This window comes from Nocardia sp. NBC_00565 (assembly GCF_036345915.1).
In the GTDB taxonomy this organism is placed as follows: domain Bacteria; phylum Actinomycetota; class Actinomycetes; order Mycobacteriales; family Mycobacteriaceae; genus Nocardia.
Window position 1 is genome coordinate 9653251 of the sequence record NZ_CP107785.1, and the last position, 57223, is coordinate 9710473.

A 57223-nucleotide genomic window follows, 5' to 3' on the forward strand; every position below is an offset into this window, starting at 1 on the left:
GCGGTGCAGCCGATCCGGGCCTGGCCTAGGTCGTAGCGTCGAGTGGTGGGCGGTGTAGGACGAGCTTGGTGGTACGGCTGGTGTAGGCGTGGGGTGCGTCGTCCCAGTCGGCGAGCAAGGTGGTGACGTGTTCGGCGGGGAAGTCGGTGCGGGCGATGAAGTCGAGCAGGTCGGGTAGGACGGGGCGGACGTGGGAGACGCTGATGTGGAGGGTGGCGTCGTTGGCGTACATATGCATCAGCGGCACCTTGGTGCCGGGCGGCAGGTAGTACCCGACCGGAGTGCAATATCCGCCGGGTGCCAGGGCACGCAGTGCGAGATCGACGCCGGCGGCGGTCGAGGTAGCTTCGACGGCGATGTCGTAGCGGCGGCCGGGAATGTCGGAAGCACGTAGTCGACCTTTGCCGGCCGTGGGATGCACTGTGGCCCCGAGCTTTTCGGCGATCTCGAGCCGTTCGGGTCGATGGTCGACGTAATCGACGGTTGCGCCGTTGGCGACGGCGAGCCCAGCGGCGTAGAGGCCGATGCTCTGGGCGGCACCGGCGAGCACCAGCACCGATCCACCGGGCCGCTGGGCCAGCGGCGGCACGACGCAGCGCCACGCGTCGGCGAGGTTGTCGCTGGCGGCCGCCACCCGCAGCGGGTCCAATCCAGGAGGCAATTTGACGAGCATGTGGTCGGCGTAGGGGATACGCAGCGCGTCGGCGACCATGCCGCCCCATTGGCCGCTGGCCGGACCGAATCCGAACGCGGCCAGGGTGCTGGTCCGCGTGGTCGAGCACTTCGCGGTCAGCCCGCGGGTGCATTCGAGACAGGATCCGCAGGAGATCGCCCATGGCACCACCACCCGATCACCGCGGCGGAGCGAGGTCACCTCGGGGCCGGTCTCGATGACCTCGGCGATGGCTTCGTGGCCGATGCCGAACGGCCCCCGGAACGGGACCGGTCCGCAGATGCTGGCCACGATCGGGTCGATCAACCCGGTGCGCATCCCGAGTTGCATGGCGCGCGATACGTGGCGATGGATGGGCAGGGTGTCGCCGTCGCAGCGGGCCGCGACGAACGGGCGCACGATCGCATCGCGCGGATCCCGAAGGACCGGATCGGGTCGCTCACGCCATTCCAGCCGACCGGTACGGATGAACTGCAGTTCACGCATCCGCCCGCTGACCCTTCGCCAGCGCGGCCAGTTCGGCGAACCGCACCACATTTCCGGCCGCGCCCCACGTGCCCTCGGGCTGTTCGTGAATCAGCACCCACACCCGCAGTCCATCCGCATCGGAAAGCCCCGCGGCCGTGAGGACATCGGTGGTCACCGCGGTGATCAAGCCCGCTTTCCGGCGCTCGGACAGCGCCCCTTCGGGCACCGTGACATCGACTCGGAATCGCGGCAGATCGTCCTCCGCGCTGCCGAACGCGCCATCAGGCACCTCATCCACCCGGCTCCAGGCCAGGCTGCGGAAGAACGCGGTGTCGGGTGCGCCTTCCCACTGCAGCAGCGTTGTCTCGAGCGTCTTGCGCAGCTCGGTTCGACGCTCGGCGGTGAGGACGCCGCCGGGCAGGGTCAGCTGGATCATCGGCATAGCTAGAACTCCATTCGATGTCGGAAAACCAGGACTTATAACGACCGTTATAGGAGTTGGACGGTACGCTATGACAGTCGTTATGAGCAAGAGGGAGGCGGACGTGGCGGAGTCGCGCGAGCGAATGGTGGCCGGTGCGGCGGATATGATCCGCCGCCGAGGCTTGAACGCGACCAGTGTGCGAGAGCTGGCCAAACACGCCCAGGCCCCGCTCGGGTCGACCTATCACTACTTCCCCGGCGGCAAGTCGCAACTGGCCACCGAGGCCGTCCGATTCGCCGACGCACTGGCCGCTCGCAAACTCGCCAGGGAACTGCCCGCGGGCCCGGCGGCCGGGCTGCGGGCGTTCGTGGACATGTGGCGAAATGTGGTGATCGACAGCGACTTCCGGGCGGGATGCCCGGTGCTGGCGGTTGCGGTAGAGGAACCCGCCGACAGCGACGACGCGCCTCAGCGGGCCGCCGCGCAGGCCTTCCGGAACTGGATCGAGCTGTTGGCCGAGTCGTTGCGCGAGCACGGCGCCACCGACGCGGATGCCGAACAGACCGCCACCTTGATCGTGGCCGCCATCGAAGGCACCGTGGCCATGTGTCGAGCCGAACGCAGCACCCGCCCGCTCGATCAGGTCGCCACCCGCCTCGAGCGCGTCATCGAAGCGCTCGTCGGCGACCCGAGCTAGTCCTGCGCGGGGCGACGCCTGCCGGTGTCAGTGGCGCGACCCGCACGCGATCAGAATGTATCGGCGCTCTCGACTGCCTCGTAGAACTCCGAGGTCGGTGGCCCCTGGACCCCAGCGTTCTCGGTTACCTGGGCGATCTTCGCATTGTCCTGGAAAACCAGGCGGTGGTCGGTGTCAATCAGCATGCGGTGGTGTGGGGGTGTCGGACACCGTGACGAGTTCACGGCACGAGGAGATCCTGGCGGTCGCGCTGGAGATGCCCAGCGGCCTGACCCCGTACGCCGCGGCGACCGCGCTGCTGGCCCTGCTGGACGGGACGCAGCAGCAATGGCTGCTCGACCGGGAGCAGACCGACCACCCCGAGATCATGCGAGCTGTGCTGACAGTGCTGTTCGGAACCGACACCGAGTAGGCCCGATCCATTCGGTCAGGCCGGTTCGTGCACCTCGGAACCGATTCCTGCGTTGTACATTTCGGCGATTTCGGTGGCGTATTTGTCGGTGATGATCCGGCGCTTCAGTTTCATCGTCAGAGTCATCTCGTCGCCGCCGGGCTCCCAGCATGTCGGCAGGATGCGGAATCGTTTGACCTGCTCGGCCCGCGACAGTTTGGTATTGCCAGCGGCGACGCCCTTCGCGATCTGCCGAATGATTTCGGTGTCGGCCGCCAGTGCCGAGCCGTCGGGCAGGCCGCGCGCCGCGGCATCGGAACTTTCGGCGTCGAGCACGATCAGCGCGGTGTTGTAAGGCTGCCCGTCGCCGATCACCGCGATCGCGCCGATCAACGGGGTCGCCGCTTTGATGGCGTTCTCGATATTGCTCGGTGACATGTTCTTGCCGGCGGCGTTGATGATCATTTCTTTCTTGCGGTCGATGATCCGCAGGAACCCGTCGTCATCGATGGTGCCGATATCGCCGGTGCGCAACCATCCCTCGGGGTCGATCGCCTCGGCGGTCTTGTCCGGCTCACCGCGATAGCCCTTCATGACCAGTGGGCCGTGGATGAGCAGTTCGCCGTCGGCGGCGATTTTCGCCTGCATACCGGGCAGCATCCGGCCGACGGTGCCCAGCTTGGCCTCCTCCGGACGGCTGACGCTGCAGATGCAGGTGAGTTCGGACATGCCCCAGATCTCGGCGATCGGAATGCCAAGTCCGGCAAAGAATCCCAGGGTCTCGGGTGGAATCGGCGCGGCGCCGGATATCGCCCACCGGATCCGATCGAAGCCGAGCCTGGCGCGCAGCTTCGACAGGACCAGTTCGTCGGCCTTTACCCAGTCGGCCGCCACCGTCTCCGGCACCGGTTCGCCCGCGAGTTGATGTGCACTGCGCTCGGCGGCTACCGCCAGCGCCCACTGCATGGCCTGGCGGCGGGATTCATCCGGCTCGTTCGCGACGACGAATTCGATTGCCGCCCTCAGCTTTTCCCAGACACGTGGTACCGCACCCCAGATCGTCGGCCGCAGCTCGGCCAGCGCGGGTGCGATCTGCTTGGCATCGGCGACACAGGTCACCTGGGTGCCGAAGACTTCTTGCAGGTACAGCGCGGTGAGCCGGTCGGCGATGTGCGCGGCCGGCAGATAGGAGGTGATGGTGTCGCCGAACCGGATCCCCAGGACCGCCTCGACCGAATAGGCCTCGAACAGCAGGTTGGCATGCGTCGTTTCGACGCCCTTGGGGTTTCCCGTGGTGCCGGAGGTATAGATCAGCGTCGCGATGTCATCGGGCCGCACATCTCGCCATGCCGTCTCGAAGTCGAAGTCCGCCCTGCCCGCGGTCAGCAGCTCGGGCACGGACAGTGTCCCCGTGGGTGCGTCGTCCACGCATACGATGTGGTCCAGCTCGACTCCGCTCGCCCTGAGTCGATCGACGTACTGCGGTTCGCACAGCACCACCCGCGCGCCCGCGTTGTTCAGCACGTGCGCGAGCTGTTCGGCGGAGAGCGTGTTGTACACCGAGAACGAGGTGGCGCCGAGGTGTTGTGCGCCGATTTCCAACGGGTAGAAGTCGATTCGGTTCGACATCATCAACGCGACCGTATCGCCGCGACGCACCCCGAGCGCTGCCAGACCCGCCGCGACCAGCCGAACCCGGTCCGCGTACTCGCGCCACGTCATAGTGTGCTCGTCGCCGGGCGTGCGCAGCGCGATGGCGTCGGGTGCGATGGTCGCGATGTGCTGGAAAGCGGCACACAGGGTGTCGAAGCGATGGTTGGTCGTCATGAGGTTCTTTCGGTCCGAGTGGTCGCGTCGAGGATGTCGGTGACGAAGCGGGCGGCCGCGCGATAGGCGGTCCGTGCTTCCGGGACGAGTGCGGGCATGGCGTGGAAGACGTGCATCTGGTCGGGCCACACGGCCAGTTCGCATACCGCCATTCGAGCTGACCGGCGTGCGCTCCGCCAATCGGCGCACGGTCAGCGCCGACGCCTGACGCAGCGTCCGGGCGCGAAATGACCCGCGCAGGGGATCCGGCGCATCCGATCTCGACCGGAGGAGAACCGTTCGGACGGTTCCGAGTCCGGCAATGGCCACCGCGGCCGCGATCGCGGTACGACTGATGTTCAGCGGGGCGGCAACTCGATCGCCGTCGTGGTCGTACAGCGGCTCCGGGCGGCTGGTCACTGCCGACTCTCCAGTCTGCGGATCAGCTGGGCGACCCGTGGGTCGCGGGTGAGTCGGTGATCCAGCGCGATATTCACGATGCCGCGCAGCAGCGCGTATGGCTCCCAGCCGGTCGGTGCGATGGTTCGGGCGGCCCGGCGGTCGATGCCGCCGGCGATCACGCGCGCGGCTTCGGCCGCGGTGATGCGGACGTTGAGCGGCCAGGGCAGCAGGCTGTCGAGTGCACGACCCAGATCGTCGCGATCGAGTGTCGCGTGGGTCATTTCCGTGTCGACGATGCCGAAGTAGGAGACGCCCGCGGTGGCGCCGTGCGGCGCGAGCTCCACGCGCAGTGCCCGGCCGAGTTGTTCGACGCCTGCCTTGCTGACCATGTAGGGCGCGCCGCCCATACCGGGCGCGAAGGCGGCGCACGAGGAGATGACCGCGATATGTCCACGCGCCGCGACGATGTGGTCGAGCGCGGGGTGGACGGTGTTGAACACACCGGTCAGGTTGATATCGATGACGCGATCGAAATCGCGTCCGGCCATGGTGCGCAGCGTTGCCGGTGCCGGTACGACCCCCGCGTTGGCGACCACGACGTCGAGCCCGCCGAAGTGTTCGACGGTGCGCGTGATCGCCTTCGCCATGCCTTCCCGGTCCGCTACATCCGCACCGATCGCCACTGACCGGTGCCCGAGCGTCGCAGCCGCGGCCTCGGCGCCGGTCTCGTCGATATCGACCACCGCGATCGAGGCGCCGCGCCGATGCAGAATCGTGGCGAGTTCGCGGCCGATACCTTGGGCCGCACCGGTGATGAGCACGGCCTTACCGTCCACGTCGTAGTGCGGGGCGAGCAGGCGTAGCGGGTTGAGCTGTCCGATATCCATCAGGCGCGCACCTCATAGGAGTCGGCGTCGAATCGGCTGGTGCGACGGCGGTATTCGAAGCTCCAGTTGGGGTACAGGCCAGCGTTGCGGCCGTCCGGAGTTTGGTAGTAGCCGGTGCAGCCACCGGTGACCCAGACCGTTTCCGCACTGCGCCGCGCCATCTCGTCCAGGAAGGCGTCCTGTACTTGCGGCTTCACCTCCACGCGGCGCGCACCGCTCGCGCGCATCGTGGTCAGGGCGTCCACGATGTAGGCGATCTGCGATTCGATCATGAAGATGGCGGATTGGTTGCCCGCGGCGCCGAACGGTCCGAGGGTGCAGAAGAAGTTCGGGAATCCGGCGAGGGTGGCGCCGAGATAGCTTTGCGGCTGCTTGCGATAGAGCTCGGCCATCGATAGCCCGTCGCGGCCGATGAATCGTTCGAATGCGCTGGGGATAGCGGTGAATCCGGTGCCGTAGACGATCGTGTCGACAGCGCGTTCGGTGCCGTCGCGCAGCACGATCGAGTGCGGCCGTACTTCGGCGATGCCGTCGGTGACGACCTCGACATTGGGCTGGTCCAGTGCGGGGAGATAGGAGTCGGAGAAGATCGCGCGCTTGCAGCCGATCATGTAGTCCGGGGTGAGCGTGCGGCGTAGTCGCGGATCCCGGACTTGCCGCCGTAACTGCAACCGGCCCAGCAGTTCATAGGGGTGCCGGAAGCGCTTGTCGACGAATCCGACCAGACCGAAGCCCTCGATGGCGGTGAACCAGCTACCGCGAATCAGCTTGCCCGCCAGCGGGATCTGCCGTAGCAGCAAGCGCTCCAAACCGACGGTACGTCGGTCCATGCGGGGCACGATCCACGGCGCGGACCGCTGGAAGAGGGTGAGTGCGGCGACCTTCGACTGGATTTCGGGCACGAATTGCACCGCCGATGCTCCGGTGCCGATCACCGCGACCCGCTTGCCGGTGAGGTCGTAGTCGTGGTCCCAGTGCAGTGAATGGAAAGCCTTGCCCGCGAAGGTGTCCAGGCCGGGCAGCGACGGATACTTGGCCTCGGCGAACAGGCCGGTTGCGGAGATCAGGAAGTCGGCGGTGAATGCGCCTCGAGTGGTATCGATACGCCAGCGCGAGGCTTTCTCATCCCAGCGTGCGTCGAGCAGTTCGGTATCGAATCGAATATGGTGCAGCACATCGTGTTTCGTCGCAACCGAGCGGAGGTAGTCGAGGATCTCCGGCTGCCTGCCGTACTTGCGCGACCAGTTCGGATTCGGCGCGAAGGAATAGCTGTACAGCTGCGAGGGCACATCACAGGCGCAGCCGGGGTAGGTATTGGCCTGCCAGGTGCCACCGAGGTCGTCGGCCCGCTCCAGGATGACCAGATCGTCGAATCCGGCCTGTCGCAACTTGATCGCGAGTCCGATGCCGCCGAAGCCGGCGCCGACGATCGCGATCTGTCGGTGTTCGGTCGAGGTAGCCATTGCTAGCGGGTCCTTCCGTGCGGCACCGGCATCAGTTCCTCGCTCGGGTGCGGACCCGGCGGGCGATGCCCGTGGCAATGGTCGAGGTGAGGAGTCGGTTCGCGGGACCGGCCAGCGCCAGCAGCGGTCGCAGCGCGGAGCTGCCCTCGAGAGCGAATGTCCAAGTCAGGCGGGTGCCTTCGGCGTGCGGTGTGAGCACGATGTCTTCGGCGAAGCGCCGCAGTCCCGGAATGGACGCGGAATCGACGGTGAAGGTCATCCGCTTGCCCTCGTCCCATCGGTAGAACCGCTCGTCCAGCCGTACCGCGCCGCCGAGGGTGACGGTGCGGGTGGTGCCGACGCCGAACGGGCGCGGTGCGGTCCATGCCGCGGCGGTGATCACGGCCGACCACGACACCAGCGCGTCATCCGCGGTCAATGCGGTCCATACGGCCGCGGGATCGGCCGCGATATCGACGGTGTGTATGTAACGTCGAGCGGCGGTCGTGAGGAAGTCGTCGTCGGATTCGGCGAGTGCATAGCGTTGTGCCATGGACGTTTTCGTCCCTTCGAATGGGGCTACAGGTCGAGGACCAGTGCGTCGCCCGCCGCGCGGGAGACACAGGTGAGCATGTGGTCGGTGCGTTCGGTGTCGAGCAGACTCAGGTCGCGGTGATCGATATCGCCGGCCAGGACCCGCGTTTTGCAGGTGCCGCAGAAGCCCTGCTGGCAGGAATAGACGGCATCGGGCACCGTGCGCCGGATCGCGGCGAGTGCGGTCTCCTGTGCGCCGACCCGGATCGTGCGCCCGGTGCGGGCCAGGGTGATCTCGAATTCCCGGCCGTCGGTCACCGGCGGCGCGGAGAAGCGCTCGGTGTGCAGCGAGCCGGTCGGGTTGATGGTGAACATGGTCCGCTGCGCGGCGGCCAGTACGGGCGGGGGACCGCAAACGTACACGGCCGCACCGGGTTCGGCGCGTTCGATCAACTCCGCGATATCGGGCACCCCGAATTCGTCGTCCGGGCGGATCTCCGCACCGGGCAGTTCATCGAGGAACGGCATCGATGCCCGCGACCGCCCGAGATAGACCAGGTGCCCGCGTGCGCCGGCGGCCTCGACCATCGGCAGAATCGGGGTGATGCCGATACCGCCCGCGATGAACAGGTACGACGGCGCCTCGACGAAGGTGAACGCATTACGCGGTCCACGCACCCGCAGCACGTCACCGCCGCGCACATCCCGGTGCATCTCGATCGATCCGCCGCCGCCGCCGTCGGCGATGCGCCGCACCGCGATTCGGTAGCGGGAGCGATCGTTCGGGTCGCCGCACAGTGAGTACTGCCGATGCTTACCCGAGGGCAGGAAGACATCCAGGTGTGCGCCCGGCCGCCAGGTGGGTAGCGGTGCACCGGCCGCGTGCAGCGTGAAGGAGCGCACGTCCTCGGCCTCCACCGTCACCCGGTCCACGACCAGATCCAGGGCGAATCCGTCGCGGCGCACCGGATTCGATGAGGACAACAACGGTGCGGTGGGCCCGGAGACGAAGACCTGCTTGTAGGCGTCTATGACGGCCCCCAGCATCCGCAGGCTCGGCGGTGGGGTGAATTCCTTTGCCATCGTTCTCGTTTCCTCAGTGCCGCGCGGCGGGGGAGTGCGCGAGGTAGCGCAGCGCCTTGTCCATCGGACCCAGCTGGGAGGGGTGAAAGCCCGGGCGCAGGTACCGTGGCATCTCGGTGAAAAATGTTGTCCAGCTGGGGATTACGCCACGCTTGGTGGCGCTGGTGAACTGCAGGCCCCAGAATCGGCCCTTATCCGCCGACGGATCCTTCCGGTACAGATAGGCGGTCGAGACGATGAACAGCGGCAGCAACGTGGCGGTCGCGAGGACCGCGGTGCGCGCCCGGCGGGCGTAGCCGCCGTCCACATGCATATACGCGTCGAATACGACGCTGCGGTGCTCGACCTCCTCCGCGCCGTGCCACCGGACCAGGTCCAGCATCGCCGGATGCATGCCGCGTTCTTCGAGGATGTCCGCGTTCAGCAGCCACTCGCCGATCACCGCGGTGAAATGCTCCATTCCGGCGAACAGCCCGAGTCGTTCCTTCAGCCACTCCTGTCGGGCGCGGCCGGTGAGTCCGTGGCCGCCCAGGAGACGGTCCACCAGCCACCCGATCTTGGATACGTAGGAGTCGACGTCCAGCCCGATCGACTGCAGATGTGCGCGGGCCCGTTCGTGACTGGCCGCATGCATGGATTCCTGGCCGATGAAGCCCTGCACCTCCTCCCGCAGCCGCTCGTCATCGATGAACGGCAGTGCCTCCGCGAGGCATTGGGCCATGGCTCGCTCGCCCTCGGGGAGCACCAGATGCATCACGTTGACGATGTGGGTCGCCAGGACCTCGCCGGGGATGTAGTGCATCGGAACCGAGCCGAAGTCGAAATGAACGTCTCGGGCATTGATCGCGTGCACTTCGTCCCGGTACGGGCGCCGCGTCGCGCCAGCCTTCTCAGCCATGCGTCGAATGTACAGATCCACAAAATGTATTGCAATGTTGCAGCAACAGTTTGTTCCAGAATGTTGCAGATTATCCGGATATTGCTACCGTGGAGACTGTGTCAGCCACGACCACGCCATCGGTGCGCCCGAAGGATGCCGACGACAGCATCGAATCGCAGATCCTGGACGCGGCCCTGGTCCAGTTCGAGAAGGTCGGTGTCAAGAAGACGACGATCGAGGACGTTGCCCGGCAGGCGGGGGTGGACCGTGTCACCGTCTACCGGCGCGTTGGCTCGCGCGACGACTTGGTGCAGGCCGTCGTGAGCCGCGAGGTCCGCGTGGTACTGGCCGAGGTGGCGCAGATCGCCGAGCGGCACGAGGATATCGGCGATCTGGTCGCCGATATCCTCGTCACCGTTCTCACCAAGTGGCGCAATCACCCACTCGCGCAGCGCATGCTGGCGATCGAACCCGAACGGGTCATCACCAAGCTCACCACCGAAGGCGCAACGGTATTCACGCTGTCGGTCGCGACGACCGCCGCCGCGCTGGAACGCGCGACCGCCCGCGGACTGATGCCCGAAACCCCGGACCTACTCACCCGCGCCGAAGTCGTCTGTCGCGTCGTGCACTCCCTCATCCTCGCTCCGCACGGCGGCGTCCCCCTCGAATCCACCCCCGAACTCACCGCCTTCGCCCGGACCTATCTGCTCCCGATCATCGTCGGCTGAACCTCTTTCAGGGGGTGCCGAACCAATGGGTGAGCGCTTCTCGCAGCGCGAGCGCGGCGGTGTCGGTGGGTTCGTCGATGGTCGCGGCCCAGGCGATGTGGGCGTCCGGGCGGATCAGTAGGGCATCGGCTGGTCGTTGATCGGTTTTCGCGGTGCGGATGTCGATGCGGTGCTGCCAGTCTCGGGCGATCTCGCGGAGTTCTGGGCGGTCGGCGAGGTCGAGGAGGATGGGCCGTGCGGTGTGCATGAGTTCGGCGACGCTGGTTGTGCCCTGGTCGGTGTACAGGGTGAGGTCGGGTGCGAAAGTGCCGGTCAATGCGTGTTGGTTGGGGTTGGGTAGCGGGTAGCGGATGTCGGTGCCGCCGACAAGAGCTCCCATGCGGCGCAAAGCCGGCTCGTCGACGAGCAGTTCCTGGAAGACTTCCCGCAGTGCTTCGGCGGCCGAGTCGTGTCCGCGCCGCAGTGCCACCTGGGCTCGGGTCTGTAGCAGTGCACGTGCGCCGGCGAAGTGGCGTTCGTCGTGATAGGTGTCCAGCAGGCCGGTCGGCGCCCAGCCGTGGATATCGGCGCCCAGCTTCCAGGCAAGGTTGACCGTGTCGAGCATGCCGAGGTTGATGGCCGCGCCGGTGGCGGGCAACAGGTGGGCCGCATCGCCGGCCAGCAGGATCCGCCCGTCGCGGTATCGCTCGGCCTGCCGGTCCTTGAAGGTGAAGCGCGACAGCCGAATCGGATCCGTCATCGGCAGATCCGCGCCGAGCACGCGGCGAACGCTGTCGGCGAGCTCGGTCAGGGTCAGCGGCTCGTCGTCGTCGTATTCGGTGGACTCGTTTTCGGTGGTCATCAGGCTCAGACCCCGGTCGGCGACCGCGAACGCGAACACACCGCGGTCTGTTCGGGTGAAACCCGCATGGATCCTGCCCAGCCCGGGGACGTCGATGTCGCCGTTGTCGAGCACGGTCACCGAATCGGGCACAGTGACCTGGGCGAGCCGGTTGACCTCCGGATATGTGGTGCCGGGGAACGGGATACCGGCCAGGTCGCGAATCCGGCTGCGCCCGCCGTCGCAGCCCACCAGGTATCGGGCGGTGACCCGGTAGGGTCCGTCCGGCCCGCGCACGTCCGCGGTCACCGTGGCATCGTCCTGGCTCACCCCGACCACCTCGTGTCCGCGGCGGATGTCGGCGCCGAGTTCGGAGGCACGTTCGTCGAGCAGTCGCTCGATTTCCCGTTGTGGGAGCGGCATCGCCCGCATCGGGGGATCTGCCAGCTGTGTGAAGTCCAGTTCCAGAGTGCCGAACGGGAATCGGGGAGCTATGTCGGGGTCGCTGCTGGCCGCTTCGAATCGGTCCAGCATGCCTCGGTAGCGCAGCAGGTGCAGGATCCGCCCGCCGATACCGCTGGCCTTCGGGGTATCTCGGGGCTGCGGGTGCCGTTCCAGTACCAGCGAGCGCACGCCGGCCAGGCGCAGCTCACCGGCCAGCATCAGGCCGGCCGGCCCGGCGCCCACAATGATCACCTCGGTGTCCAATACTTGCCGCTCTCCTCGGAGTCCTTCGTCGCTTCCCCGGTCGTCGACAACACGCATTTCGGTACTCCCATTTCCACAGGTTCTGGACAGGCCAGCCATTCTGCGGCACCACCCGGGTCTTGCCGCAAGCCCCCGGGTGCGCTATATGTTAGGAGGGAGATGGTAACGGGGGCCGTTTCACTATGGGGTCGGCGAGAAGGCCGCCGTCAGGCCTGCAGGGTGCGTGCCATCGCGGTGAGTGCGTCGTCGCGTGGCATCGCCAGCAGTGCGTCGAAGACCATTCGGTAGTGCTCACTGGGTATATAGGTGGGCCCGTTGCGGAGGTTCTCCAGAGCCATACTCGCGACATCGTCCGGCGACATCAGGTCCTGCAGGGTGGCAGGGTCGATGCCCTGCAGCCGTGGGGCTTCGGTGTCGGTCGCGCCCGGAGGCGAATCTGCCAGGTGGCGTTCCCCGTTCGAGTCCGATGACGCGATCTTGTCGCCGAGGTGCAAGTCGTCTATTCGACCATGATGTCCTCCTCCGAAATCGACACCGTGCCACGTCCGAGTGGCCACACCTTGGTCAGCGTCTCGAATATCGTGCCGAGCCCGGGGATCTTCGCGAAGATCTGTTGCGGTCCGCGAACCATGTGCCCACTCTGTACGTCGTAGGCCGCCTGATGCCACGGACAGACGAGTCGGCCGTTCTCGATCGACCCACCCGCGAGATCGGCCCGCAGATGCCGGCATCGACGCGTGACCGCGAAGTATTCGCCGTCGATGTTTCCGACGGCGTACGGGCCCGCACCGGTCACGGTCCCAGGGGGAAGGTCGGCGATCGGGCACACCTTGATCTGATTTGTCATGGTTTCTCCCGTTCGAGCCAAAAGAAGTGGATCTGGGGGACAGCATCGAGCCGGTGATCGCTGGCAACGTCAGCGGCTACGGGTGCGCCACCGCGTACATCGCGGCGACACCGGTCGGCGCCCAGGCCGACGAGCGGGCTCATCACCATCGAGTTCAACAGTAGATTCCGGCCGCGGTGTCGGTGCCGAAACGGGGCCAGCGAGGCAGTGGCAATTGAGCTGGTTGTGGGCTGACCGGTGACATGGCCGTCGTCGAGTCGGGTACGTTGACCCAAGTCGAGTACGTGCACGGCGATGCCCCCGAACAGGGCGGATCATGGCGCGACGAACTCGGCGGGCGATCGACGGCACGGCACCTTCTCCGAAGGAGCAGCGCTTTGGATCTCAATACGATCACCGATATCGTTCGGCGACCGTCCGACCGACCGGGCGCGGCCTGGCGCAACGGTGACGCCTGGCTGGCCGGGGGAACGTGGTTGTTCTCGACCGAGCAGCCGGATCTGCGCCGTCTGATCGATCTCACCGCACTCGGCTGGGACAGCCTGGTGCCGAGCGCCGACGGTCTCGAGATCGGCGCGACGTGCACCATCGGTGAACTGAATGCCTTTGCGCCGCCGAGTGACTGGCCCGCCGGCGCCCTGTTCAGCACGTGCTGCGAGGCGTTCCTGTCATCGTTCAAGGTGTGGAACGCGGCGACGGTGGGCGGCAATATCTGCCTGTCGCTGCCCGCGGGCCCGATGATCACGCTGACGGTCGCGCTCGAAGCCACATATACCGTGTGGGCCGCCGATGGTTCCGAGCGCACGATCGATGCCGTCGATTTCGTCATCGGCGACCACCGCAACGTCCTCGCGCCCGGCGAGATCCTGCGGCGCGTCGACATCCCGGTCTCCGCGCTGCGCAAGCGTTACGCGTACCGGCGCTTCACCCTGACGCGGCTGGGCCGCTCGACACTGTTCATGATCGCCACCCAGTCGCCGGGGACCGCGGACCTGATGCTCACCATCACGGCGGGCACCACCCGTCCGGTGCGCTTGGCGTTCGACCGGATGCCCGGCGCCGAGGCGCTGCGGCAGCGCATCGATGCCCTACCCGATGATCTGTGGTTCAGCGATCCGAACGGCAAACCCGACCACCGGCACCACCTGGCCGGGCACTTCGCCGAGGAGATCCGCGTCGAGCTCACTGAAGGCGGTCCCGGGTGACGTACACCGTGAACGGCGCCACCTTCGAGGACGAGCCGAATCCCGGTCAATGCCTACGCACATTCCTGCGCTCGCTCGGCCAGCACGGTGTCAAGAAGGGATGCGACGCAGGCGATTGCGGCGCCTGCACGGTGTGGCTGGACGGCGATCCCGTGCACAGCTGCATCACGCCCGCGTTCCGCGCCGAGGGATGTGCGGTCACGACGATCGAGGGTCTGGGTTCGCCAACGGACCTGCACCCGATGCAGCGGCAGTTCCGCGACGCTCCCGGCTTCCAGTGCGGCTTCTGCACCGCGGGCATGATCATGACCACGGTGGCGCTCACGGACGCCCAGAAGCGAGATCTGTCGCGTGCGCTGAAGGGCAACCTCTGCCGCTGCACCGGCTACCGGGCGATCGAAGATGCGGTGCACGGTGTCGCCGAGATCGAGGTCGCGCTGCCGGGTCGGGCCGTCGGCACCAGCGTCGGCGCTCCGGCGGGCACCGAGGTGGTGACGGGTCGCGCCGAATTCACCATGGACACCGCGATCGAGGGCATGTTGCATCTGAAGGTGCTGCGCTCGCCGCACGCCCATGCCCGCATCATCTCGATCGACACCACCGCGGCGCTCGCGGTTCCCGGTGTGCATCGCGCGTACACCTGGGAGGATGTGCCGCGCAAGCGGTTCACGACCGCGATACACACCGATCACCTCGTCGATCCCAGCGATACCTACATCCTCGACAACGTGGTGCGCTTCGTCGGTCAGCGAGTGGTCGCGGTGGTGGCCGACACCGTCGGGGCCGCGGAAGCGGGTTGCCGCGAGGTGATCGTCGAGTACGAGGTGCTGCCCGCGGTCTTCGACCCGGAAGCGGCGATGGCCGACGGCGCTCCCCAACTGCACGGCTCGCACGACCCCTTTGTGCGGGATCCCGAGCACAACATCCTGCTCGAGATCCACGGGCATGTCGGTGATGTCGAGGCGGGATTCGCCGAGGCCGACGTGATCCACGAGGGCACCTATTTCTCGCCGCGCGTGCAGCATGCGCATCTCGAGACGCACGGATCGATCGCGTGGCTCGACGACGGTCGCCTGCACGTTCGCACCAGCTCCCAATCCCCGTCGATCGCCAAGGACAAGCTCAGCTACCTCTTCGACCTGCGTCCGGATCAGCTGCGCGTGTTCTGTCAGCGGGTCGGCGGCGCGTTCGGCGGCAAGCAGGAGGTCATCACCGAGGATTTGGTCGCCCTTGCCACATTGGACACCGGCTGGCCGGTGTGTTTCGAGTTCACCCGCGAAGAGGAGTTCACGACCGCCTCGCCGCGCCATCCGATGTCGCTGACGGTCAAACTCGGCGCACGCGCCGATGGCACGCTCACCGCGATCCAGGTCCGCAATGTGTCGAATACCGGCGCATACGGAAACCACGGCGGCGAGACACTGTTCGCCGGTGGGACCGCCGTCGCGACCTACCGCTGCCCCAACAAGAAGTTCGACGCCTATTCGGTCTATACGAACACGGTGCCCAGCGGCGCGCTGCGCGGTTACGGCATGACCCAGCCCGCGTTCGCGATGGAGTCCGCCATGCACGAGCTGGCGGTCGCGCTCGATATGGATCCGCTCGAGCTGCGGCGGCGCAATATCGTGCGTCCCGGAGATGCCCTCGTAGCATTCGACGACGGCCCGGACGACGTCATGTTCAGCGAGGAGGGCCTCGGCCGCTGCATCGATCTCGTCGATGAAGCACTGCGGCGCAACACCGCCGAGCCGCCACCGGGAGGCGGGTGGCTCATCGGCACCGGCACCGCCAGCTCGCTGCACGAGACCGCGCCCCCGACCGACCATCTCTCCGCGGCCTGGCTGACCCTCGATGACGACGGCAGCTACGAATTAGCCGTCGGCACCGTCGAATTCGGCGAGGGCACCTCGACCGCGCACGTGCAGATCGCGGCCAACCAACTCGGCACCACGCCGTCACGGGTGCGCCTGGTGCAATCCGATACCGACCGGACGGGCTTCGATACCGGCGCGTTCGCCAGCGCCGGACTCTTCGTCTCCGGGAACGCGGTGCTGCGGGCAGCCGACGCCCTGCGCGATCGCATCCTGTTTCTGGCGGCCGAATATGCGGGCGTCGATATCGCTTCGTGCGCGATGGACGACACCGAGGTCGTCTGCGGTGACCGCCGCATATCGCTGTCGGAGCTGATCGAGGTGGCGCGCCGACGCGGCATCCGATTGACCGAGGCCCGCAAGGCATTCGGGTCGCCGCGCAGCGTCGTCTTCAACACCCACGGCTTCCGGATCGCAGTGCACCGGATGACGGGGGAGATCCGCATCCTCTACAGCGTGCACGCCACCGATGCCGGACTCCTCATCAACCCGGCGCAGGTGCGCGGCCAGATCGAGGGTGGCGTCGCGCAGGGCATCGGCTTCGCACTGACCGAGAACTTCCACGTCGACGAGAACGGCGTCATGGTCAACCCGAACCTGCGCAACTACCGCATCCCGACCTACGCCGATATTCCCCGCACCGAAGTACTGACGGTCGACTCCGCCGATTCCGTCGGGGCGATGCGCTCGAAAGGTATGGCGGAGTGCTGTATCAACCCGGTGGCACCGGCGCTGGCCAACGCGCTCGAGAATGCGACGGGGATCCGATACCGCGCGCTGCCGCTCACTCCAGAGCGCATCTATCGGCGGCTCATCGCGAACGCACCGGTTCCGACGCGATCCGAGCCGTGAGGAGACTGCGATGGACGCCGGGAAGCGTACCGACACTGCGGCGACGGTCATCATCGGCCAGCAGGTGCGCCCAGGGTTCGAGAAAGCCTTCAAGACCTGGCAGGAGGACCTGAACGCCGCGGCCTCGGGCCATGCCGGATTCATCGGCGCCGAGATCGTCGCCCCCACCGCTGTGCAGCGGGAGTGGATCGTGGTCTACCGCTTCGACTCCGTCGGTCATCTGCAGGACTGGATCAACAGCGCCATCCGTCAGGAGTTCCTGGACCGCGGGCAGCAATACTTCGACGGTCCCGCCACCCAGCAGGTCATCAGCGGCGGCACGCGGCCCGTGGATCCTCTCGTGACGGTCGTGGTCACCCATCGCGTGACTCCCGAGAGCGTCGCGGATTTCCTTGCGTGGCAGGCTCATTTGAGCCAGGAGGAGGCAAAATTCGAAGGCTTCCGCGGTTCCGAGCTGTTCCGCCCCATCGAGGGTGTTCAGGACGAGTGGACCGCGCTCTACCGCTTCGATACCGCGGCGAATCTGGCCACGTGGCTCACCTCGACGCGGCGCGAGGAGCTCCTCGCCGAGGGCGAGAAGTTCAGCGACTTCGAATTGCGTACCATCGAGAACTCTTTCGGCAGCTGGTTCGCCTTCGACGAGCACGGCACCGAGACCGCCGCTCCGTCGGATACCAAGACCGCCGTAGCGGTATGGGTCGGCCTCTACCCGACCGTCGTGCTGCTCACCCTCGCATTGTCACCGTTGCAGATGCCGCTCTGGCTGGGGTTGCTCATCGGCAACCTGCTGTCCAGCTTCGTGATGACTTTCCTCACGATGCCGTACTACGTGAACCGGCTGCTGCGGCGGTGGCTGTGGCCGCCCTCGGATGCGCTGGCCGCCAAGACGAACCTCCAGGGCATCGCCGTGGTCGCCGCACTCAACCTGGTCTGGGTCGTCATCTTCTACGTGGTGACGACCCAGCTCTGGACGCTGCCCTGACCGATCCGACTCCGGCTATCGGCCACCGAGCGGTGCGGGTCCAGTCGCTGCGGGAATCGTGCTCAACAGCGTCGATGTCAGGGTTGTGGCCTGAGGGTCGGCACTCAGGAAACTGACCGGGATCTGGGAACTCATCGGATCGGATACCGACCGGTCGCCCCCGGTCGATCCGGCACTCACCGCAGGCTGGACTCGCGATGTCCTCCGGGCGGGGACGAATCGATGGCGGGACGGATCGCCGTCAGCCCTGCGCTGATCGTTGCAGCCCGAAAGGGCCGCGCCTGGGCATGACCCTGATCGCTCCATTCGGAAGGTGTCATGCCCCGCCGCAACTCGAATCGGACCGCTGTCAGGCGAATAGCGCTACACTGCAACAAGATTCGATGTGCGACGGCGCGCCGAGGGTGACGTCTTCGATGTGGTCGGCCAATGTGTTGTGCAGGATCGACTCGACGGGACACCATGAACGAGATTGTCGTCATGACCGATTTCAGTTCGACCGAAGGCAGTACCGTTCACCTGCGGCAGGCCGTGGAGCTGCTGACCGGACGAACCCCGGCGGTGGTGGATGCCCGGCACTTCTACGATGACGCCCCGGTTGCGGCACAGCTGCATGGAACGACATTGACGTTGCAGGCGCCCGGCACAGGAAGAGACCTTCGCCCCTCGGTGATCGTCATCTACGAGATCCCGCCCGCGGATCGATGCCGGTTCACGCGCTTCCAAGCGCTCCTCGGCCGCAGCACGACCGTCAGCTTCGGCGACCAGCGGTCGTGGCGAAGCGCCACCGACAAACACGAGATGGTCGGCAAGTTCACCGAAGCCGCTATCCCCCAAATGGATTCGGTCCTGCTGGACAACCCGGGTCATACCGGAGCAATGGACGCTTTTCGACGGCTCGGAGGTGACGTGTGGGCCAGGCCCGCCGTCGGCTTCGGCGGTCGAGACGTCTTCCACCTCACCTCCCCGCAGCACCTGGCGGCCGCCACGCGGCATTTCTCGAGCATCGGTGGTCGCTGGCTGCTCACCCAGGACGCACGCAATATCGACGCGCAGGGCAGACGTCACCAGTACCGGGTCGTCGTCCTGGGCGAACGGATACTGCGTGTCTGCGAACACGTTCAACACAACCCCGACGCACCCTGCAACGAGGCGCAGGGCGCCGTCTCCACCGTGCTGCCCGTCGACGCCCTACCCCGGCACCTGCTCGACCTCGCGGTGAAAGCCACTCGCGCACTGGGCCTTCCATTCGGCGGAGTCGACCTGGCCGCCGAGAACGGCGGCGTGGTCTTCGAGGTCAACGTGCACCCGGTCCTGGACGTGCCGCACGGATACCACACCGTCACAGTCCCATTCGTCCACGCACACCTGAACCGCCACCCCCACTACCCAACCGTCGGCACCGGTTCGCTGACCACGGGGAATGAAGAAGTCTGATTCATCCCGTTTAGGGAGGGGGTCTGGGTGGTATCTATCGGTGGCGGGTGTGGGGAGCCTGCATACCTTGGGCTACTCGCAGGGCCGACTGTCCGGGAAGGCGACAACTGAATCGGCACGATCCCTGCCCGTGACTCAGGGGACCGGCCCGGCGGATGATTCCGCGTACGACCGACAGAGGGGAAAGGACGTGCGCGGTACCCGCCTGTCCGCGTAAAACACGAACAGGCGAGCCATGAGGCGCCCCCGGCAGGAATCGAACCTGCGACCTAGGGATTAGAAGGCCCTTGCTCTATCCAACTGAGCTACGGAGGCAGTGGGTTCCACCATGGCCGACATTGGCCGTGCTGTCCAGCGCGGCAAGTATACCGAGCGTCCAGATGGCTAGGTTCTTAGCATTAGCAACATTTCAGCCACCTACCGGCAATGGGCCAAGCGAGTCGCGGCATGATCGACATCGCACCTCCGATCAGTAAGCCACCCTATCGGCCCAAACCCCTCCGGGCCACGCATTAACGGCCGACTACGCTCGGACTCATGTCGTCACTGCAGGACCCGCCCATTGCCCCTGATCTCGAAGCGGGGAACTCGGGTCCCGGAGCGACCTTCGTCACACTGACCGCGCTGGCCGGAGCGATCGCGGCGGTGGTCGCGGCGATGATCGTCGGCCTCTCGGCGGCGCAGGCGCTGACCCTGCTCGGCATACCCGATCCTGGACCGCTGACCACCTACGGCCTGCCCGCCATCCGGGCACTCGCGGATCTTGCCGCGGCACTGACCGTCGGCTCGTTGCTGTTCGCCGCATTCCTGGTGCCGCCGCAGGCGAACGGTCTGCTCGATGTCGGGGGGTACCGCGCGGTCCGGCGCGCCTCGAACTTCGCCCTGGGCTGGGCCTGCTGCGCGGCGCTGCTCATCCCGTTGACGGTGTCGGACACCACCGGGCAGCCGGTGAGCCAGGTTTGGCGGCCGGAACAACTCTGGCGTGCGATCGGCCAGGTGGAGCTGGCTCAGGCGTGGCGCACCACGGTGATCTTCGCGCTGATCGTCGCGGTGGGCTGCCGACTTGCGCTGCGCTGGGGGTGGACCCCGGTGCTGTTCGGCGGTGCGATCGTGACCATGATGCCGCTGGCGCTCACCGGCCACTCGTCGGCCGGCGGCGCGCATGATCTGGCGACCAACAGCCTGATCCTGCACCTGGTTTCGGCCGCGGTGTGGGTCGGTGGATTGTTCGCGGTGTTGGCGTACGCGATGCGCGGGGGCGCGCATACCGATGTCGCGGCCCGGCGGTTCTCACTCACCGCCAGTATCGCCTTCGTGGTGATCGGCGTCAGCGGTGTGATCAATTCTTGGGTGCGGGTGCCGTGGAGTGATCTGTTCACCACCACCTACGGCCGACTGGTGATCGCCAAGGCGTGTGCGCTTGCGGTGCTCGGCGTGTTCGGATATTTGCAACGCCGCGCCAGCCTGCCGGGCCTTGCCGCGAACCCGCGGGACCGCGCCGCGCTCATCCGATTCGGTGGTGCGGAGGTGCTGGTCTTCGCGGCCACCATGGGCCTGGCCGTCGGGTTGGGGCGAACGCCGCCGCCACCGCCGACGAGCGTGCCGACACCCGCCGAGGTCGAGCTCGGCTACAACCTCGACGGCCCGCCGACGACGTCGGGATTACTGTTCGACTGGCGCTTCGATTTGATCTTCGGCACGCTTGCCATCGTGCTTGCGGTGCTGTATCTGATCGGGGTTCGGCGGTTGCGCGCGCGTGGCGACGCGTGGCCGGTCGGGCGGACCATCGCCTGGTTGTCGGCCTGTGCGATCCTGCTGTTCGCCACCTCGTCCGGGGTCGGGCGGTATTCGCCGGCGGTCTTCAGTGTGCACATGGGGCAGCACATGGCGCTGTCGATGCTGGCGCCCATCCTGTTCGCGCTCGGCGGGGCGGTCACGCTGGCGCTGCGGGCCTTGCCAGCGGCCGGACGCACCGGTATTCCGGGGCCGCGCGAATGGATCCTGGCCGCGGTGCACAATCCGGTCTCGCGGTTTCTGACGCATCCGATCGTCGCGTCGGTGATCTTCGTCGGCGGGTTCTACGCGCTGTACATGGGCGGTATCTACGACGCGTCCGTCGATTCCCATGCGGCACATCTGATGATGAACCTGCACTTCCTACTCAGCGGCTATCTGTTCTATTGGGTGGTGATCGGCATCGATCCCAAGCCGCGTCAGGTGCAGCCGCTGACCAAGCTGGGCATGGTGTTCGGTTCGCTGCCCTTCCATGCCTTCTTCGGTATCGCGCTGATGAGCATGACCACGGTGATGGGCGGGTGGTTCTTCCGCAGCCTCGCCCTCGGCTGGAACAACGACCTGCTGGGTGATCAGCGTACGGGCGGTAGCCTTGCGTGGGCGAGCGGCGAGCTGCCGTTGGTGGTGGTGATGCTGGCATTGCTCATCCAATGGTCGCGCAGCGACGCGAAACTCGCCAAGCGGACCGACCGGGCCGCCGACCGTGACCACGACGCCGACCTGGCTGCCCACAACGCCATGTTCGCGGAACTGGCCAAGCGTGACCGAGGAATACGTCATTGAGCTCCATCGAGGTGCAGTCGTGAGTGAGCGGGGTACCGCGGTGGTGGAGAACAGGCACGCCCGTCGAGTGTATCGATCCGATGTGCGCGCGGCCCGCAGACGGATGGCCGGACACGTGCGCCAGACGCCGGTCTTCCACACCTCGATCGCGGGACCGAACGGGCCGGTACCGGTCACACTGAAGCTCGAATACCTCCAGCACGGTGGGACATTCAAGGTGCGCGGTAGCTTCAACGCGCTGCTGGAGTCGGCCGGGCAGACCGATCAGGTGGTCATCGCCTCTGCCGGGAATGCCGGAATCGCGGCCGCGCTGGCCTCGGCCCGGCTCGGCAAGGCGTGCACCGTGGTGGTTCCGGAGTCGGCCCCGCATACCAAGGTGGCCGCGATGTGGTCCTACGGGGCCGAAGTGCTGTGGCATGGAACGACCTACGCCGAGGCCTACCGGTACACGAGCGACCTCGCCGCCGAACGGGGCGCGCTGCAGTTGCATGCCTACGACCTGCCCGCGGTGGTCGCCGGTGCGGGCGTGCTCGGGTTGGAGCTGGAGGAGCAGGTGCGCGGGCGGCCGCCGGTGTTGACCGCCGTCGGCGGTGGCGGGCTGGTCGCCGGGGTCGCGGCGGCGCTGGGGCGGCGCCAGCAGGTGGTCGGGGTCGAGCCGGAGGGCATTCCGACGCTCAATGCCGCGTTGCAGGCGGGCCGGCCGGTGGATGTGAATGTCTCCAGCATCGCGGCGGATTCGTTGGGCGCCAACCGGATCGGCGATATCGCGCTGGATATCGCGCGGCGTTATGGTGTGCGGTCGCTGTTGGTGACCGATGACGCCATCGCGGCGGCTCGCGAATACCTGTGGCGAGAGTTCCGGATTGTGGTGGAGCTCGCGGGGGCGACCGCGTTGGCCGCCGTGCAGAGCGGTGCGTATGTGCCCGCCGTGGGGGAGCGTCCGGTGATCGTGCTGTGCGGTGCGAATACCGATTTGGCGGTTCTCTGACCGCTCGGTCGCTACCTGGCAGCGTGCACTGCGGTGAAGTGGCGGTTGTCCACATGGCGCGAAGTTGTCCACATTCGGGAATCGGGTCGGCCGGATGGGGTCCGGAACCCGCACGCTGGAAGGGTCCTCATGGCGAGGGAGGGATACCCGAAGCGCACCGCGACGGGGTCGAAACGTGAAGGGGCGGAATCATGTACGAGGCGATGGCGACCGTAATCGGCAATGTGGTGACCCATCCGGTCAGACGGGATCTGACCAATGGGGAGCAGGTGGTGACCTTTCGGATGGCGAGCAACTCCCGTCGGTTCGACGTCGCGACGGGTGAGTGGGTCGACGGCGGCACCCTGTACCTCACCGTCAGCTGCTGGCGCAGATTGGTGCTCGGCGTCGAGGCCTCCGTGCGTCGCGGCGATCCGATCATCGCCCACGGCCAGCTGCGCTCCCACGAGTACCGATCCAAGGACGGCGTCGAGCGTCGCGATCTCGAGATGCGGGCCACCGCGATCGGACCGGACCTGTCCCGCTGCACCGCGGAAGTCGTCCGGCGCACCGCTTCGGGCGGCGGATCCGGACCCAGTACCCTGGCACGGAATAGTTGTGACCGATCCAGCACTGATGATCGTGCACGCGTCGATGGCGAGGGGCCGGGAGAGGGCGCGACATCCCTGTCTTCCGCACCGCCCCGGGGCACTGATCCCGACCCCGTCAACGCTTGACCGCACGGCCGGATCCACCCGGCGACAGTGATGGCTCTGCTGCATTCCCCCGATACCCACACCGATAGGCTTCCCCCATGGCTGAGTTCATCTACCAAATGAAGAAGGTTCGTAAGGCGCATGGCGACAAGGTTGTGCTCGACGATGTCACCTTGAACTTCCTTCCCGGCGCGAAGATCGGCGTCGTCGGCCCGAACGGCGCGGGTAAATCGAGCGTGCTGAAGATCATGGCCGGACTGGACCAGCCGAATAATGGAGACGCCTTCATCGCGCCGGGCGCAACGGTCGGCATCCTGCAGCAGGAGCCGGCGCTGAACGAGGAGAAGACGGTTCGCGGCAACGTCGAGGAGGGCCTCGGCGAGGTCAAGGTGAAGCTGGATCGCTTCAACGAGATCGCCGAGCTCATGGCCACCGACTACTCCGACGAGCTCATGGACGAGATGGGCAAGCTGCAGGAGTACCTGGATCACTCCGACGCCTGGGATGTCGACTCCCAGCTCGAGCAGGCCATGGACGCGCTGCGCTGCCCGCCGCCGGACGAGCCGGTCACCAACCTCTCCGGTGGTGAGCGCCGCCGCGTCGCGCTGTGCAAGCTGCTGCTGAGCAAGCCCGATCTGCTACTGCTCGATGAGCCGACCAACCACCTCGACGCCGAGAGCGTGCTGTGGCTCGAACAGCATCTGGCCGCTTACGCCGGCGCCGTCCTCGCCGTCACCCACGACCGGTACTTCCTCGACAATGTGGCCGAGTGGATCCTCGAACTGGACCGCGGCCGCGCCTACCCCTACGAGGGCAACTACTCCACGTACCTGGAGAAGAAGGCCCAGCGTCTCGAGGTCCAGGGCAAGAAGGACCAGAAGCTGCAGAAGCGCCTCAAGGAGGAGCTGGCCTGGGTACGTTCCGGCGCCAAGGCCCGCCAGGCCAAGAGCAAGGCTCGCCTCGGCAGGTACGAGGAGATGGCGGCCGAGGCTGATAAGCACAGGAAGTTGGACTTCGAGGAGATCCAGATCCCGGCGGGTCCGCGCCTGGGCAGTGTGGTCGTCGAGGTCGAGCATCTGGACAAGGGCTTCGGCGATCGTCAGCTCATCAAGGATCTGTCGTTCACCTTGCCGCGCAACGGCATTGTCGGTGTCATCGGCCCGAACGGTGTCGGTAAGACCACGCTGTTCAAGACCATCGTCGGGCTCGAGTCGCCCGACAGCGGTGAGGTGAAGGTCGGCGAGACGGTCAAGCTGAGCTACGTCGACCAGAATCGCGCGGGCATCGACCCGAAGAAGAATGTCTGGCAGGTTGTCTCCGAGGGGCTGGACTTCATCCAGGTCGGCAACCAGGAGATGCCCTCGCGCGCCTACGTCAGCGCGTTCGGCTTCAAGGGTCCGGATCAGCAGAAGCCCGCCGGGGTGCTCTCCGGTGGTGAGCGTAACCGCTTGAACCTTGCGCTCACCCTCAAGCAGGGCGGCAACCTGATCCTGCTCGACGAGCCGACCAACGACCTCGACGTGGAGACGCTGAGTTCGCTGGAGAACGCGCTCGAGCAGTTCCCCGGTTGCGCCGTGGTCATCTCCCATGACCGCTGGTTCCTCGACCGCACCTGCACCCACATCCTGTCGTGGGAGGGTGACAACGACAATGACGCCAAGTGGTTCTGGTTCGAGGGCAACTTCGAGGCGTACGAGGCCAATAAGATCGAGCGCCTCGGCATCGAGGCGGCCCGTCCGCATCGGGTGACGCACCGCAAGCTCACCCGCGGCTGAGTTGGGTTTCGGTGGGGTGGCGCTGTTGCGCACCCCGCCGAGCCCGGTCAACTTCGTCGTTCGCCGACGACCGGCGCCGCGAGCGCTGTCGCGTGCCCGAATCGCCTGCGGCACACCAGTACAGCGCGGACCGCGCGATGATCGAAATACCGTCCTTCGATCTCCGGCGTATCGAGCGCAACCGGAGCTTCCTGTTTGCTGATGGGTGGCATCGTTCGCGCATCCTCTCGATGAGCCCCGGCACACCAGAGGCGTGAGATCCGGCGTCACGATGTGAAGTGACCGTGTGACGTGCCATGGAACCGCCGTTTCGCCGAAGGATATGCGGCGATCGCCCGCCCAGCGGGGTCCCCATCGAAGGAAATACGGAGGGCCAGCATCACAGAGTAGATCTGACTATGGTGAGATCCGTGCATGCGAAGGCGCAGTCCGAGCACCGGGTAGGTCTCATCGCCGACGCGGCTACATAAACTTCGTCGGTCCGATCGGTTGCCGTACCGGGATCGTCGACTGCGGCAATCGAGTGGCGAACCTTGCGCTAGCGATGAACACCCTGCATTTAGAAGGGAATTCACCCCCGCGTCAGCACGGCACAGCTACTCTCGGACCGGCGTCACTTTGGTGCGGAAAACCGAATCCGAGGAGTTGGCGAAAAAAATGACGGTCTCGTCCGAATTGTCCGATGGAGGACGGCAGCCGGCGCAGCCGGCGGGGCGGGTGAACACAGCGGCGTGGGCCGCGAGTTTGCCGCAGTCGCTGCGTGGCGAGCTCGCAACCCTAGAGGAGGCGTATTTCCGCCACGTCGACGCGGGCGATGTGGACTGCGCGATCACCGGGATCACTCAGATCTTCCGGCGGCATATGGAGCTGGCGATGACGCGCCCGGCCCGCCGGGCCCTGGTGCGCGTGTACCACCCCGACGACGGGTCTGGCCTCGGTGCCGCGGTGCAGGTGGTCACCGACGATATGCCCCTGCTGGTGGAGTCGATCTCCTCATCGCTGAGTCGGATGGGCGTCAGCGTGAGCGAGGTGATCCACCCGATCTTCGAGGTGACGCGCGATGCGGACGGCCGGCTGACCACCGCCGCGCCGCACGAGGTCGACGGCAACGGCAGCGCCGGGCTACGCGAGTCCTGGATGCACCTGCAACTGCACCCGTCGACCAGCCGGGCCCTGCTGGACCGGATCGAGCAGTCGATGCCGGATGTGGTCGCCGACGTGCGCCAGGTGATCGGTGATACCGAGGCCATCAAGCAGGTGCAGAGCAGGCTGGCCGACGATCTCGAGTTGGCCGCCAAAACGGGGCACGCGCCCTTCTCCGATACCGATCTGGTCGATACCGCGAATCTGTTGCGCTGGTTGGCCAGTGGCAATTTCACCGTCCTCGGCTACGCCCGTTACCGGCTCAGCGCTGAGCAGGGGCGGACGATCTCGAATCCGCTGCCGGGTACTTGCCTCGGCGTACTGCGTCCGGATGTCGGCACCGACTTCCGGGTGCCGGTCAACGACGGCGATCGCCCGCTGCTCATGCTCACCCAGGGTCTGGTGCCCGCCACCGTCCATCGCTCGGTGTACCCGTACTTCGTCGGCGTCGCGGACTTCGACGAATCCGGTGCGGTCATCGGCGAACATCTGTTCATCGGCGTCTTCACCGTCACGGCCGTGCACGAGAACGTCCTCGATATCCCGGTGATCGAGCGCCGGGTGCGCTCGGTGATCGAGGAGAGCGGATTCGATCTGGAGTCGTTTTCCGGACAGACCATGCTCGAGGTCATCCAGTCGTTCCCGCGCACCGAACTGTTCTCCTCCGATGTCGAGACCATGCGCCGCACCGCCACCGCGGTGCTGAATGTCGGTCTGCGCAGGCAGGTACGGCTGTTCCTGCGCTCGGACGGCTACGGCCGGTTCGTCGCCTGCCTGGTCTATCTGCCCCGGGACCGCTACACGACTCGGGTGCGGTTGGAGATGCAGGAAATCCTGGTCCGCGAACTGGGTGGCGTCTCGATCGACTATTCGGCGCGGGTCAGCGAAAGTGAGCTGGCCAGTGTGTATTTCACGGTGCGCATGCCGGAGGCGGAGCTCGGGGTGTCGCGCGAGTCGTTCGCCGTCGCCGACACCTCCGAGACCAATCGGCTGCGTATCCAGAATCTGCTCGCCGAGGCGACGCACACCTGGGACGACCGCCTCAACGACGCGGTGAACACTTCGACCGTGCTTGATCCCGGCGTGGTGCAGCGCTATGCCGAGGCGTTTCCGGAGGCGTACAAGCAGGATTTCGCCTCCGGGCGCGCACTGGCCGACGTCGTCCGGCTGGAGGGACTCTCCGAGGGCTCCATCGACCAACATCTGTATCGCAAAGCGGATTCGGTGCCGGGTTCGTGGCGCTTCACGCTCTACATCGGCGGCACCGGCATCTCGCTGAGCCAGGTGTTGCCGGTATTGCAGAGCCTCGGTGTCGAAGTGGTCGACGAGCGGCCGTATCAGATCCTGTTGGATCCGGTGCCCGGTGACGACGGCGGGGAACGCTGGATCTACGACTTCGGCCTGCTGGCCCGACCCGAGTTGCTGCGCAGTTCGCTCGACCGCGATATGGACGCCGAACTGCTCGAATCCTCGGCAAGGACCGTTGCGCTGGAGTCCGAGGAGCGCGGACTGCACGAGCGGTTCACCGAGGCCTTCGAAGCGGTCTGGTACGGGCGTGCCGAAGCCGATGGACTCAACGAACTCGTGCTGCGCGCACGGCTGCCGTGGCGTGCGGTGTCGATCCTGCGGATGTACGCGAAGTACCTGCAGCAGGCGGACTTTCCCTACAGCCAGGCGAATATCGCCAGGGTGCTGCTGGCATATCCGGATATCGCGCGGTTGTTCGTCGACTTGTTCGCGGCGCGGTTCGATCCGGATACCGAATCGGCCGAACACGCGGCCGAGTTGGAAAGCCGGGTGCGTGGCCGCATCGACGAGGTGGTCAGCCTGGACGCCGACCGCATCCTGCGCGCGATCCTCGCGCTGATCAAGGCGACACTGCGGACGAACTACTACGTGACCGATGCCGCGGGCAATTCGCGCGGGTACGTCTCGGTGAAGGTCGAGCCGCGCGAGATCGTCGAATTGCCCAAGCCGAGGCCGCAATTCGAGATCTTCGTGTACTCGCCGCGCGTCGAGGGCGTACATCTGCGTTTCGGTCCGGTGGCGCGCGGCGGTCTGCGTTGGTCGGACCGTTTGGAGGATTTCCGCACCGAGATTCTGGGTCTGGTGAAGGCGCAGGCGGTGAAGAACGCGGTCATCGTCCCGGTCGGCGCCAAGGGCGGGTTCGTGGTCAAGCAGCCGCCCGCGGCCACCGGTGATCCGACCGCGGACCGGCAGGCGCTGGGCGCGGAGGGCGTCGAGTGCTACCGCACCTTCATCTCCGGTCTGCTCGATGTCACCGACAATGTCGACCGCGCCACCGGCGCTGTGCTGCCGCCCGAGCGGGTGATCCGCCGCGACGGCGACGACACCTACCTTGTGGTGGCCGCCGACAAGGGCACCGCGACCTTCTCCGATACCGCCAACGATGTGGCCCAGCGCTATGGGTTCTGGCTCGGTGACGCGTTCGCCTCCGGCGGCTCGGCGGGCTACGACCACAAGGCGATGGGCATCACCGCCAAGGGCGCGTGGGAGAGCGTCAAGCGGCACTTCCAGGAGATGGATATCGACACCCAGACCGAGGATTTCACGGTGGTCGGGGTCGGCGATATGAGTGGCGATGTGTTCGGCAACGGCATGCTGCTCTCCGAGCACATCCGGTTGGTCGCGGCCTTCGACCACCGGCACATCTTCCTGGACCCGGATCCCGATGCGGCCACCTCGTTCCGCGAGCGGCAACGGATGTTCGCGCTGCCGCGCTCGTCGTGGGCCGACTACGACACCTCGGTGATCAGCACCGGAGGTGGCGTCTGGGATCGCACGGTGAAGTCGGTGCCGATCAGCCCGCAGGCGCGAAAGGCGTTGGGGCTGGCCGATGATGTGGTGGCGCTGTCACCGCCGGAGCTGGTGCGGGCGATCCTGCTGTCCCCGGCGCAGCTGCTGTGGAACGGCGGTATCGGCACCTATATCAAGGCGAGCACCGAAACCAACGCCGAGGTCGGCGACAAATCCAACGACGCGGTCCGGGTCAATGGAAATCAGTTGCGGGTCAAGGTGATCGGCGAGGGCGGCAACCTGGGTGCGACCGCGCTCGGGCGGATCGAGTTCTGCCACAGCGGCGGCAAGATGAACACCGACGCGCTGGACAATTCGGCCGGTGTCGACTGCTCCGACCATGAGGTCAATATCAAGGTGCTGCTCGACGGTGTGGTCAGCGCGGGCGGACTGCTCGAGGCCGAACGCAATCCGCTGCTCGCCTCGATGACCGATGAGGTCGCCCAGCTGGTGTTGCAGGACAACGTCTCCCAGAACTTCCTGATGGGCATCTCCCGTGCCGAGGCGCCGCGGATGCTCCATGTGCACCAGCGGCTCATCGAGGATCTGGAACAGCGCCGCGGCGTGGACCGTGAATTGGAGGCGCTGCCGCCGGAGGTGGAGATCAAGCGCAGACTCGAGGAGGGCACGGGTCTCGCCTCGCCCGAGTTGTCCAATCTCATGGCGCACGTGAAGCTTTCGCTCAAGGCCGATCTGCTCGAGACCGATCTGCCGGATATCGGCTACTTCGCCACCCGGCTGCCGGACTACTTCCCGACACCGCTGCGCACGCGCTTCGGCACTGCCATCAAGCGGCACCGGCTGCGGCGTGAGATCACCACCACGATGCTGGTGAACGAGATGGTCGACTACGGCGGCATCACCTACGCGCATCGGCTGACCGAGGAGATCGGCGCCAGCGCGACCGATGCGGTGCGCGCGTTCGCGGCGGCCAGCGAGATCTTCGACCTGCACGATATGTGGGCGCGGATTCGGGCCACCGACGCCGCGGTATCGGTGCGCGACGAACTCGAGCTGGAGACCAAGCGGACGCTGGACCGCGCCTCGCGCTGGCTGTTGAGCAACCGCCCGCAGCCGATCGCGGTCGGCGCGGAGATCAACCGATACAGCCGAGGTGTGCGGGAACTGGCGCCGAAGGTGCCCGGCTGGCTGCGCGGCCATCACGTCTCGACGCTGACCGATCAGTCCGCCGAGCTGATCGCCCGCGGCGCGCCCACCGACCTCGCCACCGAGGTCTTCGGGCTGCTGAATCTGTTCCCGCTGCTCGATGTGTTGGATATCGCAGATATCACCGATCGAGACGGTGACGAGGTCGGCTCGCTGTACTACGCGCTCAACGATCACCTCAAGATCGATTGGCTGTTGCAGGCGGTCAGCCACCTGGAACGTGGCGATCGCTGGCACTCGCTGGCCCGGCTCGCACTGCGTGACGATATGTACGGTTCGCTGCGTTCGCTGACCCTCGACGTGCTCTCCGCCGGTGACCCGGAGGAGACAGCGGACGAGAAGATTGCATACTGGGAGTCGAAAAACCAGTCCCGGCTCGGGCGTGCCCGCGCCGCGCTGTCGGAATTGTTCGAGTCCGGAACCCACGATCTCGCCACGCTGTCGGTTGCGGCGCGGCAAGTGCGAAGCATGGTGAGCGGGGTGGGCGCCCAATCGGAGGTACGTTGACGAATTCGTTGAACGGTAACGGGAAGGCGAAGGGCGGCAGCGTGCTGCTGCCCAAGCGCTTCCACGCCAAGGTAGACGTCAGGTGGTCGGACATGGACGTGTTCCAGCACGTCAACCATGCCCGCATGGTGACGCTGCTGGAGGAGGCGCGGATCCCGTGGCTGTTCGAGGACGGCCGTCCGACCGCCCCACTGCGCGAGGGCTGTGTGCTGGCGGACCTTCGGGTCCGCTACCGCGGCCAACTGCGACATGAGGACACCCCGCTCGATATCGCGATGTGGATCGAGCAGTTGCGGGCGGTCGACTTCACCATCGGCTACGAGGTCCGTCCCAACGGGGCGGCCCCCGACTCGCCGCCAGCGGTGATCGCCTCCACCCAGATCGCGGCCTTCGACATCCAGACCCAGCGTCTGCGCCGTCTCACCGAGACCGAACGTGATTACCTCGCCGAGTGGAAAGAGTGACCGGTCGCCGGCTGAGTAATGGTGTCTGGTTTCGGTCGTGGAGCAGTGGTCATCGGATGGGTGTGTGGTCGTGGCTGATTCCAGCTGTGGATTGGTGATGGCCGGCCGCTGCGGTGCGATGGCCGACTTCGGCCGTGTCGTGATGGCGGCTGGGTCCGGCTGCGACGTGTGACGGGGGAGCAGTGATGTCTGGGCAGCGGGTGTTGGAGGTTGTCGATCCGGCTGAGCGGGAGAATCTGGCGACGTTTCTGAGCCGGGCCGTCCGGCTGGATCCCGCGGCGGTGGTGCGTCTGCGCCGTCGCGGGGAACGGTATGTATCCGCTTGGGTGGCAACGGGTTTCGAGACGCTTGCGGTGCGCACCGTGGTCGCGGAGTTGGGCGTCGACGATGTCACAATCGGCGCGGATCTGGTGCTGGCCGAATTGCCGTCCGGCATTCCGATCGATCTCGGCTACTCGATGGATTCGGCCTGGCGTGGTGCGCTCCCGCCGGACGTCGGCTTCGAACATATCGACGACGTGCCCGCGCGCACCCTCGTCGAACTCGCCGAGCAGGGCGCGGCACTGGCCAAGGAACACGGCAGCAGCCACGGTCCGCCCGCCTCCCTGCTGGACCAGACGGTGCTAACTGTATCGGCAGGCGAGGCTCAGGTGCAGGTCCCGATGCGGGTCGTATTCGCCCTCACGGCAATGGATTTCATCCCGCATTCCGGTGACAAGGCGGAATCCCGGCGCATCCGGCCGGAAGAGATCGTCCGTGTCCGGGCCACTAGAACCTGGCTGCGCCTGGACGCACGCTACGGCTCGGTCGCCCGCCGCATGGGCGGCGGCATCCCCCTGACCCCCAGCTGACCCGAACCCGTCGGCAGGCGATGCCGCTCCACTGACCCGCCCCGAGTTCAGCTTCTGTTGTGCGGGGCGTCCGAAAAGATGGGTCGTGTGGCCGCTGCACACCCCGGGTGCCGGGTGTGCAAGTGCGACAAAGGGCGGCGGGGTCAGGTGACACCGACCAAGCGCAGCAGGGCGGTCGTGCCGGCCGCGGCGAGGATGACCACCAGCATCGGCTGGTTGCGCCAGGCCAGCAGGCCACCGACCAAAACCCCTGCGGGGAGGGCGAATCCGAGGTGGCCGGAGCCGGTGGGCAGGGCGGTGATGGCGACCATGGCCGCGAGTAGGACGACCGCGCCGATCTCCAGGAGTTTCGTTGCCCGCTCCGGGAAGCGAATGCGGTTGCGCAGGGCCGGGCCCGACGAACGGAACGCATAGGTTCCTGCCGACAGCGCGAACATCGACCCGAGCAGAATCGGCGTGCTCATGCCTCCCCCTCGCCAGCGATCGGCTCCGCACACACGCCATCCCGCTTCGAGATCGCGAAGAAGAGCCCCGAAAGCGCAACCAGCACCGGCATTCCCGCAGGAAGGAACGGAGCACTCGCGACGGCCGCGATGGCCCCGATCAGTGCCGCGCGCAATGTGCCGCGCGCCCGCAGCGCGGGCATGATCAGCGACAGCAGCACCGCGGGGAAAACCGCGTCCAACCCGATCGCCCCGGTATCGGGCACCACCGTGCCGATCAGCGCGCCGATCGCCGCACCACCCGGCCAGGCGATCAACACACCCAACCCGCTCACCCAATACGCCGCCCGCCGACGTGCGATATCGGGCTGGGCGAGGGCCAGTGCGACGGATTCGTCGTTCATCACATGCACGCCGATCCGCCGCCGCCATCCGGTTCCCACCACATCGGGCACCGACAGCCCATACGGCAGATGTCGAGCATTGACCAGCAGTCCGGCCAGCACCGCCGCGATCGGGCTGCCACCGGCGGCCATGATCCCGATGAACAGGAACTCCGCGCCGCCCGCGAGCACCACCACCCCCAGCACGATCGGCACCCACAATGGAAATCCGGACGTGACGGCGGTCGCGCCGTAGGAAACACCGATCAGCCCGACCGCGAGCAGTACCGCCGCGATTCCGGAGAGCGTGTCCCGATCGAGTGTTCGCCATATCGAACGCATGTAGCTTATAGTGAACATGGCGGAGCGATTCGTCAATATGGTTCTCTGTTGGGCGGTCAGCTACTCGACAGGAGCGGGAATGGAGCAGGATCCGACCACGCCACAGGCGGTGATCGCCGCTGCCCTGCGTCGGGAGCGCACCCGTGCCGGGCTATCGCTCACCGAGGTCGCCAACCGAGCGGGCATCGCGAAATCCACACTGTCCCAACTGGAATCGGGCACCGGCAATCCGAGCCTGGAGACCTTGTGGGCACTCTGCGTCGCCCTGGACATGCCCTTCTCGCGGCTGCTCGACCCGCCACGCCCGACCGTTCACGTGATTCGCGCGGGGGAGGGTCCGGTGGTGGCCGCCGCGGAATCGGAGTATCGCGCCACGCTGCTGGCGGCCGGTCCGGCCAACTCCCGCCGCGACCTGTTCCGGATCACGGCCGAACCCGGCCATGCCCGCAAATCCGACCCGCATATTCCGGGCGTGGTCGAACATGTACTCCTGGCCACCGGACGTGCGCTCGTCGGCCCGATCGACGCGCCAGTCGAACTCGGTCCAGGCGACTACATCTCCTATCCGGGTGACGCTCCACACGTCTTCGAAGCCCTAGTGCCCGACACTTGGGCGACATTGGTGATCGAATACACCTGACGGACGTGGCTGGTCGCGTTCGCATGTGCCGGTAATCACATCTTCGAAGCCCTTGCGTAACCCGACAGCTGGGCGACGTCGAATGTGCTCAGGCGGCACCCTCGCCGAGATACTGCAACCACACCGGATCGAGGTCAGCGGTCGTCGACAGCAGCCGCCAGTGCGGCCCCTTCGGCGAGACCAGCGGGGAACGCAACGTCCAGCCCAGCTCGCTGAGCAGTTTGTCGGCCTTGCAGTGGTTGCACGGCGCACAGCTGGCGACGCAGTTCTCCCAGGAATGCTCGCCGCCGCGACTGCGCGGTATGACGTGGTCGATGGTCTCCGCCTTGCCGCCGCAGTAGCCGCAGCGATAGCGATCGCGATGCATGAGGGCGGCTCGGGTCATCGGGACGCGGGCCCGATACGGCACGTGCACGTAGCTGCGCAGCCGGATGACCGACGGAATCGTGACGGCGGATTCGGCGGAATGCACTATCGAACCATCGGGGTCGTGGTGGACGGTGTCGGCTTTATCGCAGATGAGCAGGACGACGGCGCGGCGCGCGGAGAGGGCGGTGAGCGGCTCGTAGGTGGCATTGAGAAGCAACACCCGGCGCTTCAACCAGTTGGCGGTCTCGTTCTGGACCGGCGTGAGGTGCGGATTGTGGTGAGCGGGCTCACCGGTGCGATATGCACCCGGATAGTGATCGGACAAGATGTGCAGCGGAGTAGCCCCCGACCCACGATTGTGGACGTCGGCGGGCTGGAGTTGTCGGTGCGTCCTGACCTCGTGTGATCGGCCGTGCCGCTGCTTCATGGGGACCCCGGTTTCATAGTTTCAAGATCATGTGGTATTTCGGCAGAGACTGCCACCCAGTTGACCATGGAACGTCGGCTATTGCACGGTGATTTCGCACAATGTCGGATGAACTGTGGTTGAAGGGCCGCCCGTTCGTGACGCGGGCACAATGGACTGCGGGCGTAGCGATCGCTTGCGGGTCGCTCGAAATGATCAGCAGTGATCGCTTGCGGGTTGCTCGAAATGATCAGCAGCGATCGCTTGCGGGTCGCTCGAAATGATCAGCAGTGATCGCTTGCGGGTCGCTCGAAACGATCGGCCCAGGTGGACCAACCGAGAGGACCTGATGACTTCCGGCGAGCAGACAGCGACGTCGTTCTACGATGCGATCGGCGGAGCGGAGACGTTCCAGCGGATCATCGCGACGTTCTACCGCGAGGTAGCGGCGGACGAGGTGCTGCGCCCGCTGTACCCGGAACAGGACCTCGGTCCGGCCGAGCGGCGGCTGCGGATGTTCCTGGAGCAGTACTGGGGTGGGCCACGCACCTACTCCGAGGAGCGCGGGCACCCGCGGCTGCGGATGCGGCATATGCCGTTCACGATCGGCCCGGTGGAGCGCGACGCGTGGTTGCGCTGCATGCGCATCGGCGTGGCGGAAATCGAGCCGGAGATTCTGGACGACGAGCATCGCAAGGCGCTGCTCGACTACCTGGAGATGGCGGCGAATTCGCTGGTAAACGCGTCCTGGTGAGCGGTTTCGATCGAGTTCTGGGATGGCCCCAGGGTTTTCGGCACGGCTATCGAACGCTGATTATTTGCCCGATGTCACAGAACCTCGCTTAGCCTGAGCGAATTTACCGAAAATCTTTGGCACTATTGCGGGTGTGACTGATACACCAGCCGTAGCGGCGCCGGTGGATCGCACCGCCCAGCCTTGGTGGCGGTCGGCCGTGTTCTACCAGGTCTATCCCAGGTCCTTCGCGGACTCCGACAGTGACGGGATCGGCGATCTCGGCGGAGTTCGCGACAAGCTCGGCTACCTCGAACTACTCGGGGTCGACGCGCTCTGGATCTGTCCGGTGATGCGCTCACCGATGGCCGACGGCGGCTACGACGTGGCCGATCCGCGCGATATCGACCCGCTCTTCGGCGGTATGGCGGCCATGGACGAGCTGATCGCCGAGGCGCACGACCGGCATATCAAGGTCACCATGGATCTGGTGCCGAACCACACCAGCGATCAGCATCCGTGGTTCGCGGCGGCGCTGTCCGCCGCGCCGGGCAGCCGGGAGCGGGAGCGCTACATCTTCCGCGATGGCCGCGGACCCGACGGCGCCACACCGCCGAACAACTGGCCGAGCATCTTCGGCGGACCCGCCTGGACCCGCGTCAGCGAGGTCGACGGCACGCCCGGCCAGTGGTATCTGCATATCTTCGCGCCCGAGCAACCGGATCTGAACTGGGAAAATCCCGAGGTAACCGCCGATTTCGAGCAGACGCTGCGGTTCTGGCTGGATCGCGGTGTCGACGGATTCCGCATCGATGTCGCGCACGGCATGGCCAAACCGGACGGGTTACCCGATATGGAGCGCGTCGAGACCAGGATGCTCGTGCACGACGACAGCGATCCGCGTTTCAACAACCCCCATGTGCACGAGATCCACCGGCGCATCCGCAAGGTGCTCGACGAATATCCGGACGCGGTCGCCATCGGTGAGGTCTGGGTCGATGACAACACCCGCTTCGGCGAATATGTCCGGCCCGACGAACTGCACTTGGCCTTCAACTTTCGCCTCGCCGAGACGGAATTCGACGCGGACGCGGTGCGTGCCGCCATCGACAATTCGCTCGCGGCCGTCGCGCCGGTCGGGGCCGTGCCCACTTGGACCCTGTCGAACCATGACATCGAACGCGAAGTCACCCGCTACGGCGGCGGTTTCGCGGGTATCGCGCGGGCCCGCGCGATGATGCTGGTGGAGTTGGCGCTGCCCGGCGCGGTCTTCATCTACAACGGCGCCGAACTCGGGTTGCCGAATGTGGACGATCTACCGGAAGCGGTGCTGCAGGACCCGGTGTGGGAACGTTCGGGGCATACCGTGCGCGGACGTGACGGTTGCCGGGTGCCGATGCCGTGGGAGGGCAGCGCGCCGCCGTTCGCCTTCACCACGGCCGAGCGGTCCTGGCTGCCGATGCCGTTGGAGTGGACCCCGCTGACGGTCGAGGCACAGCTCGAGGCGTTGGGCTCCACCCTGTCGCTGTATCGGATGGCGATCGAATTGCGTGGTATCCGACCGGAATTCGCCGGTACGTGGATCGAGTGGTACGGCAGTCCGGCCGGTTGCCTGGCCTTCCGGCGGTCCGGTGGGCTGGTCTGTGTGCTGAACGCCTCGCCGGTGCCGATCACGTTGCCGCCCGGTGAGGTACTGCTCGCCAGCGCGTCGCTGGAGAACGGACAGCTGCCCGCGAATGCCGCCGCCTGGCTCGTGTAACCGGAGAACTGGCTCGATCAACCGGAGAACACGAGCTCGACCAGAACGCGAACTACTACACGCGATCGTCTACCGTTAGTCCGTGAGCATTCTCGAGACAGTGCTGATCTTCCTCGGCATCCCGCTGGTGATCTACGGCGCGATCGCCGGATTGTCGTATCTCGGCAAGCCACTGCCCGGCGAGAAGCCGGTCCATTACGACCTCGGTCAGAAGTGGACCCAGCCTCCCGTGCTGTGGAGTGCTACCGACGAGGTGACCGGTTCGGGTCATCATGCTGAATCGTCGCATGGTGACCATGCGGCAATCGAGTCCACTGCGGTGGAGCTGATCGGAGGCCGGGCAAGTGGCAAGTTCTAATTGGCCCGCGGTAGTCGAAGCCGAGCTGCCGCATGGTTCGGTGGTCACCACCAGCGGCCGCGTCTCCGGTGTGCACGAGGCCGGTGCCGTGTTCAAGGAAGCCCCGTTCAGCGATGAAGAGCGGCTGACCATGGACAACGTGCTCACCGAGGCGACCCGCGCAACCAAGGTGCGCTTCAACATCTACATCGGCGATCTCGGCGGGGATCCGGCCGCCGGTGCGGACGCGGTCTTCCCCGCGACCCCCGAGGCCGCGCGTTCGGTGCTCATCGCCGTCTCGCCCAACGACAAGGCCGTCGAGGTCCGCTCGGGCAGCGAAGTCGCCGACCGCGCCAACGATCGCGTCTGCCAGCTCGGCGTCACCGCCGCCCTGAGCTCGTTCCGTCAGGGCCAGCTCATCGACGGCCTGGTCTCCGCGATCCGCGTCATGGCCGCTGCCATCGGTCGCTGATCCACCGGTTTCACCGCGCGGCGCGTTCACCTGTGAAGGTGGACGCGCCGTTTGGGTTCGGCCGCACAGAACATCGTGAAGTCCGGTGGCCAAAGCGTCCAGTGGCTCGGGTGGGACGCGAACGGGGCGTGCTCATCACGATGATGAGCACGCCCCGTTTCGATGGCCCTCGGTGCCGCAAGCCCTTTCAGCCCTTCGCGTCGAAGGCGCGGGCGCGCAGTGAGCGTTCGATGCCTGCCTTGCCCTCGGTCACCAGGCGGTGCAGGGCGGGCGGGTGGTCACCGGCGAGGAATTTGTCCGCCGTGACGACGGCTTCCGCGCTGATCGCCCAGCTGGGGTAGAGGCCGACGACAACGGTTTGCGCGACCTCGCTGGAGCGGCGTTCCCAGACACCGGGGACCTCCGCGAAGTAGCGGTCGACGTAGGGTGCCAGCAGGTCGCCCTGGCCTGCCGGGGCGAAGCCGCCGACGATCGAGCGGGCGGTGATGTTGGGTACCGAATCGTCGGTCATCACCGTGGCCCAGGCCTGCTCCTTCACCTCGGCGATCGGACGTGCCGTCGCCGCCGCGGCGGCCTGACGCTTGCCCGCCGCGGTCGGGTCGTTCGCCAATTCCTGGTCGATGACCGGAGTGTCGACGCCGTCGGCATCGATCTCACCCGCCGCCGCCAGCGCGGTGACCAGCCGCCAGCGCAGATCGGCGTCCACCACCAAACCGGGCAGGCCGACGGCAGCCGGATCACCGTCGAGCAGCTCGCGCAGCACCTCGGTGTGCCAGGCCTGCAGCCGCGCGCCAGTGAGCGCGTTGACGAAGGCGAGCTGATGATCCGAGGCCGCCTCGGCCTCGCGGGCGAGCTCGAGCAGCCGGTTGGCGTATTCGATCCAGCCGATGGCATTCGCCCACTCGGGATCGGCGTAGCTGCCGATCGCGGTATTGGCCTGCATCAGAAGTCGTTGCACCACACCGATTTCGGTCTCGGTGCCGATGCCGCGCTGTACCAGGGCGACGAAGTCGCGGGCCCGCATCTCCGCCTGCCTGGTCATCTCCCACGCGGCCGACCAGGCCAGGGTGCGGGGGAGCGGTTCGGCGATATCGGCGATGCGATTCACCAGCACATCGAGCGAATCGGCGTCCAGGCGCACCGAGCAATAGGTGAGGTCGTCGTCGTTCACCAGTACGAACTTGCCGCGCGGGACCCCGACCAACTCGGGCACCTCGGTGCGCTCGGCCGCATCCAGGTCGAGCTCGATGCGCTTGGTGCGGACCAGCTTTCCGTCCTTGTCGTCGTAGACGCCGACGGCCAGACGGTGTACGCGCCGCTCACCGGCACCGGGCTCCGCACCTTCCTGCACCACCGCGAACGAGGTGAACTTGCCGTCGGCATCCACCTCGAAATCCGGTCGCAGAATGTTCAGCCCCGTTGTCTTGAGCCACTGTGCGCCCCAGCCGGACAGATCGCGGCCCGAGGACTGCTCCAGCGCGGACAGCAGATCGTCGAAAGTGGCGTTGCCGTAGGCGTGTTCGGTGAAATAGGCGCGCAGACCCGCGAGGAACGGCTCCAACCCGACGTAGGCGACGAGCTGCTTGAGCACGCTCGCACCCTTGGCGTAGGTGATGCCGTCGAAGTTGACCTCGACCGCATGCAGATCCGGAATATCCGCCGCGATCGGATGTGTGGAGGGCAGCTGATCCTGCCGGTACGCCCAGGACTTCTCGACATTCGCGAAAGTGGTCCAGGCGCTGGTGTATTCGGTCGCCTCGGACTGGCACAGCACCGAGGCGAAGGTCGCGAACGACTCGTTCAACCACAGGTCGTCCCACCACTTCATGGTGACCAGATCGCCGAACCACATATGCGCCATCTCGTGCAGCACCGTCTCGGCGCGGCGCTCGTAGGCCGCGCGGGTCACCTTGGACCGGAAGACGTAGTCCTCCAGGAAGGTGACCGCACCCGCGTTCTCCATCGCGCCCGCGTTGAACTCCGGGACGAACAGCTGGTCGTACTTGCCGAAGGCATACGGCACGCCGAAGTTCTTGTGGTAGAAGCCGAATCCCTGCTTGGTCTCGGTGAGCAGACGCTCGGCGTCCATATGCTCGGCGAGTGAGGCGCGGCAGTAGATGCCGAGCGGGATGGTGCCGTGGTCGTCGGTGTAGGCGTCGGTCCACTCCGCGTACGGGCCCGCGATGAGCGCGACCAGATAGGTGCTCATCTTCGGGGTAGTGCGAAACAGGTGCTTGCCCGGGTCGGCGATCAGGGTGTCGACGACCGCGGCGTTGGAGATGACCTTCCAATCCGGCGCGGCGGTGACGTTGATATCGAAGGTGGCCTTGAGGTCCGGCTGATCGAAGCAGGCGAACATGCGCTTGGCGTCGGCGGTTTCGAACTGCGAGTACAGGTACACCGCGTCGTCGGTGGGGTCGACGAAGCGGTGCAGGCCCTCGCCGGTGTTGGAGTATTCGCAATCGGCTTCGACGACGAGCTCGTTGGTTTCCGCGAGTCCAGTAAGGGTTATGCCCTTGGATTCGTCGTAGTCGGCGATATCGATGGGAGCGCCGTTCAGCACGGCGGAGCGAACCGCGCGGGCGACGATATCGATGTAGGTGCTCGCGCCCGGAGTCGCGGTAAAAGTGACCGTGCTGCGGGAGAAGAAGGTCTGCTCGCCCGGTTTCCCCGCCCCGTCGGTCAGGTCGAGGTCGATGCGATAGTTCTCGACCTGCACTGTCGAGGCGCGTTCGATCGCCTGGTCGCGAGTCAGGTTCGGTGCGGACATGAGACTCCTTTGTGGTTCGAAGAACATGTGCGGGCGGGCCGCCCGGCGGGCACAGCACTCACCACAATGCCACCTCGGTAAGGTTGCCCGCGCGAAACTTTTTCCCACAATGAATTTACTCAGCAACCCTATCGACCAGGATCGGAGCTACGACGTGAAGCACATCCACGCCGGAAAGGTGCGCGACCTCTACGAGGACGGCAACACGCTGCTGCTCGTGGCGTCGGACCGGGTGTCGGTCTACGACGTGGTGCTGCCGACGCCGATCCCGGACAAAGGCGCGCTGCTGACCCAGCTGTCGAACTGGTGGTTCGAGTACTTCACCGAGGTGCCCAACCACGTGGTGTCGGCGACCGATGTGCCCGCCGAGTTCGCCGGTCGCGGCATCCGGGTCAAGCCACTGAAGATGCTGCAGGTCGAGTGCATCGCGCGCGGGTATCTGACGGGTTCGGGGCTCAAAGAATATGAGCGCACCGGGACGGTCTCCGGTGTCGCGCTGCCGCCCGGCCTGCGCGATGGCGATAAGTTGCCCGCGCCGATCTTCACCCCGACCAGTAAGGCATCCGAGGGCCACGACGAGCCGATCACGTTCGCGGATGTGGTGAATCAGGAGGGCCGCGAGGTCGCCGAGCAACTGCGCGATCTGACGTTGCGGATCTACACCCGTGGCGCCGCGCACGCCGCCGAGCGCGGTGTCATCGTCGCCGACACCAAGGTCGAATTCGGTTGGGATGGTGACGTTCTCACCCTCGGCGATGAGGTGCTGACCTCGGATTCCTCGCGCTTCTGGCCGGCCGCCGAATGGGAGCCGGGGCGGCCGCAGCGTTCGTTCGACAAGCAGTTCGTTCGCGACTGGTCCACTTCCACCGGATGGAACAAGGAGTACCCGGGTCCGGAGATCCCCGCCGACATTGTCGAGGCGACGCGGCAGAAGTACATGGAGGCGTTCGAGCTGATCACCGGCCAGACCTGGGCGCCGCGGTAGGGGTGTATGCACTCAGCGCCCGTTCCTGTTCGGGTCCTGCGAGAGATCACCAGGAATGGGCGCTCACGTCAATCGTGCGTGGTAGTAGCGCTTCGGCACGTCAACTCTGCGCGACGTACTGGGCCAGGCGATCCAAGTAGGGCCGCTGGCCAGCGCCCAGCTTGTCGTGCGCGCTGGCGAGATCGAACCATTCGACGCGGTCGATCTCCGGGAATTCGGCCATCCGGCCGGATTTCGGCGGCCACTCCATCTCGAACGTCCCCGCCACCACATCGGCCGGGTCCAGGTCGGCTTCGATTGCCCAGACGGTGAGTTCCTTCGCGCGCTGGCCACTGCCGTAGCGGACCTCGCCGAGGGGCAGCCATGCACCGGGCGGCACGGGAAGGCCCAGCTCCTCGGTGAATTCGCGGTCCGCCGCGGCTCGGGTGTCCTCCTGCTCCGGGTCGTACTCGCCCTTGGGAATCGACCAGGCGCCGCTGTCCTTGCGCGCCCAGAACGGTCCACCCATATGCCCGATCAGGACCTCGATGTCACCCGAGTTCCGACGGAACAACAGAATCCCAGCGCTGAATTTCCCTGCCACGCCATGCAGTCTGCCGTGCACCCCGAGGTGGGCGCGGACACGACACGGTGCTGTTACGGGTCGGTCGGGTGCGGGGCTGATGGTGTGCGGTGGCGGCGGAGTTGGGCGGCGCGGATGGCGAGGTAGTCGCGTTCCGGGGTGCTGGTGGTGCGGTTGGCGGCGGAGCTGTAGCAGGTGACGGCGGCGTCGAAATCGCCTGCCATTTCGTGTAAGTGGCCGCGGACAGCATCGAGGCGGTGGTTGCCGGCGAGTTCGTCGTCGAGGGTGTTCGCGAGTTCGAGGCCCGCGGCGGGGCCGTGCACCATGGCGGTGGCGACGGCGCGGTTGAGGGTCACCATCGGGTTCTTCGAGATGCGCTCGATCATGTTGTACAGGGCCAGGATTCGGATCCAGTCGGTGTCTTCGGCGCGGCGGGCCTGCGCGTGCACCGCGGCGATCGCGGACTGGATCTGGTAGGGCCCGGTGAGGCCCGAAGCCAGTGTGCCGGTCGTGAGCGTGATGCCCTCGGTGATCAGCTCGCGGTCCCAGAGCGCGCGATTCTGCTCGATGAGCGGGATCAACTCACCGTGCGTCCCGGTGCGCGCGGCACGCCGGGAGTCGGTCAGCAGCATAAGCGCCAGCAGGCCGGTGACCTCGGTGTTGTCGGGGAGCAGCCGGTGGATCGATCTGGTCAGCCGGATCGCCTCGCCGGACAGGTCGGTTCGCTGCAGGTCGGGTCCCAAGGTGGTGGTGTGCCCCTCGTTGAAGATCAGATACAGCACGTGCAGCACCGAACCCAGCCGCTCGTGCCATTGCGCGTCGCCGGGCCGGGCGAACGGCCGGTCGAGGGTGGCGAGTTTCTTCTTGGCGCGTGTAATCCGTTGCGCCATGGTCGCTTCCGGCAGCAGGAAGGCGCTGGCGATCTCCGCGGTACCGAGTCCGCCGACCGCACGCAGCGTCAATGCGATGGCACTCGCGGACGACAGCGCCGGGTGACAGCAGAGGAAGAACATCGCGAGCGTGTCGTCCCAATCGACAGCTTCCGTATCGGGCACATCGCGCTCGAAAACCGTTGTCTCCCTGCGCCGCCGAGCGACCTCGGCGCGAACCGCATCGGCCATCCGCCGCTGCGCGACTTGGATCAGCCACCCACGCGGATTGTCCGGCAGCCCCTCGGCGGGCCACTGGGTCGCCGCCGCCAGCATTGCCTCCTGGAGCGCGTCCTCGGCGGTGTCGAAGTCGCCGAATCGGCGTACCAACGTGCCGAGGACCTGCGGCGCGAGGTCCCGCAACAGATCCTCGATACCACCGGGCAGTGTTTCGGTCATCGCGTCGTTTCGCTCACTGGATCACTATCACCGCTCGGTTGGTCGTTACCGCTGCTCGGCGGATCCGAACTACTGCTCGGTGGCCGGAACGCTCATTACCGCGCGCACCTCGATGTACTCACCGATCGGCTTCCCGCCCGGCCCCGGTCCCGCCGACATCTGCGCGGCGATCTCCAGCACCCGGTCCGGACTCTCCACATCGACTATCCAGTACCCGGCCAGGAACTCCTTGGTCTCCGGAAACGGCCCGTCGGTGATCAACGGCGCCGAGCGCCCATCCGAGCTGACGATGCGCGCCTCGTCGGGTCCGGCCAACCCCTGGGCGTCCACGAGCTCACCCGACTTGGCCAGTTCCGCGCCCAACGCCCGCTGGAAATCGATGTGCGCCTGGATCTCCTCCGGCGTCCACTCGGTGATCGGGGTGTCGCAGTAGGCGGCGGGGGCGTACGTCTTGAGCAGCATGTACTTCATATCCGGGTCTCCTTGGCTTCGTTGCGGTGCTCTCGCGGTGAGGTCGGAGCCCGTCGCGCCGATTCGACACATTCTCGAATACTTTGCGGTGATCGGCATCACAACGGCGCGGAAGTATCGGCGAGCCGGTCGGGATCGACCTGTTGGCCGATCAACTCCTTGATCCGGTCGGTCACATCCCAGACATTGACGTTCATTCCGGCCAGCACCCGGTTGTCGGCGTCGAGCCAGAACGCGACGAACTCGCGTTTCGCCTGATCGCCGCGCACCACCACCCGCGCGTACTCGCCGGGCGCGGCGTATCCGGTGTACTCCATGCCCAGGTCGTACTGGTCGGTGAAGAAGTAGGGCAGTCGCTCATAGGACGCCGGCTTGCCGAGCATGGTCTGCGCCGCGACGGCGGGCTGGTTGAGCGCATTGGCCCAGTGCTCCACCCGAATTCGGCGGCCGAGCACCGGATGCTGCTGCTCGGCGATATCGCCGACGGCAACGATATCCGGATCGCTGGTGGCCAGGCCGGCGTCGACCAGCACACCACTGTCGATCGCGAGTCCGGCGTCGGCGGCCAACTCGTTATTGGGGCGGGCGCCGATCGCGACCAGTACCGCGTCGGCCTCGATGACGGTGCCGTCGGCGAGCCGCACGCCGGTCGCCAGATCCGTTTCCACCTGATGGGTGGTGATCTCGCCGACCTGTGCGCCGAATCGGAAGTCGACGCCGTGCTCGCGGTGCAGATCCGCGAAGACCCGGCCCATCTCGGGCCCCAAGGCGCCCAGCAGCGGCAGTTCGGCGCTCTCGACGATGGTGACCTCGACCTGAGCGGCGCGCGCGGCCGAGGCGACCTCCAGTCCGATCCAGCCCGCGCCGATGATGACGATGCGCCGTGCGGTGCCGAACAGGTCGATCAGGGTGTCGGAGTCGTCGATCGTGCGCAGCGTGTAGACATTGCGGGCGTCCACGCCCGGAATCGGCGGGCGGCGTGGTGTGGCGCCGGTTGCGAGCGCGAGCTTGTCGTAGCCGAGCGTCGAACCATCCGGCAGTGTGACGGTTTTCGCGGTCCGATCGACCGCGCCGACCTCGGTGCCGAGCCGGACGTCGATGTGATGATCGCGGTACCACTGGCCCGGTTCCACGGTGAATTCCTCGAGCGATTTCTTCCCCGCCAGATGTTCCTTCGACAGCGGTGGTCGCTCGTAGGGCAGATAGTCCTCGGCGCTGATCAGCGTCACAGTTCCGGCGAAGTCGTTGTCGCGCAGAGCTTCCGCCAGTTTGGCCGCGGCCAGGCCGCCGCCGACGATGACGAAACGCTGATCAGAGGTCATTTCGGACTCCTTGTCGGGAGGGAACCGGATGCCTGCGTGTCAACCCTACTGGGACCGGCCGCGCCCCTCCGGGAAATCGGCGTCCGGCTCGGGAACGAATCGCGTTCCACCGTGGTTGGCCACGGGTAGTGGCGTGCCGAGTCCGCCGCGTCCCGAGCATGCGATGGAGAGGAACAGGTCTGTGACCGAGAAGACGACGAAGGATGCTGCCGATTTCTGGTTCGATCCGCTGTGCCCGTGGTGTTGGATCACTTCCCGCTGGATCCTGGAGGTCGAGCAGGTTCGCGATATCGAGGCCCGATTCCACGTGATGAGCCTGTCGGTGCTGAACGAGGGCAAGGAGGGGCTGCCGCCGCAGTACGAGGAGTTGCTCGCCACTGGTTGGGGTCCGGTCCGGGTCGCCATCGCCGCCGCGCAGGAGCACGGCGACAAGGTGTTGTCTCCGCTGTACACCGCCATGGGCACCCGCATCCACAACCGCCGCGAGGAGTACACCCGCGACTCCCGCAAGGAGACCCTGGCAGCGGTGATCGCGGATTCGCTGGCCGAGGTCGGTCTGCCCGCCGACCTCGCCGCGGCCGCCGAGAGCACCGAGTTCGACGAGGCGCTGCGTACCAGCCATCACGAGGGCATGGACAAGGTCGGCCCCGATGTCGGCACACCGACCATCCACATCAACGGCAACGCGTTCTTCGGTCCGGTGCTGTCGCGGATTCCACGCGGGGAGGAGGCCGGGAAGCTGTGGGACGCCGCGGTCACTTTGGCCGCCTACCCGCACTTCTTCGAGCTGAAGCGGACCAGGACCGAGGATCCGGTCTTCGACTGAGTCGCCGAGCTACGGCACGGGTTTCGGTGGCAGTGCCGGAACCTCGCCGTAGCTGCTCGGATACGGAACGGCCGGGGGCGCACCGGCCGGTCGGTTCGGTCGCCAGAAGAGGCGGCCGTGCCTGCTGCGGTCGCGTAGCGCCCACATGCGCCAGGTCAGCACCGGATGCGAGGACATCGCATTGATGACCCAGACGAAGAAGCCCTTCTCGACCGCGGCCCGGTCGGCCATCTCGTCGAAGCCGACCAGTTTGTTGAGGTATTTGCCCGCACCGAGGGTGCCCATCGCCATCGGCGCGCCCTGATGCCGGTTGCAATAGCCGTGGTTGTCGGCGGTGTACTCCTGGGAGCGGATCAGTGAGCTGCCGACGACCGGCAGCGACGGTGCGACGAACATGCCGAGCTGACGCCAGTACGAGGTGTGCCCGGCGGCGATATGCCCGACCTCGTGGCCGATGATGAAGGCGAGCGCGTCGGGTTCGCGTGCCGCGCCACCGATTTCGAACAGATCGCTGTAGACGACGACGAAACGCCGGAACCCGTGCCCGGAGGCGAAGGCGTTGATCTGGCCGTTGCCGAGCACCACGTAGGCGTCCGGGACCTTGGCCATACCGAACCGGGCCGCCGCCTCGACCACCAGTTGATAGCCCTCGGGGAATTGCGTGGGCGACATCTTGACGCCGTTCACCCGCTGGGTCGCGTAGTTCATGCCGCGCAGCGCCCAGACCACTATCGGTGCGAATACCAGCACCACGAGATACGGGTTCGGCAGCTTCGCGTCCAGGATCAGGTCGATGAAGATCAGCAATCCCAACGCCAACGCGATGGTGGTGATCACGCACACGACGACCAGCAGCGGAATCTCCCACGGGTGCCGCGCGGGCATGCCGTACGGCGAGAGACCGCGCGGCTGACGCTGCGGTGGCATTCCGGGCGGGGTCGGAGCCACACCGTAGGGGCCATAGGGTGCGGGGCCGTACGCGGGAGTGGGGTACGGCGGCCCGGGATACGGTGCCTGCGGGTACTGGGGCGACGAGGCGGGTGCTGGGTACTGGGGCGAATCGTGCTGGCCGTGTGCCCGGCCGGTCGGTGTGGCGGTCGCGTCCTGAGCCTGCGCCCACCCGCCGAGTGCGGGATAGGGATCGGCGGGTGGGCCCGCCTGCTGGGGCGGCTGGGGTTCGTGCGGCTGCATGGGAAGAACTCTATTCATTTGCCAGGGACGAGGTTCGGGCCGTTGCCGTGTGGTCGGCACCGGTGGCCGCGAACACAGCTGACATATCTGTCGATTCGCCGTGGCGGCCAGTGATGTTAATCCTGGTCCCGTTGGTGCGACGCTCGCACGGATGCCGCACCGAGCAGGCCGACCGCGGCGGCCGCGGCGATCGAGACGGCCAGCCCGCGACGCAACCGCGGGGTGGTGCGTCCGGACCTGGTGGAGAGACAGTGGTGCCGCCCACCGCGCGGCACCGCGAAACACGCCTGACACAATCGCAGCCATGCGCGTATACCTCGGTGCCGACCATGCCGGTTTCGAACTGAAGAATCACGTCAAGGCCCATCTCGAGCAGTCGGGCCACGAGGTCGTCGACTGCGGCGCCCTCGAGTACGACGCCCTCGACGACTACCCCGCCTTCTGCGTCGAGGCGGCCCGCCGCACCGTCGCCGACCCGGGCAGCCTCGGCCTGGTCTTCGGTGGCAGCGGCAACGGCGAGCAGATCGCCGCGAACAAGGTGCCCGGCGCCCGCTGCGCCCTGGCCTGGAGTGTGGAGACCGCCCAGCTGGCCCGTGAGCACAACAACGCCCAGCTGATCGGTATCGGCGGCCGCATGCACTCCACCGAGGAGGCGCTCGCGATCGTAGACGCCTTCGTCTCGACCAAGTGGTCCGAGGAGCCGCGCCACCAGCGTCGCATCGACATCCTGGCCGAGTACGAGAAGACCGGTGTGCCCCCGGCTGTTCCGGCCTACTGATCTTGGGTAATCCGCCGTCCCGCAAGACAACACGTTTGCGGGCGGCGGAACAGAGAGGATAACCAGCTCCATGCCTGAGGGGCATACGCTGCACCGACTGGCGCGATTGCATCAACGGCGCTTCGCCGGGGGAGTGGTGCGCGTCTCCAGTCCGCAGGGGAAGTTCGCCGCCGGTGCCGCCCGCGTCGACGGACAGCTGCTGACGCGGGCCGAGGCGTGGGGCAAACACCTACTGCACCACTACGATTCGGGTCTCATCGTGCATGTGCACCTCGGGCTGTACGGGGTGTTCACCGAGGTGCCATTGCCGATGGGGGAGCCGGTCGGACAGGTGCGGATGCGGATCGTAGGGGACGCGTCGGCCGATGATCGCCTGTACGGCACCGACCTACGCGGCCCGACCGCCTGTGAGGTGTACACCCGAGCGGAGCTGACGGCGCTGACCGAGCGGCTCGGCCCGGATCCACTGCGGCGCGGCGCCGACCCCGAACGGGCCTGGCTCCGAATTCACCGCTCGCGCAGACCGATCGGCGCGCTGCTGATGGACCAGCAGGTGCTCGCCGGCGTCGGCAACGTCTATCGAGCGGAAGTCCTGTTCCGCCACAACATTTCACCGCATCGCACCGGTACTCAGCTGAGTCACGAAGAGTGGCAAGCCATCTGGACCGACTTGGTCGATCTCATGCGAGTAGGCGTGCGCCGCGGCAAGATCGTCGTAGTCCGTCGCGAACACGATCACGGCGCACCGGCCTACGCCCCGGACAAGCCCCGCACCTACGTCTACCGTCGCGCCGGTGACCCCTGCCGTCTCTGCCGCTCCACCGTTCTGCACTCCGTACTCGAGGGCCGAAACCTGTTCTGGTGCCCCACCTGTCAGCCTGGATGAGTCTCCCGGTTGAACGCTTCCGGTCAGAAATCCTGCTGACCGGTCGAGAGACTCGCCGGTTTCGAGCGTTGGTGGTGTCGCGATTCGGGCGTGCCAAGCTGGTGGGGTGAAGTCGGAGGCGGCGGAGATACTCGACATCCTCGATCAGGTGATGGCGATCGTGCAGGCCGGGCCGCAGGATCTGAGCTGGCAGTCTCGGTATGCGGATGAGGCGGGGCTCGTGGGCGATCTCACCGGTCATGCCGAGCTGATTCGGCGGGGTGACATGAGTCGGTTGCCCGATCTGCGGTTTCTGTTCGTCGCGACCGGTCCGCTGTGCGAGATCGCGGCCAGCAGCGGGTGGTTGGACGCCTACACGGTGCTGGGGAACCGGTTCGATCGGCTGTATGAGCGGTTGCGGTAGTGAGATGGAGGCCCCGAATGCCCGGCTCCTGCAAGCACCCCAACAACGCACTCTTGGAGCCACTGATCGCCCGTCCGCTCGGCACCCCGGCCGTGGTACGGCGCTTCGCTTGAATCAGTGCCCGTACTTGCTCAAACCAGGGCGGCACGGTCTCGTGCGTATGCGATGAGGTTCTCTGCGTAGGCCGACGTGTCCTGGTCCGTGATGCATGCCCTGAACTGGTTGAATGCGTCGTCGAGTTGCGGTCCTGGTCCGCGGTCGGCGAGCAGGACGACGATCGCCTCCCAAGTCGTGTCCTGTGGGTTCGGCTCGGCCAACAGTTCGTCGAGGTAGCGGTCCGGTTCCAGCAGCCGCAGCGCCCGGCGCGCATAGGCGTGCACGCGCCGGGGCAGCTCGGCGCGGATGGTGTCGACGTCTGCCTGCAACGCGTGCTGGCCCGATTGCGTCGGGTCGAGTTGTAGGGACCACAGCGCGGTCAGATCATCGGATATGCCGCGGTCGTCGATCAGGCCGGGGCCGGTCGCCTGCTCGAGCTGTGTGAGCGGCAGACCCAGCTGCGCATTGCGCCAGTTACGGAATTCCCACCAGGCGGTCGGTGTAGCGCTCAGGCCAAGGCCGAATCTGATCACCTGCTGCCCGTCGGTCCAGGTGCGCAGTGTCCGGGTGCGGGCGACCGACGCCACACCGCCCGGCACGACTCGCACCCACGTAGCCTCCGAGCCGTGAAAGCCGTACTGCTGCAGCAGCTTTCCTGCCTCGCGCGTCAGTCGGCGCAGCGCCGTGTCTGGTCCGACCATGCCAGCAGACTAGCGGCAAGCACCGACAACAAGGGCAAGCATCCGCGGTGGGCTGGCATCGAACACACCAGCCCGGGGCGCCAAGGCTCACCTTCAGTGACAATCTCGCCACTGAAGGTGAGCCACCCTGGCTACAACCCCGTGTTAACCAGGCAGGCGGGCCTCGATGGCTTCGATGATGCGTGGGCGCAGTTCAGCGGCGCTGATTTCGGCGTCGACTGAACCGACCTCGACAGCGCGCTGAATATTGTGCACGCGGTCGAATTCCGCGGCGACATCGCTGAGCTTGTCCGCGCGCACCGACAACCGGACCTCGTCGAGCTCCGCGGTCAGGGCCGCGCGGTCGGTGCCGGGTGCGTTCGCAACACGGGCCTCGAGGTCGCGCACCCGGGGATCGGCCGCGGTGCGGGTGTTGACGTCACCGGAGAACACCACCGCAGCGGCTGGAGCGCCGCCGAGCACCGAGGCGAACGAGCCTCGCAGCGCGAGCACGGTCATATTCGGGTTCAGCGCCTTCGAGAACACCACGAACGCACCGCCGTGATACCGGGAGATCACGCAGAACACAATGGGACCTTGGAAATTCACGATCGCGCGGCCGATCTCGGCGCCGTACTCCAGCTGCAGCTTTCGCATCGATTCGGGCGAGCCGTCGAAGCCCGACAGGTTTGCGAGCACGACCAGCGGCCGATTGCCACTGGCCGCGTTGATTGCCCGGGCGGCCTTCTTCGATGACTGCGGGAACAGGGTGCCTGCGGTGTAGGTGTCCGGGCCGTCGGTGGACGGGAATCCGCGCCGCGGCACATTCCGTGACTCGATGCCGAGCAGGCACACCGGGATGCCGCCGAGATGCGCGTCCTGCACCACTGCCGTTTCGGAGTCGGCCATGCCGGCCCAGCGTTCCAGCACCGGGTGGTCCTGGTCGGACAGTGCCCGCATCACGGTCCGGATGTCGAAGGGCTTCTTGCGGTCCGGGTTGGCGGTGGCGGAGAAGATCTCGCCGACGGTGGTGAAATCGCTGTCCGCCAATACGTGCGGGAAGTCGGAGACATCCCGATCGACGGGGTCGCTGGTCTGCGACCGCCGCGGCGCCTGCTCGCCGGGCGCGACGTAGGTGTGGTCGTAATGCGACATCAGCACGTCTCGTGCCGATGTCAGATCCGGCGCCCAGTACTGCGCTTGCCCGTTCGGACCCATCACCCGGTCGTAGCCGCCGATACCGAAGTTGTCCTCGGCCGATACGCCACCGGAGAAGTCCAGCGCCTGCTTGCCGGTGAGCACCATCGCGGATTCCGGCGTCATCACCAGGATGCCCTTGGTGTGCATGAGCATCGTCGCCTCGGCGTTCCAGTACGGCTGTGCGCCGACGTTGATGCCCGCGACCACGATGTTGATCTCGCCGCCGTCCTGGGTGAACTCGACGATCCGCTTGAGCGCGGCCGCCACCCAGTCCATGTTCTCGGTGCCCGACTCCATGGAGATCCGGGCGCCGGAGGACAGCGCGTACCACTCCAGCGGTACCTGCATCTGTTCGGCCAGGTCCATTGCGGCGATCACGCGGCGGCACTCCGGTTCCGACAGTGCGCCGAGCGACTTCGTCGGATCACCGAGCAGGATCACCCTGGTGACGCCCTCTGGATGCTGCGGGGTCGGTGTGGTGACCACGCCCGCGACGATTGCCGCGGTGTTGCGTCCCTTGGGTCGGTCGACCGGCACCAGCGCGTGGTCGGCGTCGAGGTCGTATTCGGCGAAGTCGCCGAGCAGACCGGTCAGCTCGTAGGGGTACACCGTGTTGCGGCTGCTGGCCCGCAGCACCTTCTGCCGGTACGCGTCGAGCGGCTCGACCGGCTCATCGGACCGGTCGCCGACGGTCACTTCGGTGGCGTCGAAGCCGATGCGCACGGCGACCTTGACCAGCTCGCCGGTGTCGGCATCACGCTGACGCGCGATGAGCAGGATCTCCTCGAGCCCGGCACCCGCGGTGGTCGGGCGCACGTGCTGGATGACCGTCTCCAGTTCGGCGGGGGTGACGTCGATCGGCGGCCAGATGTACATCACGATGCGGTTGGTGTTGAAGCGTTTGGCCGAAGGTCGCAGCGACTGTGCCCGCCGGATCGAGTCGACGCAGGTGGCGATGGTGGCCTCCGCGGTCGGCAGCGCGAGCAGTCGACCGTCGGTCTCACGCAGTGCGGCCAGGTCACGTACCTGCGCGAACGCGATGAGGCGATCGTCGGACGGGTTCTCTTTGGCGACGCATCGGAACAGGTAGATCTCTTCGTCATCGGACGACGGCAGCCGGGTGAGGTCGAACTTGTGCAGCCGCTGCATCTGCATCCGTTGCGCGATATACGGGTGCAGACCGCGGATCAGTCGCTCCTCGGCCATGCCGGTGGCGGATGGGCGGAAGGTGAAGTGATGGTGCATCACCGCACCGCCGCTACCGGCGACGGTGGCGGTGATCCGATGTACCTGGTTCGGCATCGGATGCGTGCTGAGGGCGTCGTGCAACGCCGCTGCCATCGCGTCGAAGTCCCCTGGCTGCTTCTCCCAGCTGAGGTAGATGTCGGCGTCGATGGACGCGGCGCCGGTCGCCAGTTCGGCGAGTCCGCGCAGCGCGGCGTCGAGCGCGTCGAAGCTCACCGCCGCGGACACCAGGCTCAGACCACGGCGCTCGGCGATCACGAATGTGCAACCGCCCACGTCCTGGGTGCGAACGCTGGTCAGGCCCTTGTTGCCGTAGTACCGCCGGGTCAACACCTCCAGCATGACCGTGTTGTCCAGTTTGCCGCGCACCAGCCGCTGGCCGAGCAGCCGCACCAGCGGCTCGGTGCTGCGCACCATGTCGGCAATGTGCTCGGCGCGATCGGACGCATCCGGATGCGCGTCCAGGTGGCGCAGATGCCTGCGGATGTTGGTGTAGGCGCGGGCGCGATTTCGCCGCAGCAACGGCTGGCCGAACCAGGCGTACACCAGGCCGCGCGCGAGGTCGGCGATCACGGGGAAGCGCACCTGCGTCGCGGCCACCAACCGCTCCAGCGCCAGGCCGACGGGCTCGCGCAGTGCCCGATCCGGCATCGGCTCGCGCAGCCACTCGCGCAGCAGCGTCGTGATGACGGTGACGGTGTCGGAGGGGCGTTGCTGGGCGAGGAAGATCCGGAAGACCGCGGCTTCGAGTTCGGGTGAACGTTCCAGATCGGTGACACCGTAGTGGCCGAGCGCGTTGGCGAGCTTGGCTCGGAACGACTCCGGCAGCCGGGCCCGCTCGACGTCGAGGCTTTGCAGGTAGGTGTGGAAGTACTCGCGGGCGCTGTGGACGTGGCTGTGGCTGCCCTCCTCATCCGAGGAGCGGTTGTGGCTCAGCTCCGCGAGGTCGGCGAACACCGCGATGAGTTCGAGTTCCTCGGCGAGCGGTCGGCGGCCGTCCTCGAAGGCCGCGCGGCGCGCGGTGAGGTAGTCGTCGAGTACGCGGTGGTCGTCATGCGGGTCGACGTCGAAACCGAGCAGCAGACTGCGCAGGTCCTCTTGGCCGCGGGTCGTTCGCTCGTGCGGTTGGACCTGCGCGGACCCGGCGGGCAGGTCCAGCTCGACGGACCCGACCGCGGTGACGGCCTCGGCCTCGTCGCCCTCGGCGAGCGGCTCGAGCCACAGCAACGGTGCACCGGTCTCCACCTGGGTGCCGACGGATACGGCGCATTCCTTCAGCCGCGCTTTGAACGGCGCGCGCAGCACCGTTTCCATCTTCATGCTCTCCAGCACGAGCACCGGAGCGCCCGCCTCGATCTCGGCGCCGATCTCGAGCGGTGTGGCGACGACCAGCGCGGGGGCGGGTGAGCGGACGATGCCGCCCTCGTCGCGGCTGATCCGATGTGTCACACCGTCGACATCGACGAGGTGGATCGGCCCATGTGTGCCGGTCATCAGGCGGTACCGGGTGCCGTTGACCAGAATCTGCCCGGTGTGGCTGTCGAAGCGCTCGAGATCGACGTCGGCGGTGCGGATGTCGCCACCCGCCTCGATGCCGATGCGGAACCGATGCGCACCGATGCGTGCGACACGCACGCGGTAGCCCGCGCCGCGCAGCTTGAGGTCGAGCGGTCGACCACTCTCGTGCTGTACCTGCGGTCGCCCGCCGGACGCCGTGGACAGCAGCCGATGCCGCTCGGCCCGCTCGTCCTCCTCGTAGGCGTCGATGGCGGCGGCGGCCAGCGCGATGGCGGAATGCCGGTGCGAGATGAGCCTGCCCTCGCCGCGAACACGATCGATCCAGCCGGTGTCCGCACTGGCGTCGATCACCTCGGGCTGGTTCAGCAGGTCGAGCACGAAGCTCTTGTTCGTCGCGCCGCCCTCGATGATCACCCTGGTCTGCGCGACGGCCCGGCGCAGCCTGCCCAGCGCTTCATCACGATCACGGCCGTAGGCGATGATCTTGGCGATCATCGAGTCGAAGTCGGCGGGGATCGTGTCGCCCTCGCTGACGCCGGTGTCGACGCGGATGCCCGGCCCGGCAGGCAGATCCAGCCGCGCGATGCGGCCCGGGGCAGGCGCGAAGTCACGGTCGGGGTCTTCGGCGTTGAGCCTGGCCTCGATGGCGTGCCCGCGTTCCGCGGGCATATCGCCCTCGAGCCGGCCGCCGGAGGCCACCAACAGCTGTGCCCGAACGAGGTCGAAACCGGTGGTGTATTCGGTGATCGGGTGTTCGACCTGCAGTCGGGTGTTGACTTCGAGGAATGCGAACAGCTGGTCACCGGGGTGGTAGAGGAACTCGACGGTCGCCGCACCGCGATAACCGACCGCGATCGCCAGCCGCTCGGCCGATGCCTTGAGCTCGGCTGCCTGCTCGGGGCGCAGCACCGGTGACGCGGACTCCTCGATGACCTTCTGGTTGCGCCGCTGCACCGAGCAGTCACGGACGCCGAGCGCCCACGCGGTGCCCTGGCCGTCCGCGATCACCTGGACCTCGACGTGGCGGGCACCGGTGACCAGTCGCTCCAGGAACACCACGCCGCTGCCGAACGCCCGCGCGGCCTCCTGACGGGTGCGCTCGTAGGCATCGACAAGGTCGGCGTCGTTGGTGACCACCCGGATACCGCGCCCGCCGCCGCCGGCGGTCGCCTTCAGCATCAGCGGGTAGCCGATCTCGGCCGCCGCCGTCATGGCGGCTTCCACGGTCTCGACCGCACCGCGGCTCCACGGCGCGACCGGCACGCCGACCTCCTCGGCGATCAGCTTCGCGCCGATCTTGTCGCCGAGCTTGCGCATGGCCTCCGGGCTGGGGCCGATGAAGGTGACGCCGATCTGTTCGCACAGCTCCGCGAAGGCCGGGTCTTCCGCGACGAAACCCCAGCCGACCCAGGCGGCGTCGGCTCCGGTCGCCACCAGCGCACGCTCGAGCGCCTTCAGATCCAAGTACGGGCGGGCGGACGCCGGACCGAGGTCGTAGGTGATGTCGGCCTCGCGCACGAAGGTCGCGTTCCGGTCGACATCGGTGTGCAGAGCGACGGTTTCGATCGGTCGCGCGGTCTCCGCGGCCAAGTCTCGGACGGCGTGGATGAGCCGCATGGCGGCCTCTCCCCGATTCACAATGGCGATGCGGCTGAACACTCGCCGACTCCTTCCTAATCCTGAGCGCTGGCCCGGTCGACGGGCGAGGGGTTGCGACTCTCGGTCCCGCGTAGTGTCCCCCTTTATTCCACGGATGCGTACAGCGTGCTGGGGTTACCCGCCCGTAGCGTGGGAGAAGCCATATGTTGGCCGTGACAATGGTGGCGCAATTCCTCGGCCTGCGTCGTGATCCCGGTGCGTGTCCAAGTCGTTTTCGCATGGCCGATCCCGCTCAGTGACCTCGGTAGAACTCGGCGACCGCGGTGAACGCCGCCTTGGGTTCCCACCGCATGTCGGGGTAGGTGTCGCCCTGGCGGTTCTCGAGGATCTTGACGATGCCGTAGCTGGCGAGATCCAGGTCGTCGCGGCGATTGCCGTCGGGGCGGTACGGCATATCGTAGAGCGCGAAGATGAACACGAAGGCGCTGTCGATGCCTCCCGCATCGAAGGCCTCAAGTAGCTCGCGCACATATGCGGCCTGTCCGACCTCGTCGCGGACATACGCGCCGTTCAGGCGTACCGGCCCGGTGGCGTCGTACTCCCGCTGGTCCGGCAACGCGGCACCCCGAACTGATCTTCGGCGGTCGCCGAGCCCCACCGGTCAGCGCGCCACCGCGCCCTGCGTCCGATCGGCGACGCACCCTACGTATCAACGCCTGCAGCCTCTGTGGCATGTCCGTCGTCCGGAGGGCTGAAACCTGTTCTGGTGCCCCAGCAGTCGAGCCAGCCGACCGGACAGACCCTCTGGTCGCCGCACCGACACGGTGCGCGGTGACCAGAGGGTCTGTGACGGATCAGCCTGCGACGGCTTTGATTTCGGGTTTATCGGTTTCGGCGAGGGCGAAGCGGCGACCGCCCGCGGTCTTCGCCGAGTACATCGCGTGGTCGGCGAGACGCAGCAGATCGGTGAAATCGCAGGAGTCGCCCGGCGGACAGTAGGCGGTGCCGACACTGGCCGAGACCGGTACCGGACCGGCCGTCGACCACACCGGATCGCGCAGCGCCGCCACGATCCGGTGCGCGATATCGCCGAGGGTGTCGTGGTACGGGTTGGTGGCCAGCACGAATTCGTCACCGCCGTAGCGGCAGATGACAGTGTCCGGGTCCGGCAGGCAGATCTCGCGCAGCCTGCGGGCCAGCTCGACGAGCACCTCGTCGCCGACCGCATGCCCGTAGCTGTCGTTGATCTGCTTGAAGCGGTCCAGGTCGACGACCAGCAGCCCGACGCCGCGGTTCGGGTCGGCCGCCATCAGCCGCACCTTGTCTTGCAGCAGCGTCCGGTTGGCCAGGTCGGT

At 66.7% G+C, this 57223-nt stretch carries 50 protein-coding genes and 1 tRNA gene (1 of these 51 cut by a window edge); 24 read left to right on the forward strand and 27 right to left on the reverse strand.

Annotated features, from left to right (window positions below):
• Window positions 1-25: 25 nt before the first annotated feature.
• Both OG874_RS44300 and OG874_RS44305 read right to left on the reverse strand, forming a co-directional pair.
• Window positions 26-1159: a zinc-dependent alcohol dehydrogenase gene (locus OG874_RS44300; RefSeq protein ID WP_330252987.1), complete on the reverse strand. Its 1134-nt coding sequence runs from the start codon at window positions 1157-1159 to the stop codon at window positions 26-28.
• Complete coding sequence (locus tag OG874_RS44305) at window positions 1152-1583, reverse strand: tautomerase family protein (RefSeq protein ID WP_330252988.1); 432 nt, start codon at window positions 1581-1583, stop codon at window positions 1152-1154. Before OG874_RS44305 ends, OG874_RS44300 begins: the two co-directional genes overlap by 8 nt.
• Window positions 1584-1665: 82 nt before the next feature.
• Between OG874_RS44305 and OG874_RS44310 the strand changes: the two genes are divergently transcribed.
• Window positions 1666-2262, forward strand: a complete 597-nt coding sequence (locus OG874_RS44310) for a TetR/AcrR family transcriptional regulator (protein ID WP_330252989.1) — start codon at window positions 1666-1668, stop codon at window positions 2260-2262.
• A 50-nt stretch (window positions 2263-2312) separates the two neighbouring features.
• Here the strand turns inward: OG874_RS44310 and OG874_RS44315 are convergent, their stop codons facing one another.
• Window positions 2313-2447 (reverse strand): hypothetical protein, encoded by a 135-nt coding sequence (locus OG874_RS44315; RefSeq protein ID WP_330252990.1) that lies wholly within the window; start codon window positions 2445-2447, stop codon window positions 2313-2315.
• A gap of 14 nt (window positions 2448-2461) precedes the next feature.
• Here OG874_RS44315 and OG874_RS44320 point away from each other — a divergent pair, with 14 nt between their 5' ends.
• Window positions 2462-2674: a hypothetical protein gene (locus OG874_RS44320; protein ID WP_330252991.1), complete on the forward strand. Its 213-nt coding sequence runs from the start codon at window positions 2462-2464 to the stop codon at window positions 2672-2674.
• Window positions 2675-2689: 15 nt separating this feature from the next.
• Here the strand turns inward: OG874_RS44320 and fadD11 are convergent, their stop codons facing one another.
• The 7 genes from fadD11 to OG874_RS44355 form a co-directional block, all read right to left on the reverse strand.
• Window positions 2690-4480, reverse strand: a complete 1791-nt coding sequence (fadD11, locus tag OG874_RS44325; RefSeq protein WP_330252992.1) for a fatty acid--CoA ligase FadD11 — start codon at window positions 4478-4480, stop codon at window positions 2690-2692.
• On the reverse strand, window positions 4477-4632 hold the full coding sequence (locus tag OG874_RS44330; protein ID WP_330252993.1) for a hypothetical protein: 156 nt from the start codon (window positions 4630-4632) through the stop codon (window positions 4477-4479). Before OG874_RS44330 ends, fadD11 begins: the two co-directional genes overlap by 4 nt.
• A 243-nt stretch (window positions 4633-4875) precedes the next feature.
• Window positions 4876-5748, reverse strand: a complete 873-nt coding sequence (locus OG874_RS44335) for a short-chain dehydrogenase/reductase (protein WP_330252994.1) — start codon at window positions 5746-5748, stop codon at window positions 4876-4878.
• The gene (locus OG874_RS44340) at window positions 5748-7211 is read right to left on the reverse strand and encodes a flavin-containing monooxygenase (RefSeq protein ID WP_330252995.1); all 1464 of its coding nucleotides are present in this window, start codon (window positions 7209-7211) and stop codon (window positions 5748-5750) included. The genes OG874_RS44335 and OG874_RS44340 overlap by 1 nt, the downstream gene beginning before the upstream one ends.
• 31 nt (window positions 7212-7242) lie before the next feature.
• On the reverse strand, window positions 7243-7743 hold the full coding sequence (locus tag OG874_RS44345) for an SRPBCC family protein (RefSeq protein ID WP_330252996.1): 501 nt from the start codon (window positions 7741-7743) through the stop codon (window positions 7243-7245).
• Between the two features lie 26 nt (window positions 7744-7769).
• Window positions 7770-8807: a PDR/VanB family oxidoreductase gene (locus OG874_RS44350; protein ID WP_330252997.1), complete on the reverse strand. Its 1038-nt coding sequence runs from the start codon at window positions 8805-8807 to the stop codon at window positions 7770-7772.
• Between the two features lie 13 nt (window positions 8808-8820).
• Window positions 8821-9705 carry a metal-dependent hydrolase gene (locus OG874_RS44355; RefSeq protein WP_330252998.1) on the reverse strand — a complete coding sequence of 295 codons (885 nt, stop codon included), beginning with the start codon at window positions 9703-9705 and terminating at the stop codon, window positions 8821-8823.
• Between the two features lie 98 nt (window positions 9706-9803).
• Here OG874_RS44355 and OG874_RS44360 point away from each other — a divergent pair, with 98 nt between their 5' ends.
• The gene (locus OG874_RS44360; protein ID WP_330252999.1) at window positions 9804-10418 is read left to right on the forward strand and encodes a TetR/AcrR family transcriptional regulator; all 615 of its coding nucleotides are present in this window, start codon (window positions 9804-9806) and stop codon (window positions 10416-10418) included.
• Between the two features lie 7 nt (window positions 10419-10425).
• Here OG874_RS44360 and OG874_RS44365 read toward each other — a convergent pair whose 3' ends face one another.
• From OG874_RS44365 to OG874_RS44375, 3 genes are all read right to left on the reverse strand, one after another.
• A complete protein-coding gene (locus tag OG874_RS44365) occupies window positions 10426-12003 on the reverse strand; it encodes an FAD-dependent monooxygenase (RefSeq protein WP_330253000.1) in 1578 nt (525 codons plus the stop codon).
• 149 nt (window positions 12004-12152) lie between these two features.
• Window positions 12153-12440 carry a hypothetical protein gene (locus tag OG874_RS44370; protein ID WP_330253001.1) on the reverse strand — a complete coding sequence of 96 codons (288 nt, stop codon included), beginning with the start codon at window positions 12438-12440 and terminating at the stop codon, window positions 12153-12155.
• A 5-nt stretch (window positions 12441-12445) separates the two neighbouring features.
• Window positions 12446-12793, reverse strand: coding sequence for a Rieske (2Fe-2S) protein (locus OG874_RS44375; protein WP_330253002.1), 348 nt, complete (start codon window positions 12791-12793; stop codon window positions 12446-12448).
• Between the two features lie 377 nt (window positions 12794-13170).
• Between OG874_RS44375 and OG874_RS44380 the strand changes: the two genes are divergently transcribed.
• From OG874_RS44380 to OG874_RS44395, 4 genes are all read left to right on the forward strand, one after another.
• The gene (locus OG874_RS44380; RefSeq protein WP_330257674.1) at window positions 13171-13998 is read left to right on the forward strand and encodes an FAD binding domain-containing protein; all 828 of its coding nucleotides are present in this window, start codon (window positions 13171-13173) and stop codon (window positions 13996-13998) included.
• On the forward strand, window positions 13995-16721 hold the full coding sequence (locus tag OG874_RS44385; protein WP_330253003.1) for a molybdopterin-dependent oxidoreductase: 2727 nt from the start codon (window positions 13995-13997) through the stop codon (window positions 16719-16721). The genes OG874_RS44380 and OG874_RS44385 overlap by 4 nt, the downstream gene beginning before the upstream one ends.
• 10 nt (window positions 16722-16731) lie before the next feature.
• On the forward strand, window positions 16732-17703 hold the full coding sequence (locus OG874_RS44390; protein ID WP_330253004.1) for an antibiotic biosynthesis monooxygenase: 972 nt from the start codon (window positions 16732-16734) through the stop codon (window positions 17701-17703).
• Window positions 17704-18183: 480 nt separating this feature from the next.
• Window positions 18184-19140, forward strand: a complete 957-nt coding sequence (locus OG874_RS44395) for an ATP-grasp domain-containing protein (protein ID WP_330253005.1) — start codon at window positions 18184-18186, stop codon at window positions 19138-19140.
• Window positions 19141-19381: 241 nt separating this feature from the next.
• On the opposite strand, the gene OG874_RS44400 is transcribed toward OG874_RS44395, so the two are convergent.
• A tRNA-Arg gene (locus OG874_RS44400) sits at window positions 19382-19455 on the reverse strand.
• 222 nt (window positions 19456-19677) lie between these two features.
• Here OG874_RS44400 and OG874_RS44405 point away from each other — a divergent pair.
• The 7 genes from OG874_RS44405 (at window position 19678) to OG874_RS44435 (ending at window position 32124) form a co-directional block, all read left to right on the forward strand.
• Window positions 19678-21717 carry a cytochrome c oxidase assembly protein gene (locus OG874_RS44405; protein WP_330253006.1) on the forward strand — a complete coding sequence of 680 codons (2040 nt, stop codon included), beginning with the start codon at window positions 19678-19680 and terminating at the stop codon, window positions 21715-21717.
• A gap of 19 nt (window positions 21718-21736) precedes the next feature.
• The gene (locus OG874_RS44410; protein ID WP_330253007.1) at window positions 21737-22705 is read left to right on the forward strand and encodes a threonine/serine dehydratase; all 969 of its coding nucleotides are present in this window, start codon (window positions 21737-21739) and stop codon (window positions 22703-22705) included.
• Between the two features lie 191 nt (window positions 22706-22896).
• Complete coding sequence (locus tag OG874_RS44415) at window positions 22897-23421, forward strand: single-stranded DNA-binding protein (protein WP_330253008.1); 525 nt, start codon at window positions 22897-22899, stop codon at window positions 23419-23421.
• Between the two features lie 77 nt (window positions 23422-23498).
• Window positions 23499-25175, forward strand: a complete 1677-nt coding sequence (gene ettA / locus OG874_RS44420; protein ID WP_330253009.1) for an energy-dependent translational throttle protein EttA — start codon at window positions 23499-23501, stop codon at window positions 25173-25175.
• Window positions 25176-25832: 657 nt separating this feature from the next.
• The gene (locus tag OG874_RS44425; RefSeq protein WP_330257675.1) at window positions 25833-30809 is read left to right on the forward strand and encodes an NAD-glutamate dehydrogenase; all 4977 of its coding nucleotides are present in this window, start codon (window positions 25833-25835) and stop codon (window positions 30807-30809) included.
• A gap of 41 nt (window positions 30810-30850) precedes the next feature.
• Complete coding sequence (locus OG874_RS44430; RefSeq protein WP_330257676.1) at window positions 30851-31273, forward strand: acyl-CoA thioesterase; 423 nt, start codon at window positions 30851-30853, stop codon at window positions 31271-31273.
• Between the two features lie 185 nt (window positions 31274-31458).
• Window positions 31459-32124, forward strand: coding sequence for a hypothetical protein (locus OG874_RS44435; protein ID WP_330253010.1), 666 nt, complete (start codon window positions 31459-31461; stop codon window positions 32122-32124).
• A gap of 143 nt (window positions 32125-32267) precedes the next feature.
• Here the strand turns inward: OG874_RS44435 and OG874_RS44440 are convergent, their stop codons facing one another.
• Both OG874_RS44440 and OG874_RS44445 read right to left on the reverse strand, forming a co-directional pair.
• A complete protein-coding gene (locus tag OG874_RS44440; protein ID WP_330253011.1) occupies window positions 32268-32588 on the reverse strand; it encodes an AzlD domain-containing protein in 321 nt (106 codons plus the stop codon).
• Window positions 32585-33292 carry an AzlC family ABC transporter permease gene (locus OG874_RS44445; RefSeq protein ID WP_330253012.1) on the reverse strand — a complete coding sequence of 236 codons (708 nt, stop codon included), beginning with the start codon at window positions 33290-33292 and terminating at the stop codon, window positions 32585-32587. The genes OG874_RS44440 and OG874_RS44445 overlap by 4 nt, the downstream gene beginning before the upstream one ends.
• A gap of 79 nt (window positions 33293-33371) precedes the next feature.
• Between OG874_RS44445 and OG874_RS44450 the strand changes: the two genes are divergently transcribed.
• Window positions 33372-33932, forward strand: coding sequence for a helix-turn-helix domain-containing protein (locus OG874_RS44450; RefSeq protein ID WP_330253013.1), 561 nt, complete (start codon window positions 33372-33374; stop codon window positions 33930-33932).
• 88 nt (window positions 33933-34020) lie between these two features.
• Here the strand turns inward: OG874_RS44450 and OG874_RS44455 are convergent, their stop codons facing one another.
• Window positions 34021-34728 carry an HNH endonuclease gene (locus tag OG874_RS44455; RefSeq protein WP_330253014.1) on the reverse strand — a complete coding sequence of 236 codons (708 nt, stop codon included), beginning with the start codon at window positions 34726-34728 and terminating at the stop codon, window positions 34021-34023.
• 328 nt (window positions 34729-35056) lie between these two features.
• On the opposite strand from OG874_RS44455, the gene OG874_RS44460 reads away from it, so the two are divergent.
• The 4 genes from OG874_RS44460 to OG874_RS44475 all read left to right on the forward strand — a co-directional run bounded on the left by OG874_RS44460 (window position 35057) and on the right by OG874_RS44475 (window position 38008).
• Window positions 35057-35461 carry a globin gene (locus OG874_RS44460; RefSeq protein WP_330253015.1) on the forward strand — a complete coding sequence of 135 codons (405 nt, stop codon included), beginning with the start codon at window positions 35057-35059 and terminating at the stop codon, window positions 35459-35461.
• A gap of 133 nt (window positions 35462-35594) precedes the next feature.
• Entirely contained in the window at window positions 35595-37199 is a 1605-nt protein-coding gene (locus OG874_RS44465; RefSeq protein WP_442943243.1) for a glycoside hydrolase family 13 protein, read from the forward strand.
• Window positions 37200-37281: 82 nt separating this feature from the next.
• Window positions 37282-37557, forward strand: a complete 276-nt coding sequence (gene ctaJ / locus OG874_RS44470) for an aa3-type cytochrome oxidase subunit CtaJ (RefSeq protein WP_330253016.1) — start codon at window positions 37282-37284, stop codon at window positions 37555-37557.
• Window positions 37544-38008, forward strand: a complete 465-nt coding sequence (locus OG874_RS44475; protein ID WP_330253017.1) for a DUF5130 domain-containing protein — start codon at window positions 37544-37546, stop codon at window positions 38006-38008. Before ctaJ ends, OG874_RS44475 begins: the two co-directional genes overlap by 14 nt.
• Window positions 38009-38195: 187 nt before the next feature.
• On the opposite strand, the gene pepN is transcribed toward OG874_RS44475, so the two are convergent.
• Window positions 38196-40778, reverse strand: a complete 2583-nt coding sequence (gene pepN / locus OG874_RS44480; RefSeq protein ID WP_330253018.1) for an aminopeptidase N — start codon at window positions 40776-40778, stop codon at window positions 38196-38198.
• 109 nt (window positions 40779-40887) lie between these two features.
• Here pepN and OG874_RS44485 point away from each other — a divergent pair, with 109 nt between their 5' ends.
• Window positions 40888-41763 (forward strand): phosphoribosylaminoimidazolesuccinocarboxamide synthase, encoded by an 876-nt coding sequence (locus OG874_RS44485; protein WP_330253019.1) that lies wholly within the window; start codon window positions 40888-40890, stop codon window positions 41761-41763.
• Window positions 41764-41863: 100 nt separating this feature from the next.
• Here OG874_RS44485 and OG874_RS44490 read toward each other — a convergent pair whose 3' ends face one another.
• The 4 genes from OG874_RS44490 to OG874_RS44505 all read right to left on the reverse strand — a co-directional run bounded on the left by OG874_RS44490 (window position 41864) and on the right by OG874_RS44505 (window position 45446).
• Window positions 41864-42346 (reverse strand): NUDIX domain-containing protein, encoded by a 483-nt coding sequence (locus OG874_RS44490; RefSeq protein WP_330253020.1) that lies wholly within the window; start codon window positions 42344-42346, stop codon window positions 41864-41866.
• 53 nt (window positions 42347-42399) lie between these two features.
• Window positions 42400-43653, reverse strand: a complete 1254-nt coding sequence (locus tag OG874_RS44495) for an RNA polymerase sigma factor (protein WP_330253021.1) — start codon at window positions 43651-43653, stop codon at window positions 42400-42402.
• A gap of 69 nt (window positions 43654-43722) precedes the next feature.
• Entirely contained in the window at window positions 43723-44124 is a 402-nt protein-coding gene (locus tag OG874_RS44500) for a YciI family protein (RefSeq protein ID WP_330253022.1), read from the reverse strand.
• Window positions 44125-44222: 98 nt separating this feature from the next.
• Window positions 44223-45446 carry an NAD(P)/FAD-dependent oxidoreductase gene (locus OG874_RS44505; protein WP_330253023.1) on the reverse strand — a complete coding sequence of 408 codons (1224 nt, stop codon included), beginning with the start codon at window positions 45444-45446 and terminating at the stop codon, window positions 44223-44225.
• Between the two features lie 163 nt (window positions 45447-45609).
• Between OG874_RS44505 and OG874_RS44510 the strand changes: the two genes are divergently transcribed.
• Entirely contained in the window at window positions 45610-46272 is a 663-nt protein-coding gene (locus tag OG874_RS44510) for a mycothiol-dependent nitroreductase Rv2466c family protein (RefSeq protein ID WP_330253024.1), read from the forward strand.
• A gap of 9 nt (window positions 46273-46281) precedes the next feature.
• Here the strand turns inward: OG874_RS44510 and OG874_RS44515 are convergent, their stop codons facing one another.
• Window positions 46282-47463: a M48 family metallopeptidase gene (locus OG874_RS44515; RefSeq protein WP_442943245.1), complete on the reverse strand. Its 1182-nt coding sequence runs from the start codon at window positions 47461-47463 to the stop codon at window positions 46282-46284.
• A 304-nt stretch (window positions 47464-47767) separates the two neighbouring features.
• Here OG874_RS44515 and OG874_RS44520 point away from each other — a divergent pair, with 304 nt between their 5' ends.
• From OG874_RS44520 to OG874_RS44530, 3 genes are all read left to right on the forward strand, one after another.
• Entirely contained in the window at window positions 47768-48241 is a 474-nt protein-coding gene (locus OG874_RS44520; RefSeq protein WP_330253025.1) for a ribose-5-phosphate isomerase, read from the forward strand.
• 70 nt (window positions 48242-48311) lie between these two features.
• Window positions 48312-49127, forward strand: coding sequence for an Fpg/Nei family DNA glycosylase (locus tag OG874_RS44525; RefSeq protein WP_330253026.1), 816 nt, complete (start codon window positions 48312-48314; stop codon window positions 49125-49127).
• A 106-nt stretch (window positions 49128-49233) separates the two neighbouring features.
• Window positions 49234-49530 (forward strand): hypothetical protein, encoded by a 297-nt coding sequence (locus tag OG874_RS44530; RefSeq protein ID WP_330253027.1) that lies wholly within the window; start codon window positions 49234-49236, stop codon window positions 49528-49530.
• Window positions 49531-49661: 131 nt separating this feature from the next.
• Here OG874_RS44530 and OG874_RS44535 read toward each other — a convergent pair whose 3' ends face one another.
• The 4 genes from OG874_RS44535 to OG874_RS44550 all read right to left on the reverse strand — a co-directional run.
• Entirely contained in the window at window positions 49662-50327 is a 666-nt protein-coding gene (locus tag OG874_RS44535) for a hypothetical protein (protein ID WP_330253028.1), read from the reverse strand.
• A 144-nt stretch (window positions 50328-50471) separates the two neighbouring features.
• Window positions 50472-55928, reverse strand: a complete 5457-nt coding sequence (locus tag OG874_RS44540) for an ATP-binding protein (RefSeq protein ID WP_330253029.1) — start codon at window positions 55926-55928, stop codon at window positions 50472-50474.
• A 232-nt stretch (window positions 55929-56160) separates the two neighbouring features.
• Window positions 56161-56484, reverse strand: coding sequence for a hypothetical protein (locus OG874_RS44545; protein ID WP_330253030.1), 324 nt, complete (start codon window positions 56482-56484; stop codon window positions 56161-56163).
• 238 nt (window positions 56485-56722) lie between these two features.
• Window positions 56723-57223: the 3' portion of a GGDEF domain-containing protein gene (locus OG874_RS44550; protein ID WP_330253031.1), read on the reverse strand. Its footprint extends 459 nt past the window's final position; the window shows 501 of its 960 coding nt (coding positions 460-960); its start codon lies beyond the right edge, outside the window; the stop codon is at window positions 56723-56725.

What these genes read in the sequence shown, in the direction of transcription:
- OG874_RS44510 (WP_330253024.1), top strand. Translation starts at nt 45,610, where the DNA reads ATGGAGAGGAACAGGTCTGTGACCGAGAAGACGACGAAGGATGCTGCC.
- OG874_RS44310 (WP_330252989.1), top strand. Translation starts at nt 1,666, where the DNA reads ATGAGCAAGAGGGAGGCGGACGTGGCGGAGTCGCGCGAGCGAATGGTG.
- OG874_RS44345 (WP_330252996.1), bottom strand. Translation starts at nt 7,743, where the DNA reads ATGGCACAACGCTATGCACTCGCCGAATCCGACGACGACTTCCTCACG.
- OG874_RS44520 (WP_330253025.1), top strand. Translation starts at nt 47,768, where the DNA reads ATGCGCGTATACCTCGGTGCCGACCATGCCGGTTTCGAACTGAAGAAT.
- OG874_RS44500 (WP_330253022.1), bottom strand. Translation starts at nt 44,124, where the DNA reads ATGAAGTACATGCTGCTCAAGACGTACGCCCCCGCCGCCTACTGCGAC.
- OG874_RS44315 (WP_330252990.1), bottom strand. Translation starts at nt 2,447, where the DNA reads ATGCTGATTGACACCGACCACCGCCTGGTTTTCCAGGACAATGCGAAG.
- OG874_RS44455 (WP_330253014.1), bottom strand. Translation starts at nt 34,728, where the DNA reads ATGAAGCAGCGGCACGGCCGATCACACGAGGTCAGGACGCACCGACAA.
- OG874_RS44505 (WP_330253023.1), bottom strand. Translation starts at nt 45,446, where the DNA reads ATGACCTCTGATCAGCGTTTCGTCATCGTCGGCGGCGGCCTGGCCGCG.
- pepN (WP_330253018.1), bottom strand. Translation starts at nt 40,778, where the DNA reads ATGTCCGCACCGAACCTGACTCGCGACCAGGCGATCGAACGCGCCTCG.
- OG874_RS44495 (WP_330253021.1), bottom strand. Translation starts at nt 43,653, where the DNA reads ATGACCGAAACACTGCCCGGTGGTATCGAGGATCTGTTGCGGGACCTC.
- OG874_RS44450 (WP_330253013.1), top strand. Translation starts at nt 33,372, where the DNA reads ATGGAGCAGGATCCGACCACGCCACAGGCGGTGATCGCCGCTGCCCTG.
- OG874_RS44365 (WP_330253000.1), bottom strand. Translation starts at nt 12,003, where the DNA reads ATGCGTGTTGTCGACGACCGGGGAAGCGACGAAGGACTCCGAGGAGAG.
- OG874_RS44415 (WP_330253008.1), top strand. Translation starts at nt 22,897, where the DNA reads ATGTACGAGGCGATGGCGACCGTAATCGGCAATGTGGTGACCCATCCG.
- OG874_RS44340 (WP_330252995.1), bottom strand. Translation starts at nt 7,211, where the DNA reads ATGGCTACCTCGACCGAACACCGACAGATCGCGATCGTCGGCGCCGGC.
- fadD11 (WP_330252992.1), bottom strand. Translation starts at nt 4,480, where the DNA reads ATGACGACCAACCATCGCTTCGACACCCTGTGTGCCGCTTTCCAGCAC.
- OG874_RS44330 (WP_330252993.1), bottom strand. Translation starts at nt 4,632, where the DNA reads ATGGCGGTATGCGAACTGGCCGTGTGGCCCGACCAGATGCACGTCTTC.
- OG874_RS44300 (WP_330252987.1), bottom strand. Translation starts at nt 1,159, where the DNA reads ATGCGTGAACTGCAGTTCATCCGTACCGGTCGGCTGGAATGGCGTGAG.
- OG874_RS44390 (WP_330253004.1), top strand. Translation starts at nt 16,732, where the DNA reads ATGGACGCCGGGAAGCGTACCGACACTGCGGCGACGGTCATCATCGGC.
- OG874_RS44375 (WP_330253002.1), bottom strand. Translation starts at nt 12,793, where the DNA reads ATGACAAATCAGATCAAGGTGTGCCCGATCGCCGACCTTCCCCCTGGG.
- OG874_RS44440 (WP_330253011.1), bottom strand. Translation starts at nt 32,588, where the DNA reads ATGAGCACGCCGATTCTGCTCGGGTCGATGTTCGCGCTGTCGGCAGGA.
- OG874_RS44425 (WP_330257675.1), top strand. Translation starts at nt 25,833, where the DNA reads ATGACGGTCTCGTCCGAATTGTCCGATGGAGGACGGCAGCCGGCGCAG.
- OG874_RS44355 (WP_330252998.1), bottom strand. Translation starts at nt 9,705, where the DNA reads ATGGCTGAGAAGGCTGGCGCGACGCGGCGCCCGTACCGGGACGAAGTG.
- OG874_RS44525 (WP_330253026.1), top strand. Translation starts at nt 48,312, where the DNA reads ATGCCTGAGGGGCATACGCTGCACCGACTGGCGCGATTGCATCAACGG.
- OG874_RS44405 (WP_330253006.1), top strand. Translation starts at nt 19,678, where the DNA reads ATGTCGTCACTGCAGGACCCGCCCATTGCCCCTGATCTCGAAGCGGGG.
- OG874_RS44335 (WP_330252994.1), bottom strand. Translation starts at nt 5,748, where the DNA reads ATGGATATCGGACAGCTCAACCCGCTACGCCTGCTCGCCCCGCACTAC.
- OG874_RS44515 (WP_442943245.1), bottom strand. Translation starts at nt 47,463, where the DNA reads ATGCAGCCGCACGAACCCCAGCCGCCCCAGCAGGCGGGCCCACCCGCC.
- OG874_RS44485 (WP_330253019.1), top strand. Translation starts at nt 40,888, where the DNA reads ATGAATTTACTCAGCAACCCTATCGACCAGGATCGGAGCTACGACGTG.
- OG874_RS44535 (WP_330253028.1), bottom strand. Translation starts at nt 50,327, where the DNA reads ATGGTCGGACCAGACACGGCGCTGCGCCGACTGACGCGCGAGGCAGGA.
- OG874_RS44435 (WP_330253010.1), top strand. Translation starts at nt 31,459, where the DNA reads ATGTCTGGGCAGCGGGTGTTGGAGGTTGTCGATCCGGCTGAGCGGGAG.
- OG874_RS44305 (WP_330252988.1), bottom strand. Translation starts at nt 1,583, where the DNA reads ATGCCGATGATCCAGCTGACCCTGCCCGGCGGCGTCCTCACCGCCGAG.
- OG874_RS44350 (WP_330252997.1), bottom strand. Translation starts at nt 8,807, where the DNA reads ATGGCAAAGGAATTCACCCCACCGCCGAGCCTGCGGATGCTGGGGGCC.
- ettA (WP_330253009.1), top strand. Translation starts at nt 23,499, where the DNA reads ATGGCTGAGTTCATCTACCAAATGAAGAAGGTTCGTAAGGCGCATGGC.
- OG874_RS44395 (WP_330253005.1), top strand. Translation starts at nt 18,184, where the DNA reads ATGACCGATTTCAGTTCGACCGAAGGCAGTACCGTTCACCTGCGGCAG.
- OG874_RS44460 (WP_330253015.1), top strand. Translation starts at nt 35,057, where the DNA reads ATGACTTCCGGCGAGCAGACAGCGACGTCGTTCTACGATGCGATCGGC.
- OG874_RS44445 (WP_330253012.1), bottom strand. Translation starts at nt 33,292, where the DNA reads ATGCGTTCGATATGGCGAACACTCGATCGGGACACGCTCTCCGGAATC.